Annotated in this window: 55 protein-coding genes and 1 pseudogene (1 of these 56 only partly in view); 32 read left to right on the top strand and 24 right to left on the bottom strand. The window is 62.1% G+C overall.

Annotated features, from left to right (window positions below):
- Positions 1–302: 302 nt before the first annotated feature.
- From NKJ84_RS14525 to NKJ84_RS14535, 3 genes and pseudogenes are all read left to right on the top strand, one after another.
- Positions 303–929: a hypothetical protein gene (locus NKJ84_RS14525; protein ID WP_352507008.1), complete on the top strand. Its 627-nt coding sequence runs from the start codon at positions 303–305 to the stop codon at positions 927–929.
- Positions 917–4378, top strand: a complete 3462-nt coding sequence (locus tag NKJ84_RS14530; RefSeq protein WP_352507009.1) for an Eco57I restriction-modification methylase domain-containing protein — start codon at positions 917–919, stop codon at positions 4376–4378. Before NKJ84_RS14525 ends, NKJ84_RS14530 begins: the two co-directional genes overlap by 13 nt.
- Positions 4379–4649: 271 nt before the next feature.
- A pseudogene (locus NKJ84_RS14535) lies at positions 4650–4878 on the top strand (hypothetical protein).
- A 110-nt stretch (positions 4879–4988) separates the two neighbouring features.
- Here the strand turns inward: NKJ84_RS14535 and NKJ84_RS14540 are convergent.
- A complete protein-coding gene (locus NKJ84_RS14540) occupies positions 4989–5297 on the bottom strand; it encodes a hypothetical protein (protein WP_352477109.1) in 309 nt (102 codons plus the stop codon).
- A 74-nt stretch (positions 5298–5371) separates the two neighbouring features.
- Positions 5372–5890 carry a metallophosphoesterase gene (locus NKJ84_RS14545; RefSeq protein ID WP_352507010.1) on the bottom strand — a complete coding sequence of 173 codons (519 nt, stop codon included), beginning with the start codon at positions 5888–5890 and terminating at the stop codon, positions 5372–5374.
- Between the two features lie 230 nt (positions 5891–6120).
- On the opposite strand from NKJ84_RS14545, the gene NKJ84_RS14550 reads away from it, so the two are divergent.
- Both NKJ84_RS14550 and NKJ84_RS14555 read left to right on the top strand, forming a co-directional pair.
- On the top strand, positions 6121–6450 hold the full coding sequence (locus tag NKJ84_RS14550) for a hypothetical protein (protein ID WP_352507011.1): 330 nt from the start codon (positions 6121–6123) through the stop codon (positions 6448–6450).
- Between the two features lie 94 nt (positions 6451–6544).
- The gene (locus tag NKJ84_RS14555; protein ID WP_352507012.1) at positions 6545–7093 is read left to right on the top strand and encodes a DNA-3-methyladenine glycosylase; all 549 of its coding nucleotides are present in this window, start codon (positions 6545–6547) and stop codon (positions 7091–7093) included.
- Positions 7094–7126: 33 nt separating this feature from the next.
- Here the strand turns inward: NKJ84_RS14555 and NKJ84_RS14560 are convergent, their stop codons facing one another.
- Positions 7127–7393 (bottom strand): DUF3606 domain-containing protein, encoded by a 267-nt coding sequence (locus NKJ84_RS14560; protein WP_352507013.1) that lies wholly within the window; start codon positions 7391–7393, stop codon positions 7127–7129.
- Positions 7394–7562: 169 nt separating this feature from the next.
- On the opposite strand from NKJ84_RS14560, the gene NKJ84_RS14565 reads away from it, so the two are divergent.
- Positions 7563–8057: an EF-hand domain-containing protein gene (locus NKJ84_RS14565; RefSeq protein WP_352507014.1), complete on the top strand. Its 495-nt coding sequence runs from the start codon at positions 7563–7565 to the stop codon at positions 8055–8057.
- Between the two features lie 168 nt (positions 8058–8225).
- Positions 8226–8567, top strand: a complete 342-nt coding sequence (locus NKJ84_RS14570; protein ID WP_352507015.1) for an antibiotic biosynthesis monooxygenase family protein — start codon at positions 8226–8228, stop codon at positions 8565–8567.
- Between the two features lie 20 nt (positions 8568–8587).
- On the opposite strand, the gene NKJ84_RS14575 is transcribed toward NKJ84_RS14570, so the two are convergent.
- The 12 genes from NKJ84_RS14575 to NKJ84_RS14630 all read right to left on the bottom strand — a co-directional run bounded on the left by NKJ84_RS14575 (position 8588) and on the right by NKJ84_RS14630 (position 20727).
- Positions 8588–8911, bottom strand: a complete 324-nt coding sequence (locus NKJ84_RS14575) for an SMP-30/gluconolactonase/LRE family protein (RefSeq protein ID WP_352507016.1) — start codon at positions 8909–8911, stop codon at positions 8588–8590.
- Between the two features lie 3 nt (positions 8912–8914).
- Positions 8915–9421: an SMP-30/gluconolactonase/LRE family protein gene (locus NKJ84_RS14580; RefSeq protein WP_352507017.1), complete on the bottom strand. Its 507-nt coding sequence runs from the start codon at positions 9419–9421 to the stop codon at positions 8915–8917.
- Between the two features lie 14 nt (positions 9422–9435).
- Complete coding sequence (locus NKJ84_RS14585) at positions 9436–11211, bottom strand: CoA-transferase (protein WP_352507018.1); 1776 nt, start codon at positions 11209–11211, stop codon at positions 9436–9438.
- Entirely contained in the window at positions 11208–11993 is a 786-nt protein-coding gene (locus NKJ84_RS14590; RefSeq protein ID WP_352507019.1) for an enoyl-CoA hydratase/isomerase family protein, read from the bottom strand. The genes NKJ84_RS14585 and NKJ84_RS14590 overlap by 4 nt, the downstream gene beginning before the upstream one ends.
- Positions 11994–11995: 2 nt before the next feature.
- The gene (locus NKJ84_RS14595) at positions 11996–13201 is read right to left on the bottom strand and encodes a CaiB/BaiF CoA transferase family protein (RefSeq protein WP_352507020.1); all 1206 of its coding nucleotides are present in this window, start codon (positions 13199–13201) and stop codon (positions 11996–11998) included.
- A 17-nt stretch (positions 13202–13218) separates the two neighbouring features.
- Positions 13219–14004, bottom strand: a complete 786-nt coding sequence (locus tag NKJ84_RS14600; protein WP_352507021.1) for an SDR family NAD(P)-dependent oxidoreductase — start codon at positions 14002–14004, stop codon at positions 13219–13221.
- Position 14005: 1 nt separating this feature from the next.
- Complete coding sequence (locus NKJ84_RS14605; RefSeq protein ID WP_352507022.1) at positions 14006–15001, bottom strand: ABC transporter permease; 996 nt, start codon at positions 14999–15001, stop codon at positions 14006–14008.
- Positions 15002–15031: 30 nt separating this feature from the next.
- Positions 15032–16564: a sugar ABC transporter ATP-binding protein gene (locus tag NKJ84_RS14610; protein ID WP_352507023.1), complete on the bottom strand. Its 1533-nt coding sequence runs from the start codon at positions 16562–16564 to the stop codon at positions 15032–15034.
- Entirely contained in the window at positions 16554–17537 is a 984-nt protein-coding gene (locus NKJ84_RS14615; protein WP_352507024.1) for an ABC transporter permease, read from the bottom strand. Before NKJ84_RS14615 ends, NKJ84_RS14610 begins: the two co-directional genes overlap by 11 nt.
- Before the next feature lie 141 nt (positions 17538–17678).
- The gene (locus NKJ84_RS14620) at positions 17679–18710 is read right to left on the bottom strand and encodes a sugar ABC transporter substrate-binding protein (RefSeq protein WP_352507025.1); all 1032 of its coding nucleotides are present in this window, start codon (positions 18708–18710) and stop codon (positions 17679–17681) included.
- A 23-nt stretch (positions 18711–18733) separates the two neighbouring features.
- Positions 18734–19585, bottom strand: a complete 852-nt coding sequence (locus NKJ84_RS14625; protein ID WP_352507026.1) for an IclR family transcriptional regulator — start codon at positions 19583–19585, stop codon at positions 18734–18736.
- Positions 19585–20727, bottom strand: a complete 1143-nt coding sequence (locus NKJ84_RS14630) for an extracellular solute-binding protein (RefSeq protein ID WP_352507027.1) — start codon at positions 20725–20727, stop codon at positions 19585–19587. The genes NKJ84_RS14625 and NKJ84_RS14630 overlap by 1 nt, the downstream gene beginning before the upstream one ends.
- A gap of 633 nt (positions 20728–21360) precedes the next feature.
- On the opposite strand from NKJ84_RS14630, the gene cyoA reads away from it, so the two are divergent.
- The 6 genes from cyoA to NKJ84_RS14660 all read left to right on the top strand — a co-directional run bounded on the left by cyoA (position 21361) and on the right by NKJ84_RS14660 (position 27205).
- Entirely contained in the window at positions 21361–22284 is a 924-nt protein-coding gene (cyoA, locus tag NKJ84_RS14635) for a ubiquinol oxidase subunit II (protein WP_352507028.1), read from the top strand.
- 2 nt (positions 22285–22286) lie between these two features.
- Positions 22287–24293: a cytochrome o ubiquinol oxidase subunit I gene (cyoB, locus tag NKJ84_RS14640; protein ID WP_352507029.1), complete on the top strand. Its 2007-nt coding sequence runs from the start codon at positions 22287–22289 to the stop codon at positions 24291–24293.
- 5 nt (positions 24294–24298) lie between these two features.
- A complete protein-coding gene (gene cyoC / locus NKJ84_RS14645) occupies positions 24299–24928 on the top strand; it encodes a cytochrome o ubiquinol oxidase subunit III (protein WP_254816355.1) in 630 nt (209 codons plus the stop codon).
- Positions 24925–25353: a cytochrome o ubiquinol oxidase subunit IV gene (gene cyoD / locus NKJ84_RS14650; protein WP_352507030.1), complete on the top strand. Its 429-nt coding sequence runs from the start codon at positions 24925–24927 to the stop codon at positions 25351–25353. The genes cyoC and cyoD overlap by 4 nt, the downstream gene beginning before the upstream one ends.
- A 293-nt stretch (positions 25354–25646) precedes the next feature.
- Positions 25647–26822, top strand: a complete 1176-nt coding sequence (locus NKJ84_RS14655) for a DUF3182 family protein (protein WP_352507031.1) — start codon at positions 25647–25649, stop codon at positions 26820–26822.
- A 155-nt stretch (positions 26823–26977) separates the two neighbouring features.
- The gene (locus NKJ84_RS14660) at positions 26978–27205 is read left to right on the top strand and encodes a hypothetical protein (RefSeq protein WP_352507032.1); all 228 of its coding nucleotides are present in this window, start codon (positions 26978–26980) and stop codon (positions 27203–27205) included.
- Between the two features lie 40 nt (positions 27206–27245).
- Here the strand turns inward: NKJ84_RS14660 and NKJ84_RS14665 are convergent, their stop codons facing one another.
- The gene (locus NKJ84_RS14665) at positions 27246–27569 is read right to left on the bottom strand and encodes a hypothetical protein (RefSeq protein WP_352507033.1); all 324 of its coding nucleotides are present in this window, start codon (positions 27567–27569) and stop codon (positions 27246–27248) included.
- A 207-nt stretch (positions 27570–27776) separates the two neighbouring features.
- Positions 27777–28214, bottom strand: coding sequence for an Lrp/AsnC family transcriptional regulator (locus NKJ84_RS14670; RefSeq protein WP_352476949.1), 438 nt, complete (start codon positions 28212–28214; stop codon positions 27777–27779).
- Positions 28215–28342: 128 nt separating this feature from the next.
- On the opposite strand from NKJ84_RS14670, the gene rocF reads away from it, so the two are divergent.
- Both rocF and ocd read left to right on the top strand, forming a co-directional pair.
- Positions 28343–29263: an arginase gene (rocF, locus tag NKJ84_RS14675; protein ID WP_352476948.1), complete on the top strand. Its 921-nt coding sequence runs from the start codon at positions 28343–28345 to the stop codon at positions 29261–29263.
- A gap of 3 nt (positions 29264–29266) precedes the next feature.
- Positions 29267–30334: an ornithine cyclodeaminase gene (gene ocd, locus NKJ84_RS14680; protein ID WP_352507034.1), complete on the top strand. Its 1068-nt coding sequence runs from the start codon at positions 29267–29269 to the stop codon at positions 30332–30334.
- Between the two features lie 16 nt (positions 30335–30350).
- Here ocd and NKJ84_RS14685 read toward each other — a convergent pair whose 3' ends face one another.
- A complete protein-coding gene (locus tag NKJ84_RS14685) occupies positions 30351–30512 on the bottom strand; it encodes a hypothetical protein (protein ID WP_254815787.1) in 162 nt (53 codons plus the stop codon).
- A gap of 270 nt (positions 30513–30782) precedes the next feature.
- On the opposite strand from NKJ84_RS14685, the gene NKJ84_RS14690 reads away from it, so the two are divergent.
- From NKJ84_RS14690 to NKJ84_RS14705, 4 genes are all read left to right on the top strand, one after another.
- Positions 30783–32732 carry a PrkA family serine protein kinase gene (locus NKJ84_RS14690; RefSeq protein WP_254815786.1) on the top strand — a complete coding sequence of 650 codons (1950 nt, stop codon included), beginning with the start codon at positions 30783–30785 and terminating at the stop codon, positions 32730–32732.
- A 19-nt stretch (positions 32733–32751) separates the two neighbouring features.
- A complete protein-coding gene (locus NKJ84_RS14695; protein ID WP_352476946.1) occupies positions 32752–34074 on the top strand; it encodes a YeaH/YhbH family protein in 1323 nt (440 codons plus the stop codon).
- A complete protein-coding gene (locus NKJ84_RS14700) occupies positions 34074–35612 on the top strand; it encodes a SpoVR family protein (RefSeq protein WP_352507035.1) in 1539 nt (512 codons plus the stop codon). The genes NKJ84_RS14695 and NKJ84_RS14700 overlap by 1 nt, the downstream gene beginning before the upstream one ends.
- A gap of 95 nt (positions 35613–35707) precedes the next feature.
- Positions 35708–36199, top strand: coding sequence for a DUF1772 domain-containing protein (locus NKJ84_RS14705; protein WP_352507036.1), 492 nt, complete (start codon positions 35708–35710; stop codon positions 36197–36199).
- Positions 36200–36266: 67 nt separating this feature from the next.
- Here NKJ84_RS14705 and NKJ84_RS14710 read toward each other — a convergent pair whose 3' ends face one another.
- On the bottom strand, positions 36267–36512 hold the full coding sequence (locus tag NKJ84_RS14710) for a hypothetical protein (RefSeq protein ID WP_352507037.1): 246 nt from the start codon (positions 36510–36512) through the stop codon (positions 36267–36269).
- A 49-nt stretch (positions 36513–36561) separates the two neighbouring features.
- A complete protein-coding gene (locus NKJ84_RS14715) occupies positions 36562–38562 on the bottom strand; it encodes a protein-L-isoaspartate(D-aspartate) O-methyltransferase (protein ID WP_352507038.1) in 2001 nt (666 codons plus the stop codon).
- Positions 38563–38865: 303 nt separating this feature from the next.
- On the opposite strand from NKJ84_RS14715, the gene NKJ84_RS14720 reads away from it, so the two are divergent.
- Both NKJ84_RS14720 and NKJ84_RS14725 read left to right on the top strand, forming a co-directional pair.
- Positions 38866–41277 carry a phosphoketolase family protein gene (locus tag NKJ84_RS14720; protein ID WP_352507039.1) on the top strand — a complete coding sequence of 804 codons (2412 nt, stop codon included), beginning with the start codon at positions 38866–38868 and terminating at the stop codon, positions 41275–41277.
- Positions 41277–42458, top strand: coding sequence for an acetate/propionate family kinase (locus NKJ84_RS14725; RefSeq protein ID WP_352507040.1), 1182 nt, complete (start codon positions 41277–41279; stop codon positions 42456–42458). The genes NKJ84_RS14720 and NKJ84_RS14725 overlap by 1 nt, the downstream gene beginning before the upstream one ends.
- Positions 42459–42491: 33 nt before the next feature.
- Here NKJ84_RS14725 and NKJ84_RS14730 read toward each other — a convergent pair whose 3' ends face one another.
- Both NKJ84_RS14730 and NKJ84_RS14735 read right to left on the bottom strand, forming a co-directional pair.
- Positions 42492–43574 (bottom strand): sensor histidine kinase, encoded by a 1083-nt coding sequence (locus tag NKJ84_RS14730; protein WP_352507041.1) that lies wholly within the window; start codon positions 43572–43574, stop codon positions 42492–42494.
- Positions 43575–43704: 130 nt separating this feature from the next.
- A complete protein-coding gene (locus NKJ84_RS14735) occupies positions 43705–43920 on the bottom strand; it encodes a KTSC domain-containing protein (protein ID WP_352476940.1) in 216 nt (71 codons plus the stop codon).
- 128 nt (positions 43921–44048) lie between these two features.
- On the opposite strand from NKJ84_RS14735, the gene NKJ84_RS14740 reads away from it, so the two are divergent.
- Positions 44049–44666, top strand: coding sequence for an alpha-ketoglutarate-dependent dioxygenase AlkB (locus NKJ84_RS14740; RefSeq protein ID WP_352507042.1), 618 nt, complete (start codon positions 44049–44051; stop codon positions 44664–44666).
- Between the two features lie 42 nt (positions 44667–44708).
- Here NKJ84_RS14740 and NKJ84_RS14745 read toward each other — a convergent pair whose 3' ends face one another.
- Positions 44709–45173: an NUDIX hydrolase gene (locus tag NKJ84_RS14745; protein ID WP_352507043.1), complete on the bottom strand. Its 465-nt coding sequence runs from the start codon at positions 45171–45173 to the stop codon at positions 44709–44711.
- A 125-nt stretch (positions 45174–45298) separates the two neighbouring features.
- Between NKJ84_RS14745 and ku the strand changes: the two genes are divergently transcribed.
- The 4 genes from ku (at position 45299) to NKJ84_RS14765 (ending at position 48611) form a co-directional block, all read left to right on the top strand.
- Positions 45299–46132 (top strand): non-homologous end joining protein Ku, encoded by an 834-nt coding sequence (gene ku, locus NKJ84_RS14750; protein WP_352507044.1) that lies wholly within the window; start codon positions 45299–45301, stop codon positions 46130–46132.
- Between the two features lie 93 nt (positions 46133–46225).
- Positions 46226–47626: a PAS domain-containing HWE histidine kinase family protein gene (locus tag NKJ84_RS14755; RefSeq protein WP_352507045.1), complete on the top strand. Its 1401-nt coding sequence runs from the start codon at positions 46226–46228 to the stop codon at positions 47624–47626.
- A 75-nt stretch (positions 47627–47701) separates the two neighbouring features.
- The gene (locus NKJ84_RS14760; RefSeq protein WP_254815773.1) at positions 47702–48073 is read left to right on the top strand and encodes an avidin/streptavidin family protein; all 372 of its coding nucleotides are present in this window, start codon (positions 47702–47704) and stop codon (positions 48071–48073) included.
- 130 nt (positions 48074–48203) lie between these two features.
- The gene (locus NKJ84_RS14765; protein ID WP_352507046.1) at positions 48204–48611 is read left to right on the top strand and encodes an HD domain-containing protein; all 408 of its coding nucleotides are present in this window, start codon (positions 48204–48206) and stop codon (positions 48609–48611) included.
- Between the two features lie 30 nt (positions 48612–48641).
- On the opposite strand, the gene NKJ84_RS14770 is transcribed toward NKJ84_RS14765, so the two are convergent.
- A complete protein-coding gene (locus NKJ84_RS14770; protein ID WP_352507047.1) occupies positions 48642–49052 on the bottom strand; it encodes a DUF427 domain-containing protein in 411 nt (136 codons plus the stop codon).
- Positions 49053–49229: 177 nt separating this feature from the next.
- Here NKJ84_RS14770 and NKJ84_RS14775 point away from each other — a divergent pair, with 177 nt between their 5' ends.
- The 6 genes from NKJ84_RS14775 to NKJ84_RS14800 form a co-directional block, all read left to right on the top strand.
- Positions 49230–50045: an endonuclease/exonuclease/phosphatase family protein gene (locus tag NKJ84_RS14775; protein WP_302893445.1), complete on the top strand. Its 816-nt coding sequence runs from the start codon at positions 49230–49232 to the stop codon at positions 50043–50045.
- Between the two features lie 63 nt (positions 50046–50108).
- Complete coding sequence (locus NKJ84_RS14780) at positions 50109–51509, top strand: phospholipase D family protein (RefSeq protein ID WP_352507048.1); 1401 nt, start codon at positions 50109–50111, stop codon at positions 51507–51509.
- A gap of 471 nt (positions 51510–51980) precedes the next feature.
- Positions 51981–52283 carry a hypothetical protein gene (locus NKJ84_RS14785; RefSeq protein ID WP_352507049.1) on the top strand — a complete coding sequence of 101 codons (303 nt, stop codon included), beginning with the start codon at positions 51981–51983 and terminating at the stop codon, positions 52281–52283.
- A 190-nt stretch (positions 52284–52473) separates the two neighbouring features.
- Positions 52474–53445: an SDR family oxidoreductase gene (locus NKJ84_RS14790; RefSeq protein ID WP_254815767.1), complete on the top strand. Its 972-nt coding sequence runs from the start codon at positions 52474–52476 to the stop codon at positions 53443–53445.
- 4 nt (positions 53446–53449) lie between these two features.
- A complete protein-coding gene (locus NKJ84_RS14795; protein ID WP_352507050.1) occupies positions 53450–55165 on the top strand; it encodes an HAD family hydrolase in 1716 nt (571 codons plus the stop codon).
- Positions 55166–55272: 107 nt separating this feature from the next.
- Positions 55273–55386, top strand: partial view of a peptide ABC transporter permease gene (locus NKJ84_RS14800; RefSeq protein ID WP_254815765.1) — the 5' portion only. It continues 39 nt past the right edge of the window; only the first 114 of its 153 coding nucleotides appear in the window; it begins with the start codon at positions 55273–55275; the stop codon falls past the right edge of the window.

Genomic DNA, 55386 nt, shown 5'->3' on the forward strand with positions numbered 1-55386 from the left:
CAGGCGAGCCACAAAGCGAAGACGTTCCTCCATCACCGAACACTCTCTCCACGGCATCAACACCTCCCGGCAAAAACCGAAAAGTGTTACCTATGTGTCCGGTCCAAATCGTCACCTATGTCTCGGGCCGCTCACGCATTAAGATAAAGAAGTTGGGCTAGCTACGCCCAGAACGGTGCTACGTCCATAGCGACCTAAGTTATTGCAGCTGATGCGACTTGGCACTTCAAGATACCCTTTGAACCTAACCGCTCTGTGATCTATCACAAACTACCTCGTGGGATTCTTGGGGGAATGCAGTTTTGGTATCCAGTGCCTATCGTGGAAGCCTGTTCACAAGTGACTTTGTGGAAAGCTCCATAGTTGATCTGCACGATTGGCAAGCCCTCACTGGGCACGATCTGAATGCTATACGCACGACGATCAATGGTGTCTTTGCACGGTTCCCTACGAGCCAGACGCCCAACGAGGCCACGACCGAAAACGACCTGATCTGGCCGATTCTCAGAGCGCTAGGTTGGGAGCAGTTCCTGACACAACAAAACCTTACCGCGAGCGGTCGGCAGGACGTTCCGGACGCGCTTCTATTCATTGACGACGCCGCAAAGAGCCGGGCTAATGCTCGTCCCGAAGAATGGCGGCGTTATGAGTTCGGCGCTGCGCTGGTCGAAAGCAAGCGATGGCTTCGGCCGCTCGACCGGCGTTCCGAAAAGCGGGACGAGATCACCGCTCCCTCCACTCAGATGCTGCGCTATCTGCGCCGGGTGGATGACCTGACCAATGGCAATCTCAGGTGGGGCATACTGACTAACGGTCTGCGCTGGCGACTATACTATTCGGGTGCGCAATCCATTGCCGAAGATTTCTTTGAAATCGACCTGGGTCTGTACTTGGCCTCGAAGGCTTCGAGGGTGGATTGTTCGCCCTAACAACCACCGAGCGAAACCACTGGTTCAAGGTCTTCGTACTCACGTTCCGTAGGGAAGGATTCGTCGCTGGTGCCGATCAACGTACATTCCACGACCGCGCACTTGCGGAAGGCAAGTTCTATGAAGAACGTGTCGCCAAGGACTTGTCGGATCTCGTCTTTGGGTTCGTATTCCCCGCGTTGGTCAAGGGCATTGCAGATGCGGCGCCCGGCGGCACTCTCGTTCAGCAAGTACGCGAAGCTGCACTGATCCTGCTCTATCGTCTGTTGTTCATTCTCTACGCTGAGGACCGCGACCTGCTTCCGGTTCGGGAGCCCCGATACGATGACTACAGTCTACGCGAAAAAGTCCGTCTCGACGTAAAGAGGCGCAAAGATGCTAATGATGTGTTCTCAGCGACCGCAGCCCGGTATTGGGCCACTCTTGACGATCTATGCAGGGCCATAGACGCCGGTGATGCTTCAATTGGTTTGCCTCCGTACAATGGGGGTCTGTTCAGCCGTGACAGAGCTCCGCTGCTCGCAAGCATCCGGCTAGGCGATGCCCTGATCGCGAACGTCATCGACGTATTGTCCTTCACCCAGTCGGATGGACAGAGGCATTACATCAACTATCGCGACCTCAGCGTGCAGCAACTTGGTTCGATCTATGAACGACTTTTGGAACATGAGGTCACATGGCAGGATGGCGAGGTTGAGGTCCGGCCCAACATCTTCGCCCGTAAGGCATCTGGCAGCTACTACACACCTGACGATCTTGTCGGTCTCATCATCGAAGAGACGCTTCAGCCTCTCGTCTCACGTTACACAGACGCCTTCAGGGAACAGGCAGAAGCTTTGGGTAATCAATCCAAGGGAGTGAATCGACGCGGCTCCCTGACCCGCTTTGATCCCGCGACGAAGTTATTGGAGCTGAAGGTGTGCGACCCGGCCATGGGGTCCGGCCACTTCCTTGTTAGCCTAGTCGATAAACTCGCAGACCATGTGATCGAAGCCATGGCGGAGGCAGAGGTTGTGCTTGAATGGGGCGACTACCACTCACCGCTTGCAGAGCGCATTGAAGCCATTCGCAACGTAATACTCGACAATGCCGAGAAGGGCGGCTGGACTGTCAACGAGGAGCAACTCGATGACCGCCATATTATTCGGCGCATGGTTTTGAAGCGTTGCGTCTATGGCGTCGACAAGAATCTGATGGCAGTTGAATTGGCGAAGGTGGCGCTATGGCTGCACACCTTCACGGTTGGCGCCCCGCTGTCATTCCTCGACCACCATTTGCGTTGCGGGGACAGTTTGTTCGGTGAATGGGTGAGAGGGGGCATCGACAAGGCGACAGTACAGGGAAGTCCGCTGTTGCTTCATGAACCAGTGCGACGTGCGCTTCGCGCGGCAGCTTCGATGCAAATAATCGAGGGGCTCACCGACGCAGAGATCGCTGAGGCGCATCGATCTGCTGACGTATTCGCCGAAGTTACTGAAATGACCGAAACGCTGAATGCGCTTCTTTCGCTCATTCACGCGCTCGACTGGCTTAATCTGCGCGATAGAGGTGACCGCGCGGCCGTGAGCGCATTTTTCGACAGTCAGTTTGGCGACCCGATACAGATTGCCTTGCGCCGCGCTGAACCGGAGGCAGCACGAGAAGACGGGCGGCGGTTCGCTGCGATCCTTGCCCGGGCGCGGGAACTGATCGACGAACAAAATTTCCTCCACTGGCAGGTCGCGTTTCCCGGCGTCTGGACGGAATGGGAGCAGGAAGGCCTCACCGGAGGATTTGACGCGGTAATAGGCAATCCGCCTTGGGACCGGATGAAACTACAGCAGGTGGAATGGTTCGCAGCCAGACGCCGTGAAATCGCGCTCGCCCAGCGCGCCTCTGATCGCAAACGCATGATCGTTGCCCTCGAGGCATCTGACGACCCGCTGGCACGGGACTTTGCCAAGGCGAACGATCGCGCCGAGGCGGGAACTCGCATGGCGCGTTCAAGCGGGGATTACCCGCTCTTGTCGGGCGGAGACGTGAATCTCTATTCATTGTTCGTCGAGCGGGCCATGGCGATTGTGAAACGGGACGGCGCCGTTGGTCTTCTCACACCGTCAGGGATAGCTTCTGACCTGACTGCCGCTCGATTCTTTAAGGGCGTTGCCGCGGAAGGGCGGCTTAGGGCCCTTTATGACTTTGAAAATAGGCGCACACGTTACAATTCCGAGCCCTTCTTTCCCGACGTGGACAGCAGGTTCAAGTTCTGCGCATTCATCGCGAGCTCAATTCCTGCTGCAACCCCGGCTAAATGCGCCTTCTTCCTTCAGGACACGTCCGAACTAAGAGACCCCGAACGCTGCTTTCCTCTCACTCCGGAAGATTTTATGCGCGTTAACCCGAACACGGGCACGGCTCCAATTTTTAAGACCCGGCGCGATGCCGAACTGACGACCTCAATTTACAATCGCTTGCCAGTGCTTGTTGATCGGTCTGGCGATGATCCGGTCAAGGCGTGGCCCGTGAGGTACACGCGTATGTTCGACATGACGAACGACAGCGCCCTGTTCCGAACACTTACGGAATTGGAGAACATCGAAGGCGCTTACCCGGTTGGACAAAACAGGTATCGGAGCACGGCCGGAGACTGGGTACCTCTCTATGCGGGGCGGATGATCCATATCTTCGATCACCGTGCGGCCTCGGTACGGGTTAATGATGCCAACCTACACAACGCTGCATTGAGCGGAGACGTGACACCCGAGGAAAAAGCTGATCCGGATTTCCTTACGACCCCTCAGTATTGGGTACCCGAACGGGAAATCACTCTGCCTATGAACCTAGGCTGGACAATTGGATTTCGTGATATTGCGCGAGCTACTGACGCCCGAACAATGATCGCGGCGGCCTTGCCTCGTACCGGCGCTGGGAACACTCTGCCTTTGATATTGCCGGACGGGCAAAGCATTCTGTTATCCGCCTTGTTGGGGAACCTGTGTGCAATTGGTTTAGATTATGTGGTGCGACAGAAGGCCCAAAGTACCCACCTGAACTGGTATATTGTCGAGCAACTGCCTGTGATCCCGCCCGATACATACAGCGTGGCCTACTTCGGCGATAAAACTGCTCTTGAGATTGTTACCGAGGCCGTACTGGAGCTTACGTACACGGCGCACGATATGGCACCCTTTGCCGTGGCTACAGGGTATGTGAATGAAGACGGTTCGGTGAAGCCTCCTTTTGTCTGGGACGAAAACCGCAGGCTGCATCTTCGAGCCAAACTCGATGCGCTGTACTTCCACCTCTACGGGATCACAGACCGGGATGACGTGCGGTACATCTATTCCACATTTCCAATCGTTGAGCGCGAGGAAACAGGGACCTGGGGCAGTTACCGGTCGCGTGACGTGTGTCTGCATTACATGAATGCACTTGCGGCGGGACATCCAGATGCTGTTGTGGAAGGCTAGCGGTCGCCCGGGAAATTCCGACAGTCGACGAGTTCAGAGGCGAGTTGCAGGCGCAAATTAGTCGCGCACCGCAGGCAGAGGTCACAGGTTCGAAGTCCTGCCCGCTGCGCAAAACTTGCGATCTGCCGATCTCCCATCTCCGCCACACCTCATAACCGGGACACCGAACCCAGTCTGCCCCCCCACAATCACCTAGCATCTCGGCGATCGACTGGAACCCAATCCACCTCGAACCACTTCTTAATCAGCAGTTTGCGAAGGGAGCGCCCCCGTGCCCGCACCGCCCGAAATGGATGTCGTCCTCGAAAAGCTGCCGTTGAGGATCGGCGCCTACATACCTGACGACCTGCTGGAGGTTTGCGCCGCGAACCGGCATGAACCCGGTCAGCAAGGAGGCGCTTGCCGCTGCCAAGAATTACGGCTGGCGCTTCGAATGCGACTTCAAGCACTACCCCGACCGCAAGGAGGGCGTGTTCTGGAAGTGGGTGCCGGCGATCTGACCGTGCTGGACGGTTCTGCGTTTCACGGAAACGCAGAACCGGTCTCCTCTTTTTTTGACGCAATTCCGGACGGAAAACCGTTTCACACTTTTCCTGGAATTGCTCTAGCCTCAGCCTATCGGCGTCGTCACCTTGCCGGTTCCGCCGCATTCGGGGCAGGTCCGGCCGTCGATCATGCCTGACCCTGCACAGCGGCGGCAAATGTTCTCGCCAGCGCCGGGGACGCCTGCCGGAACCTCGTCCATGTTGGTTTGAGCGGCTTGCCGGGGCTTGCCCTGCAGCTTGTTTCTCAACCGGGCGACCCAGCCTTCATCGACCTCGAGCGGCCTGCTGCTATCGTCCGGCAGGCCTTCGCCGGATTGGCCGATGGTTTCATTGCGCGGCCGGTCGTTCGCGCCTGTCGTGATCTTCTGAGCCATTGCCGTTGCCTTTACGCCTTGCAATTTTTCGAACGCCTCAGCCCCGCGGAGGTTCCGGTTGCGGCCAGCCGCCTTCAGCCGGGTTTTGCCCGCGCCGGCCGGCGGCCGCGGCTGGCGAGGATGGTGGGAAGCGTGACCGGACGAAAATCCCAGCTGTCGACACCGACGTCATATTGACGCGTGACCGGGGTGAGCCGGCCGTGCGAATGGCCATGCAGGTCGATCGATTTCCGGCCGATCTGGTTCCAGGTGCGAAAAGGATAGTGGCAAAGGATCAGCAGGCTGCCGCCGAGCGTCAGCTCCTTGTAGTGCTGGGTGCTCGCCCAACCCGTCGCGTCAATGGTGGCCGCAGCATCGTTGTTGCCGATGATCAAGTGCTTGCTGCCATGAAGAGACGACAGCAGCGACGACACGAAGGACGCCGAGCCCTTGGCAAAATCGCCGAGGTGCCAGACCTCGTCGTCCGGGCCGACAGTCTCGTTCCAGAACGCAATGAGCGCCCGATCATGCTCCGCCAGCGAGCCGAACGGGCGGCGGTCGATGCGCAAAATGCGCGGGTCGCTGAAATGCGTGTCGGCGGTGAAGTAGATCATGCGCTGGGGCCCGTTGTCGAACTGCCGCGCATGTAGGCGCGTGGCGCACCAAGTCCATGTTGCTCTCCCGATGCTTGCTCAACCCGCTCGATCGCCGGTTGTTCCTGGAAGCAGGCCCAGGTGGCTTCCGCTTGTTGGAACTTTAAGAAGGGGGAACTTTGAAACGGGGAACTTTGGAATGAGACGCAGGTTAGAATGCTTGAGGCCGATCCTCTGAAAGGACCTCGACGATGACCGACGCAGCACCTGTTGGGCGAAGCCCGGCTCAAGCGCGGGGCGATATCGACGCCGGGCGCGGAGGGGATAAGACCCCGGGGATCGACCCAGCCGCGGCTCCCATGGAAACCGACGCTGAATCGGCCGGCAGCGTTCCGGCAAAGGATCGGTCTGCGCCTCATGAAAAGCCGGAGTTCACCAACCAGGCGAGCTATGCCAATGCGATGCGTCCGCTGAAGGATGAGCCCGACGTCCAGCCGCGCCGATATGGGCCGGTGCTGGTGATTGCCGCCATCGTCGTGCTGGCCGCTGCGGTTTTCATCGGCGCAGCCATGCTGCGCTGAATATCGCAGATCCGAGAGCAGTGGCTGGACATTTTGCTTCCGGTCCGGGAACTTGCTGACGCGCCAGGTTGAGGCGCGATCAGTCCGGTGCACGTTGACCACGAACCACCAATTCTTTGCCCGAGACGCCACCACCGTGGCGCGCGACATGATTGGCGCGACGCTGCTTTTGCACGGCGTTGGCGGCATCATCGTCGAGACCGAAGCCTATCGCCCCGATGACCCGGCTTCGCATGCTTTCGGTGGCAGGACGGTGCGCAATGGCGCCATGTTCGGCACCCCAGGCAGCGCGTATGTCTATCGCTCCTATGGCCTGCACTGGTGCCTCAATGCCGTGTGCCTGCCCGGCAGCGCCGTGCTCATCCGCGCAATCGAACCGCAATCCGGACTGGAGGTGATGCGGGCCAATCGCGGCGTTGACGACCCCCGGCTGCTTTGCTCGGGACCGGGTCGCCTTTGCCAGGCGCTGGCAATCGACAAATCCCATGACGGGCTGCCGCTGGACGCGCCGCCATTCGAATTCAGGCAGCCGGGCGACGCCAGCGCCATTCTTACAGGCCGCCGGATCGGCATTTCCAAGGCTGTCGATGCCGAGTGGCGGTTCGGGCTGCGCGGCTCGGATTATCTGAGCCGCAAGTTCTGACGCCTGCGGCAGCGGCAGAGCAGCTGCCTGGCATCACTCGTCGGGTTTGCCGAGATGCATAGGTGTCGCCTGCTGGCGGGCTTCCCTGGTCACCTCGTCGGCTCCGGCAGGTGAAATCCCTCGCAACGCCTTCGCGGCTTCGACCAGGCGGCCGCGATCATTGCCGAAGTTCTTGATCAGCTGGCGGACCTGGTCGGCGGTGATGCCGTTCTGCTGGGCAAAATACTCGACTTCACGGTCGTCTTCCGCCGAAACGCGATCGCGGTCGCGGAAATCCCGCTTGCTCTTATCGTCGGCCATTTTTTCCTCCTGGTGGAGCTTCGCATCAACGGCAACGTGGGCAAGCGGCTTTCGTTGCCGCGACCGGGCGGACTTTTGCGCCGCCGAGCAGACTGACCAGGAACCATGAGGCGAGCAGCCGGTTTGGCTTGGATGCAGCAGCCACCAATTCATACCGATGGAGATTACGATGACGCTCGCAAGCAAAACCACTGTAGTTGCCGCGGCGCTGGCTATGTTGGCCGCGCCGGCATTCGGCCAGACGAGCCCGCCCGCGCCCGCAGCTCCGGCGCCCGGAATGAGTGGGCAAAGCCAGGATGCCATGCGCGATATGATGCGCCAGATGATGACCGAAATGCTGGAGGAGAGAATGCAAGAGGATCGCGCGCCCCGGGCGGAACGGCGCGGTCGCGACCGCTGGCATCGCGACTACAGGATGGGCCCGCCTGACCGAGGCTGGGAGACGGGTGGCGGCGGTGGCATGGGACGGGGGATGCATGGCGCGAGGATGCGAATGATGTTCGCCATAGTTGATGCCGATGGCGACGGCGCGCTTTCTCAGACCGAAGTCCAGGATTTCGTCGGGCGGATATTCAACGCCGTCGATGAGGACGGTGACGGCAGCGTCGACATGCAGGAAATCCGGTCCTTCTTCCACGGAGGCGGCACCGAGGATCAGGAGTAAGTCTCCCACCGGTCGGCAAGAGGCCTAGCCGGGCAGCGCCACCTATGTCGGCCGGGAAGATGAAACGTCGCTGGCAACGGGATACCAGGCTGCCAGCCGGGGAGATCCGTTCCTTGGCTGGCATTCCAACGCCGGCTGACCAATCAGACCAGCAGGGATTCGTTGGCCATGACAGAGAAAATTACGGAGAAAACTCCGACCATCGCCCGTATCTGGCGCGGCAGAACAATGCCTGAAAAGGCGGATGCCTACGAGAGTTACAATTACGAAGCCGGCATCAAGCCGCTGATCGAGAAGGCCCTGGGCGTGCAGACCTTTCGCGAGGACACGCCGAGCCATTCGGAATTCGTGACGATCTCCTATTGGGAAAACGTCGAGGCGATGGCGGCATTCACCGGTGGCGATCCGACGAAGATCCACCATCTGGAGCGTGACGAAGAGTTCCTGATCGAGCTGCCGTCGAGGGTGCAGGTGCTGCGCATCCGCTCCAGTCACGGCCGGCTGGCATAGGGCGCCGCCGCTGCCCAGATCTATGGAATCGCCGTCAAGTCGATTTCGGTAATGTGCCAGCGGCCGAGATTTGCGGTGTAGAGCTTGTCGCCCTTGAAGGCGATGTTGGTGGGATGGGCGAGCGTGGTTGCCGCCGGATCCTCGATCAGCACCTCGAGCCCGCTATCCTGTCGCCAGCGATAGATGCGGCTCGGCTCGTAGCACGAGATGAACAGCGAACCGTCCGGCGCCACGGCGACGCCATCGGGGACGTTGTTCACGCCGTCCACGACGAGCTGGCGAGGTCCTGCCGTGCCGTCGGCACGGATCGGCACATAGCTGACGCAGGCCGCGTGGCTTTCCACGACCTAAAGCCCATTGCCATCCGGCGCCAACGCCATGCCGTTGGCGAAGGCCATGGCCTCGCGGCACCACAGGCCGCCTTCGCCGGTCTTCAGATCATAGCGGAAGATACCGGAACGGTTGTCTTCGCCGAGGCTATCGGAGACATAGAGCCAGCCGCGCGCCTCGTCGACGATCGGATAATTCGGCACGCGGATGCCGGCCGAAGCGAAGCGTTGCATCTCGGCCACCGCGGCATCCCAGCGAAAGACCGCCGCATGTCTGAGATCGCAAGCAAAGCAGTTGCCTGCGCTATCGAACGCGATGCCAAGCAGAAAGCCTTCCGTGCCACCCATACGTTCGACCGAGCTGCCATCGGCGGCCAGCCGCAACAGGTCGCCGGTTTCGGTGCCGCACCAGATCGAGCCGTCGCTATGGATGGCCACGCCTTCAGGATGCGCGACGCGCGGGCTGGTGAAGATGCCGTCTAAGAAGACCTTCGCGGCCGACATTTCGAGCAACGGCTTTGCCATGCGCCGCCCCCTCTTCAGCCTGTTTCGGTATGCGATTGCTGCGCGGCTATACAGCGCTCGACCATCAGCCGGTCGGCCGCGAGGATCTCGGCGATCAGCGCGCCGCGCTCCTTGGCGCTGACGAATTCCAGTCGCCGCAGGCCGAGCGGGTCGATCCGGTTTCGCAGGACATCGAGCGTCTCGTTCGCGGGCAGCGGAACGTCGCGGCAATGGGCAGCGAATATCACAGCAAAGCCGGTGGCATCCTGGATCTGCTGCCGCGTCACGCCCGGCATGGTCTCGATGACGGCCAGTTGCCGGCTCTCCCGGTCGAGCCGAAACACGCAAAGGTCGGTGAACACTAGCGCCGCGCCGGTCCGATAGCCCATCGGCTCGCGTTCGGCCTGCGTCAACAGTCCGCGCGCCGAGCTGGCGATCTCGACCGTATCGACCAGCGACTGCACCGAATGGCGGGGGACGTAGAGCAGATGATCGCGGTGCATGTTGGCGACATCGGCCATGCCGCCTTGCCCGGGCAGCCGGATGGCGCTGCCATCGCGTTTGCGCAAGGCTATGGTGTTGACGCGGCCGCGTCGATCGACCTGCGCGGCACCGACGATCTCATGCGTCACTGCGCCGGCCTGGTAGTAGGTCGAATAGGTGTCGTCGCCGCCGGCATGCGCCACCGCCGTTTCGCAATCGAGGCTTTCGATCAGCGACAGGATCATCGGGCTCGGCGCGATGTCGAGATGGCCGCAACTCATGGTGGCGATGATCATGTCCGGCGCGTGCGTCGCTTTGGCCAGCCGATAGGCGACATTGGCCAGCGGCGACACCGCGCCGGCACTGGCAAAGCTCGCATTGTCGAGTTCGGCGGCGATGCGGGCGGCGATGATCTCGTCGATGGACGCCTGCTTTTCGCTGTGCACGAGCCGGGGCATGGCGAGGACTGTCTCAGCCCGGACTTTTGCAGCGTCTTGAACCCGCTCCGGCACGCCTTCCGAAGGCATGCTCAGGCTGTCCGACAAAGGTATTTCCTTGACCGCGAACGCCCCCGCCAACGCTTGATAATCCGTCACATAGAATGGCAGGCAGGAGGCGGGATAGGCGCCGCCCGGCGCCAGCGCTATGGCCGACACCTGATTGCGGGTCAAAATGCTTTGCCGGCCGTCATGGCGCAGCGCCCCGACCGGGACGATTTCCTCAACCGTGACCAGCACCTGGCGCGCCGCGCCGGCCATGGCGAAATCCAGCGCCCGCGGCCCGATGATCTGGACATTGCCGCTCTCGTCGGCGCGCTGGCCATGGACGACGAACGTGTCGAGCCGCAAGGCCGGGATGAACCCGATCTCGGTTCTGGCAATGGGATCTGGCACGGCGATCGCGCCCGGCACGCGCGCCAGCATGTCCGAGCCCTCGGGAAGCTGAAACGGCATCGACGGCAGGTTCTGCTGCGCCGCCCGCAACGCCTGGATCATGGCCAGCGCCGTCCAGTCGCGGACCGGCACGGCATTGGTCTCGGCGGCCGCGCGGAAGCGCGGCGGCAAGCCAAAAATGTCGAGGCTGGAAAAGCAGATGTCGATCTCCGCCACGGCATCCGCTTCGAGGAGCAGTTCGAGCGGCAGGCCGCCGGCCCAGCAGACATAGCGTAGGCCTTTGACGCCCGAGCGGGCGATGGCGCGCAGCAGGGCGATCGGCAACCGGGCAAAATGATGCCCGCCGACGCCGAAGACATCGCCGCCGCCGACCATCGCGGCCAGGCTCTCGACATCGGTGAAGCGCGGCCGGTTCGGCTTGACCAGGGATGTCATTGCCCAGCCTTCGGCCGCGCGGCGCTTTTTTCGGCGAACGCCTTCACCCGCTGCTGGCCGGTCTCGCTACGATAAAGCCGGCCCAGTACGTCGCGCTCCATGGCAAGGCCTCCCGCCAAGTCGCCCGACACTGCGTGCGCTGTCAGCGCCTTCAATGCCTCGATCGCGGCAGCCGGTTCGGCGGCTATCATGCCGGCGAGTTCCAGCGCCCGCGGCATCAGCTTTTCGGCGTCGACGACTTCGTTGACCAGCCCGGCGGCGACGAACTCGGAAGCCGGCACGATGGCGCCGGTCATCAGCAAAAGGTTGGCGCGGTTGCGGCCGAGCTTTTGGACGCTGCGCTGCGTGCCGCCGCCGCCGGGGACCAGCCCTAGCTTGATCTCCGGCAGGCCGAGCTTCGCGAACTGGTTCGCGATGACGATGTCGCAACACAGCACCAACTCCATACCGCCGCCGAGCGCAAAACCATTGACCGCGGCGATGACCGGCTTGCGGTTGTTCTCGACTGCCGCATACATGCGCGTGCCGGCGGCCTGGAAGGCGTCGAACTCGATAGCTGTCTGGGCAGCGTATTCCTTGATGTCGGCGCCGGCCATGAAGCCGCGCCCCTCGCCGGTCACTACGATCGCGCCGACGCCGTCATCCTGCGACAGCGCCTCGAAAACCTCGGTGATCTCGCTTTGCATCAGCCGGTTCATGGCGTTGAGCTGATCGGCGCGCCGGAAGGTGACGACTGCGACGCGCCCGGATATTTCCAAGCTGAGTGTCTGGTAAACGCTCATCGTCAGGCAGCATCCACGGTCATATCGCCGGACGCCTCAAGCGCTGCAATCTCGCCGCTGGAGAGGCCGAACTCGGCCAGTATCTCGCGGCCATGCTGGCCGACCAGCGGCGCCGGCCGCTCTATGGTAGCCGGCGTCTCGCTCATCTTGACAGCCGGCGCGACCACCCTGACCTTGCCGCCGCGCGGATGATCGTAGCTGGTGATCATGCCCAGGTGCTTAACCTGCGGGTCCTCGGCTGCGCGCCTTATGTCCTTCACCTCGGCGCACCAGATGTCGGCTGCGAGCAGCCGCGCCAGCAGGTCCTGCGTGGCAAACTTCCTGGTTTCGGCGTTGACCTTGTCGAACACCTCGTCGCGCCTGTCGAACAGGGTCTTCAGATCGTCGTAGACGGCAAGCTGCGGCGCCTCCAGCACTTCGTACAGCGTCTTGAACGGGCTCATGGCGATCGACACATAGCCGCCGTCCTTCGCTTCATAGACACCGAACGGCGCCTGCATGCCGGGGTGGCCGATGCCGGAATTCGGGCGCACGAAATCCTCACCGAGATTGAGCACGGCGACATATTCCTGATTGAGATGCGCCAGCATGCCGGCGAGCAGATTGACCTCGATCTTCTGGCCCTTGCCGGTCTTCTCGCGATAGTAGAGCGCCGACAGGATGCCGTAGACCATGTTCATGGCGCCGATCTGGTCGGCCAGGCCGGCACCGGCCGGAACAGGAGCCTGATCGCCGCGGCCGGTGTTGGAGATCAGCCCGGACAATCCCTGGATCAGCATGTCCTGGCCGGGGCGCTCAACGTAGGGGCCCTCCTCGCCATAGCCGGAACCCGAGCAATAGATGATGGCGGGATTGACCGCCCTGAAATCCTCGTAGCCATAGCCGAGCCTGGCGAGCACGCCGGGGCGGAAATTCTGCACCACCACATCGGCCTTCTCAGCCATGTCCATGATGATGGCATGCACCTTGCGGCTTTTCAGGTTGAGCGCGATGGAGCGCTTGTTGCGGTTCCAAGCGAGGAAATTCGGGCTTTCGGAGCCGCCGACCCATTTGGCGAAGAAGGTCATGCCGCGGAACATGTCGCCGGCGCCTGAACGCTCGATCTTGATGACGTCGGCGCCCATGTCGCCGAGCAGCTGCGTGGCGAACGGCCCCTGCAGCAGATGGCTGAAATCGAGGATGCGGACGCCTTCGAGGGCCTTGTTCATTTTTGTCTCATTGGTTGTCAAAGCAGGTCGGGTACGTAGCGGGGTGCCGCGGTGAGGCCGCCGTCGACGCGCAGGTCGGTACCGGTGGTGAAGCCGGCGGCGTCGGAGGCGAGATAGACGGCGGCTTCTGCCACTTCGGACGGTTTGCCGATGCGACCGAGCGGATGCATTTTCACCCAGGCCTTGGCGAGATTGCCGCCGATCTCCTTGATCAGTTTGTCGTTCATCGGCGTGTTGATGGTTCCGGGCGAGATCGAGTTGACGCGGATGTTGAGCGGGCCGAACTCGACCGCCATCTGACGCGTCATCGCCATCACCGCACCTTTGGCGCCGGCATAGGCGGTCCAGCCGTCGAGCCCGATATGACCTTGCGCCGAGGCCATGTTGATGATCGAGCCCGATTTCTGCGCGATCATATGCGGCAGCGCATATTTGCAGCCGCGGAACACGCTGGTCAGGTTGACTGCGATCAGCCGGTGCCACTGCTCGTCGGTCATCTCATGGACCGGCATGCCGCCGATGGCGATGGCGGCATTGTTGACCAGAATGTCGAGATGGCCGGTTTTGCCGACGGCGCCGTCTACCAGGGCGGCGATGTCGGCCTCCTCCGCCACGTCGCAATGGATGTAGTCAGCGCGGTGGCCGGCGGCGCGCAGCTCGGCTGCGAATTTTTCGCCCTTCTCATCATCGATGTCGCCGAGGAAGACGTGCGCGCCCTCACGCGCCATTGCCTCGCTGATCGCATGGCCGATGCCGTCGGCGGCGCCGGTGACGATTGCGGTTTTCCCTTTGAGACGATCCATGTCAGACTCCAATGGCGCGCCGGCGCTTCGCTTCGTCGAAAGCGACGGCGGCAATGATGATCATGCCGGTGATGACCAATTGCCATTCGGTCGGCAGGCCGAGCCCGCGCAGCCCGTTGGACAGGAACTGCAGGATCAACACGCCGAGCGCCATGCCGGTCAGGCTGCCGATGCCGCCGGCAAGGCTCACCCCGCCGAGCACGGTGGCGGCGACGACCTGGAACTCGAAATTCAGCCCAGCCGTATGCTGCGCCGAGCCGACGCGGGCGGCCAGGATAATGCCGGCTACCGTTGCCAGCAGCGCGCTGATGATGAAGCAGATGAACTTGACGCGGCGCACGTCGTAGCCTGCCAGCCGCGCTACTTCCGGATTGCCGCCGACGGCATAGATCTGCCGCCCGAACGGCCGGTGCTGCATCACGTAGGCGAAGACGGCGAGCAGAACGAGGGCAATGACAGCCGAATAGGGAACGACGTTGAACAGGCGACCGTCCGACAGCGCGATGAAGCTGTCGAGCGCTGCATCGTCGGGGATGGCGCGCTGGCCGGTGTAGAGGTAGACACCGCCGCGCATGATGAACATCGTGCCCAGGGTCACGATCAGCGAGTTGATGCCGGCATAGGCCGTCAGATAACCATTCACGACGCCGATGATCAGCCCGAACAGCAGCGCACCGCTGATGCCGAGCACAAGCGAGTTGGTGTCGTTCATGATGATGATCAGCGGCAGCGCGATGGTCGCCAGCAGCGACCCGATCGAGATGTCGACCTCGCCGGAGATGAAGACGATGGCGCAGCCTATGCCGGCTGTCAGTGCTAGCGAAGCCTGACCGAGCACATTGGTGATGTTGCGCACAGAGAAGAAATTCTCGGCGGTGAAGGAAAAGAACGCGATCACCAGGATGAGGCAGAGGAGCAATGCCACTTCCTGCCGTGCGACGAGCCGCGCCAGCATGGACGGCCCAGCTTTCAACGTGTCGGTGCCTGCCAGGCTCATCACTTGGTCCCGTTCCGAGGCGTCATCGTCTTAGCCGATCGCCGCATTGAGGATGTTCTCCTGCGTGGCCTCGTCGCGGGACATGATAGCGGTGAGGCGGCCTTCGCACATCACCGCGATGCGGTCGGCAAGCCCCAGCAGCTCGGGCATTTCGGACGTCATCATGACGACCGCCAGGCCTTCGCCGGCGAGCCGGTCGATGAGCGCAAAAATCTCCGACTTGGCGCCGACGTCGATGCCGCGGGTCGGTTCGTCGACGACGATCACCTTGAGACCGCGCATCAGCCAGCGCGAGATCAGCACTTTCTGCTGATTGCCGCCCGACAGGTTCTTGACCTGCTGGAACAAGCTGGGCGTCCTGATGCGGAAACGGTCGACATAGTCCTGCACCGCTTTGCGTTCGCTTGCCTTATCGACGAAGCCCATCCTGGCGAAGGCACCGAGCGAGGCGAGGCTGGCGTTCTGGTAGACCGGCAGCTCGCCCATCAGCCCTTCGCTCTTGCGGTCTTCGGTGAGCAGGCCGATGCCGAGCCGGACGCCGGTGTGCGTGTCGTGCGGCAGCAGCGGGCTGCCATCGACCGAAATAGTGCCGGAGGTGATCGGATCGAAGCCGACAATCGCCTTGGCGAGCTCGGTCCGACCCGCCCCCATCAAGCCGAAGAAGCCGAGGACTTCGCCGGCATGCGCTTCGAACGACACGTCCTTCAGCTTCTTCGCCGTGCTAAGTCCTTGCACGGAAAGGGCGACCTTGCTGCCTGGTGCACCGCGCTTGCGCGGGAACAGGTTTTCGATGCGCCGGCCGATCATGTCCTGGATCAGCGTATCGTTGGTGTGCTCGCCGATCGGCCTGGTCGAGACGTGGCGGCCGTCGCGCAATACGGTCACGGTGTCGGCGATCTCGAAGACCTCGTCGAGCTTGTGGCTGACATAGAGCACGGCGATGCCGAGCGCGGCGAGCCGGCGAATGACGGTGAACAGCAGCGAGACCTCGTTCGGCGTCAGCGAGGAGGTCGGCTCGTCCATCACCACGACGCGTGCTTCATGGGCGAGTGCGCGGGCGATCTCGACCATCTGCTGCTGGCTGACCGGCAGCGATCCCGTGCGCGCCGCCGGGTCGACGTTGAAGCCGATACGCTTGAACAGGGCGGCCGCATCGGCACGGATCTTCTTCCAGTCGATCGACCCGCCTTTGCCGGTCGGATAGCCTTCGAGGAAGATGTTCTCGGCGACGCTGAATTCGGCGATCAGCGCGATCTCCTGGAACACCACCTTGATGCCCTCTTTCAGGCTGTCGCGCGGCGACTTGATGTCGGCCTCGCGGCCGCGCAGGCGAATGGTGCCGGCATCCTTGCCGTAGACCCCGGCCATGATCTTGATCAGCGTCGACTTGCCGGCGCCGTTCTCGCCCATCAATGCATGGATCTTGCCGGGTTCCAGGGTCAGATCGACGTTATCCAGCGCCACCACGCCGGGAAAGCGCTTGCCGATGCCGCGCATCTCCAGCGCCGGCACGCTTTTATCGACAGCCACGGTTTCGGCGGGGTGAAGGAAATCAACCGACATTGGCTCTGTTCCGCACGATGTCGAGATAGGTCGCCAGGATGATGACGATTCCGGGCACCACCATCTGCAGATCCTGGTTCCAGCCGAGGATGATGATGCCGTTGTCGATGACCTTCAGCACCAGCACGCCCAGCAACGTGCCAAGCAGCGAGCCGCGGCCGCCAAGCAGGCTGGTGCCGCCGAGGATGACGGCGGCAATCACCGTCAGCTCGAAGCCGCGGCCGGCGGTCGGCTGGCCGGCATTCATCAGCGACGACAGGATCATGCCGGCAATGCCGACGCAGAGGCCGGTGACGACGAAGGCGAAGAGTTTTAAGCGTTGCGAGCGCACGCCGGAGAGACGAACCGCGCGCTCGTTGGCGCCGACAGCGTAGAGATAACGGCCGAGCGTGGTGAAGCGCAGCGTTGCCGCGGCCAGCGCGAAAATCACCGCGGCAACGACCACGGGCAGCGGGATCGCGCCGATATAGCCGGCGCCGAGATCGGTGAAGCCGGCAAGTCGGTGGTGGTTCTGCACCGCCTCGCGGGTGAACAGATAGACGCCGCCCTGCAGCATCATCATGGTGCCGATGGTGGCGATCAGCGAGTTCACCTTGAGCATGGTGACGACCAGCCCGTTGAACAGGCCGACCGCGCCTGAAAAGGCGAGTGCCGCCAGCAGGCCGAGCGTCAGGCTGTGTGTTGAATTGAGCACGGCCATGCCGATACAGCCGACAAAAGCCAGCGATGCACCGACCGACAGGTCGACTTCCGCGGTGATGATCAGCATCGTCATGCCGGAGGCAACGATCAGCACCAGCGCGCATTGGCGCAGGATGGCGATGATGTTGGCCTCGGAATAGAATTGCGGCGCCGCAATCGACATGGCGATGCAGAGCACGGCCAGGATCACGCCGAGCACCAGCTGGCTGCTGCCCAGCAGCTGGCCGCCGATGAAACGCCTTGGCGCAGAGGATTGCGTAAGCTCGCTCATGTCCATTTCATTTCCGGGCCCGTATCGGTGCCGTCGCCGTTTGGAAACCTGCGGGCCAAAACAGGACGGTTGCCCTGTTTTTCCGTCGGCATATCCGATCCGCTGCCCTTCCCGCCGTGCGGGAAGGGCTACCCGGAATCCTTACTTCTTCAGATCGGCGGAAGTTTTCATGCATTTTTCCGGTGGCTGAAGCGAATTGACGGCATCCCATTTGATTTTGCGTGTGGTGCCATCGTAGTCGTAGAACTTCTTCCAGGCGTCACCGTTCATCGGCGCGGTCGGGCTGACGATGTGTTCCGGCACCTCTTCGCCGTTGAAGAGCTTAACCGCTGCATCGATGGCGGTGTAGCCTTCCTTTTCCGGGAACATCGCGGCCTCGATCCGGTAGGACGGCTCGTTCTGCATCGCATTGATGAAGGCGAGGCCTTCGCCGCCGGTGCCGACAGTCAGCAGGCCGTCCTGCGGCTTGCCGGCCGCTTTCCAGGCCTGAAGGCCGCCGAGCGAGGAGGAATCGTTGATGCCGTAGATGATGTTGATGTCGGCGTTCTTGGCAAGAGCCGCCGAAGAGACTTCGAGTGCGCGATCGGGATTGCCGCCGCCGTCGAGGTCGTGGACCATGACCGCGTCGGGGATGATGGTCTTCAGGCCGTCCATGAAACCCTGCGACCGCAGGACGGTGGCGGACAGCAGCGGCAGGCCGACATTCATCACCTTGGCTTTGCCCTCGAGCTTTTCCTTGGCGTATTTGCCGGCTTCGACGCCGGCGGTGTAGCCGGTGTCGTAGTCGCAGATCGCGACCATTGTGGTCATGCCCTTAACCGGATTGCCTTCGAGCACGACCGGAACGTTGTTGGATTTCGCCTGGCGCAGCAGCGGCACGACGCCTTCCTCGTTGACGGGCGTGATGATCAGGACGTCGACGCCCTTGGCCATGAAATCTTCGGCGGCGGAGACCTCCTTGGCGACGTCCAGATTGGCGTCCTGCACCTCGAGCTCGATACCGAGTTCCTTGGCGCGGGCCTGCATACCCTTGATGACGTTCTGATACCACTCATGCGTGGCGTAGTTGGTGACGTAGCCGATGCGCTTCGGCATGTTTTCGGCCTGTGCCGCGGCGCCGCTCAGAGCCAGCACGGCCGCCGAGGCAAACAGCATCGATTTGGACCAGTTCATGTTTCTTCTCCCTGTATTTCTTGTCAGTTGCTGAACGGATAGTCCCGCCGTTCCGGGTCGGCACGTGAAGAGGCGGCAGCTTCGCCCGCGCCCATCGCCGCCGATATCGTCTCGGCCGCCGCCTTAGTCCGCTCAAAGACGGTGCTGCGATCGAAGCGCGCGGCCTTTTGCGGCAGGAACGGGACGGTGAGCGCGGCAATGACTGCGCCGGTATGGTCGCGCACCGGCGTCGAGATGTTGATGCAGCCCTCGACAGCCAGCGAGGCGCGCATTTCATAGCCGAGCCTTGCGACTTCGTTCAGCCGCGCTTCGATTTCCGCCCGGCTGCCTTGGCCTTCGCCTGCAGCGACGATCCGCTCGACGATGCGGTCGCGCTCGGCGCGGCCAGAATGCGCCAGCAGCACCGCGCCGGAACTCGTTTCGAGGATCGGGAAATGCGAGCCAAGGGCAACCGAATAACGCATCGGCAAAGGCGAATCGATCTGCAGCACGACCAGTGCGCTCTCGCCTTCGCGGACGACCAGATGGCAGCTCTGGTCGGCATTGGCGGCCAGGCCGCGCATCACCGGCAGCGCGCATTCGACCAGGCGGTTCACCGGGGGATGCATATGCGCCAGTTCGAACAGCTTCAGCGACAGGCGGAAGCGGTCCGATTGCGTCCGGAAAATGTAGCCGCGCTTCTCCAGCAGCAGCAGGATGCGGTAGATCTCGTGAATGGAGCGCCCCATTCCGGTGGCGATCTCGGTCTGGGTCAGCGGCTCGCCGCTGGCAGCCATGAATTCCAGTATGTCGAGCGCCTTCTCCACAGCGGGCACGCGGTAGCCGTTGCGGCCGCTTTCGCCTTCGTCGACGATCTGGGCAATATCGGTGGCCATTACGCGACGCTCCGTTGCGGCTGGCCATGCCTGGTCTCGCGATAGAGCCGGTTCAGCCGGTCCGCGAGCTCCGCCGCCGGCAATTCGCCGGTGATGGCCGCCGCGGCGTGAGGGGCGCATTGGCGGAAGAAGCTGATGAAGCCCGGATGGGTCGGGCGCAGATAGGAAGCTTCGATCGTCGCCAGCGTCGAGGCGAAGAAGCCGCCTGAGAGAGCGTTGACCTCGGCATCCTGCCACGCCGCCAGCGATCCCGGCTGTCCGCCGGATTTCACGTAGTCGCCGCGCTGATAGCCGGGCGAGCACAGAAACAGCGCGTAATCGATGGCTGCCTGCTTGTGTTTCGATTGAGCGCTGACGCCGATGCCGGCACCGCCGAGCAAGGCGCCGGCGGATCGCGGTGTCGGCACGTCGGCGAAGCGCAGATACGGCCTGTCTGCCCTGGAGGCGTAGTTCACATAGCCGAAGGCGAACGGCACGTAGACCACGTCGTCATGCGCGATCATATGATCGTAGCAGCGGATCGGGTTCCATTTCGGCGAGTTCGGGTGCGACAGCGCCGCAAGCTGGCGCAACTGCCCGACGGCCTGCTCGATTTTTTCCCCAGCAATGAACTCGTCGCCGTCTTCGCGGGGCTCACCCAGCGTCAAAAGCAGGCACATGGCGTCAGTCGGCACCAACGGCAGCCCAAGCCATTTGCCGTCCTTCAAGGCGCGCCGGCCGAGCTCCAGCACGTCATCATGGCTGTGCGGCAACGAACCGTAGCGCTCCAGTAGATCAGGGCGATACGAGGCAACCTGGCAGGCAGCATCGATTGGCAACGCCCATTGGCGCCCGTCCCTCGCGTAGGATTGCCAGGATGCGCCGACCGAATCCCGTTCGAAGCCGCGGCGCTGCTCAGCCGACAAATCGAACAGCACCATCAGCCCGCCTTCGGCAATATCGCCGATGAACGGATGATCGAACACGACAAGATCATAGGCGCCGAGCACCGGACCAAGCGCGCCCTCGCCGAACTCATAGAGGCTGCGGCGGTCCCATTCGATCTCAAGACCGGGATTGGCGGCGCAATACGGCCCGATGCTGGCCTCGAGCGGACCCCAGCAGCGTCGGTGATCCCACGCGAGGCCGCGCAGTCTTGTCATGCCGAAATTCCTCCCAGAGCCGCCCATGCGCCGGCCCAGCTGATTAGTAGCAACTATTTTCACCTACACAAGTAGTTTTTACATACGCAAAGCCGAACTCCTTCCGGTTTGGCAGAAAGCCGCCCAGCCGCCCCTGGTTCGCATCGCGTTGCTGCTCTGCGCTGCAACCAAAGGCTGCGGTGGATCTAGGTTTTTGGGAACTTTCGCGACGAACATTCGTTCGGTTGGCGCAGCCCTCCAGAGCAGCATCACTGGATTCAGCAGCCACGTCGCAGGGAGCGGACTAAATGGACCAACCATGGGCGCGGCCATGAATCGGTTTGCCGCCTTGGCATTCGCCACGTTTCTGGCGATAACTTCGATCTGGATACTGTTTCTGGTTTCTTAGGGATTTGGTTCTGGTTTTCTTAGGATTTGGCTCTGGTTGCTTGGGATTTGCCGCTGGTTTTTAGGATTTGGAGGGGTTCTCGACAGGTCGACCGCTTAACGATGACATCCGCCGCATGTGGTTCTGCGAGCCGGGGCCCCGTGCGTGAAGAAACTGTCGCCAGGAGCACACCGGCGCGCACATTCGGGGTTGGCAGCCACGCTGCCTGCAACGTTCAATCGGTTTTCAGGACACGGCGAGATCTCATGTTGCTGAGGGCGATCGTTCGAAATTGTGCGGCCATCCGTGTTGGCCGCGTCGGCGCGACGATGCTGCTGGCCGCGCTGCTTGCCGGCTGCCAGGGCGGCGTACTCGACCCGCAAGGACCAGTCGGCGCCGCGCAGCGGACGATCCTGCTCAATTCGGTCGCCATCATGCTGGCCATCGTCATCCCGACGATCCTGGCGACACTCGGTTTTGCCTGGTGGTTCCGGGAAACCAACACAAGGGCGCAGTACCTGCCGGGATGGGCCTATTCCGGGCGCATCGAACTGGTGGTCTGGTCGATCCCCATCCTCGTCATCCTGTTTTTGAGCGGCATCATCTGGATCGGGTCGCATGACCTCGATCCAATAAAGCCGCTGGATTCCCAGCAAAAGCCGCTCGAGGTGCAGGTCGTCTCGCTCGACTGGAAATGGCTGTTCATCTACCCCGAGCAGAATGTCGCGAGCATCAACCAGCTTGTGGTGCCGGCGGGCAGGCCGGTGCATTTCTCGCTCACCTCGGCAAGCGTCATGAATGCGTTCTTCGTGCCTCAGCTCGGCGGCATGATCTATACGATGAACGGCATGACGACGCAGCTTCACCTGCAGGCGGATCAGCCCGGCGAATTCTATGGGCGGTCGGCCCATTTCAGCGGCGACGGTTTTCCAGGCATGCAATTCGTGCTGCATGCCGTCGCAGCGGATGCCTTCGACGCGTTCGTCAATTCGGCGCGAAGCCAGGGACAGGCACTCGACAAGGTCAGCTACCAGGAACTAGCCAGACAGAGCATCAACGTGCCGCCTTCGACCTATCGCTCGGTCGAGCCGGACCTTTTCCATGAAATCGCGACGCAGGGCGTTCCGCCCGCGCCCGGTCCCCAGGCCGGTCGCGCCGAGCCGAGCGTATCGTCCAAGACAGGAGGCTGACAATGCTCGGAAAATTGAGCTGGGACGTCATTCCGTTCGATCAGCCTCTGCCGATGATCGCCTCGGCGGTCGTCGCCCTGGCAATCCTCGGCGTGCTGGCCTGGGTCTTCCTGGCCGGCCATTTTCCCTATCTGTGGCGCGAATGGATCACCAGCGTCGATCACAAGCGGATTGGCGTGATGTACGTGCTGCTGGCGCTGCTGATGTTGCTGCGCGGCTTCAGCGACGCCGTCATGATGCGGTCCCAGCAGGCCCTCGCGTTCCAGGCGCCCGGCTATCTGCCGCCCGACCACTTCAATCAGGTCTTTTCGGCCCACGGTACCATCATGATCTTTTTCGGGGCGATGCCGTTCGTCATCGGCCTGATGAACCTGGTCGTGCCGCTGCAGCTCGGCGTCCGCGACGTTGCCTTTCCAACGCTCAACTCGGTCAGTTTGTGGCTCACCGCCACCGGCGCGCTGCTGGTCAACATCTCGCTGGTGATCGGCGAGTTTGCGCGCACCGGATGGCTGCCCTATCCGCCGCTCAGCGAGACCGCCTACTCGCCGGGCGTCGGTGTCGATTACTATCTGTGGGCGGTGCAGATAGCGGGTGTCGGAACGCTGCTCACCGGCATCAATTTCGTCACCACGATCCTGAAGATGCGGGCGCCCGGCATGAGTTATCTCAGGATGTCGATGTTCTGCTGGACTTCGCTCGCCGCCAGCCTGCTCATCGTCGCCGCGTTCCCGATCCTCACAGCCACGCTCGCGATGCTGACGCTCGACCGCTATTTCGGCTTTCATTTCTTCACCAACGAAGCCGGCGGCAACATGCTGATGTTCGTGAACCTGATCTGGGCCTGGGGCCATCCCGAGGTTTACATCCTCGTCCTGCCGGCGTTCGGCATCTTCTCGGAGGTCATCTCCACCTTCTCCAGCAAGCCGCTGTTCGGCTACCGCTCGATGGTGGCCGCGACACTCTTCATCTGCATCGTTTCCTTCATGGTGTGGCTGCACCACTTCTTCACGATGGGCGCCGGCGCCGACGTCAACGCTGCGTTCGGCATCGCCACCAGCATCATCGCTGTCGGTACCGGCGTGAAGATCTACAACTGGATGTTCACCATGTATGGTGGCCGCATCCGCTTCGCGACCCCAATGCTGTGGTCGCTGGGCTTCATGGTGACGTTCGTCATCGGCGGCATGACGGGCGTGTTGCTGGCGGTGCCGCCGGCCGATTTCCTGCTCCACAACAGCCTGTTCCTGGTGGCGCATTTCCACAACGTCATCATCGGCGGCGTGCTGTTCGGCGCCTTCGCGGGATATACCTACTGGTTTCCCAAGGCATTCGGTTTCCGGCTGCACGAGGGCTGGGGCAAGCTGGCCTTCTGGCTGACGCTGATCGGGTTCTACGCCACCTTCGTGCCGCTCTACGCCGTCGGCCTGCTCGGCATGACCCGCCGCATGCAGCATTTCGACGTGCCGGCCTGGTATCCCTGGGTGCTGGTTGCGGGCGCCGGCATGATCATCACCACCGCCGGCGTGGTCGCGCAGATCATACAGCTCGTCGTCAGCATCCGGCAGCGTGCGGCGCTTCGAGATTCCACAGGGGATCCCTGGGACGGGCGCTCGCTGGAATGGGCCACGCCCTCGCCGCCGCCGGTCTTCAACTTCGCCGCGCTTCCGCACGTCGAGGGCGAAGAGCCCTACTGGAGCATCAAGCAGCGGGCACGCGAGCAAAACCGCCTGCGCGACGAGCCTGAATACGAGCCGATCGAGATGCCGCGCAACAGTCCCACCGGGTTCATCTGCGCCTTCTTTGCGACCGTGATGGGTTTCGCTCTCATCTGGCACATCTGGTGGATGGTGGCACTCGGCGCGCTCGGTGCTTTCGCTACCTTCGTCGTATTCGCATGGCGCGACAAACCCGAATACGTCATTTCTGCCGCCGAAGTCGCCCGGATCGACCGCGCCAACCGAAGCGCGCGCCGCGAGGCACTGGCTACCTACACGGGGCCAAGGCCATGACCGCGATGGACGTTCGAGAGCGTGACCCTTACCGTATCCATGGCGGGCACGGCCATGCACTCGGCGGCCCGGCCCCGATCCGGATCGTCGTCGGCTATGGCTTCTGGATCTTCCTTCTGAGCGACATCGTGATGTTCTCCGCCTTCTTCGCGGCCTATGCCGTGCTGGCGGGCAAGACGGCGGGCGGACCAAGCGGGGCCGAGCTGTTCAACTTGCGCAACGTCGCGATCGAGACGGCCGCTTTGCTGTTGTCGAGCTTTACCTGCGGTCTCGCCGGCCTTGCCGTGACAGCGCGGCGAAGCTCCTGGTTCTATGTCGCGATGACTGTTACCTTCGTGCTCGGCGCCAGCTTCATCCTGCTCGAGTTGCGCGAGTTCGTGCATATGGTTGCCAGTGGTGCCGGACCGACGCGCAGCGCTTTCCTGTCGGCGTTCTTCACGCTGGTGGGATGCCATGGCCTTCACGTCACGGCGGGGCTGCTGTGGCTGCTCACGATGATGGCGCAGATCTTCGCCAAGGGATTCCGCGACGATATTCTTCGGCGTTTCATGTGCTTCAGCCTGTTCTGGCACGCCCTCGACATCATCTGGGTCGCGCTGTTCACCGTGGTCTATCTCCTGGGAGCAAGTCGATGAGCAATGCGGACGATCGCCACGCGCAACGGCGCGACACCCATGGCCTGGAGCGCTACGACATAGATACGGCGCCGGGTGACGAATACCTCGGCGACACCGACGTCGGATCCGGGCTACGCGGCTATGTGATCGGCCTCGGGCTGGCAACGCTGCTGACCATCGCCTCGTTCTGGTTGCCCGGAACCGACCTGGTATGGGCACCCGGCATTCCGGTGGCGCTGGTCGTGCTGGCGATCGCCCAGATGGGCGTGCATCTCGTCTTCTTCCTGCACATCACGACGGGACCGGACAACACCAACAACGCCCTGGCGCTTGCCTTCGGCGTGCTGATCGTAGTTCTGGTGATCGGCGGCTCGATCTGGATCATGGCCAATCTCGACCACAATTTGATGCCGATGAACGCGATCATGAACATGAACCGCTGATTTAGCGATTATTCCGGCCATCGGCCGCAGTTCATGCAACAGCGAACTCCGGTCTCAAGCCCGTTCGAATGTGCCGACGAGGTCGGCGTCTCCCAGGACGTGTGGGGCGGCCTCCTTCAGCACGTCGTCCACGGCGGCCTTCTCGCCGGGACGCAGCGTCTCGACGTCGACCGCAAGAAGCTCCGGGCAGCCACCTGGTCAAACCCGCAGCCGGCCGTTGGCCGGAACATTCGCCGCGTCAACGGGTTTTTTTGTTCGGACGCATTGCCGCGGAAACGGCAATGGGCTCGGCAATGGACGAAGGGCGCGACATGACCGGGCTAAGCGGTAGGCAACCAAGCGGGGCGAAAGGTGTTGTGGTCGCATTCTCCGCGCCGGGTGGCGAGACCATCTATGCCCACGAACGGGAAACCGTCGCTGCCGTCGCGCGCACGATCGCAGCGTTGAAGGGATTTTCCTTCCGCCAGGGCCTGCGTGAAGGTGGCGGTGACAGTGACGGGTTGTATTTCGTGCCGGACGACAGCCTGCTTGCTGCCGATGCGGTTCAACTGGGCATAAACGGGCCCGACGATCTCTTCGGCGGGGTGGTGCCCTGGCGCCTCGCAACCACCAAGGCCATAACCCACGAGCTGGTGGACGGATCGGCGGCACGGCCAAAAGAATGGCCCGTCGGCTTCGGCAGCGCCGTCGCCGCGGCCGTACTGCCCGGCTACACTGCATTTTCACGCCACGACGCGCTGCGCGCAGCGCAACGTCTGCTGGAGCTGGGGCTGGTCCGATTCAAGCCACCGCGCGCTTCGCGGGGCCGCGACCAGCACACCGCCGCGACAGTCGGCGATGTCGAAAGGCTGCTGGACCAATATCCATCGTCTGAGCTAAGCGAATACGGCCTTGTTCTCGAAACGCAGCTTCGCGACATCGTTACGCTGAGCGTTGGCAGAACCATGATCGACGAATTGTCGATCAGCTATTACGGCACCCAGCGGACGACGACCGACAACGACGGGCAGCCCGTCTACGGCGGATCCGATCTGGTTGTGGTGCGCGGCGGATGGGAGGCGCTGGATGGGCTGCGATTATCTCCGGCGGTGGGTTTGGCCGTGGCGCAGGCGAGAACCTATGACGCAGCGATGGATGGTTATCCCGGATTCTTCGCCTCGCGACGCAACTACGACATCGGCCAAGGTGTCGATTCCTCGGGCATCTGGCGATCGGGCGTGCTGGAAGCGAGCTGGCGGATCGGTGGCAGCAGCAGCGCCGAGCTGGCAGCGATGGACGCCATGAAGCGGGACCCCGACATGCAGATCGTGCATGTCTCCACCGTCAAGCAGTTCGGCAGCACTGCGCGGCTGCCGCCGAACGCAGCAATCCATTTCCACGGGGAGGATCCCGAGGAGGGTCAAGTCACGCGTTATACCGTCGTCACCCAGGCGATCCGAGGGCCGATCGGAGAAGCCGGCCGATTCTAGCCATGTCAGGTTGAAGTTAAGCACGCCTCCGGCAGGGAACATCCACCAATGGCCCGAGTTTGTTTCGAGCAAGGCAGCAAGTCAGAAAAGGCCCAGGCCCTGAAATGGGTGGCAGGCGTGCAATAGCGGCGTTGCCTGCAGGAGTGGTTACAGAAATGGCTATGCCAACCGTTTACGACAAACGACAGGATCCGGAAGGCCTCTGGGAGGTCTATGACAGCGAGAGCGACGAAGCCGTCGTGGTCGATGGCTTGCCGCTTTCCGGTCTCGACGAAAGCGAAGCCGATGAAGCGATTGAAAAGCTCAATCGCGGCGAGCTGACGTCGGACAACATCCCCGAGACAGCTCGGTCAGGGTGGCCTCCGACCAAGGGTGGATTGTGATGACGGCCTGACGGACGTCACCAGGCGATTGGTCGCGGATCTACGGCGAGGCCTTGACCCCGAGCTTGCGGGCCTTGTCCTCGAAGTCGTCACGAATGTCCTCAATCGTCGGCAGATGCAGTCGGCGCAGCTGGGCGTGCAACTTCTTGGCAGCGTCGGAATTCAGGTCGCGCCTGAAGTTGGTCGCGACCTCCTCGGCCGAGCCGTAACGGCGATAGCGCTCAATCTCGGTCTTCGTGGCCTGCTGGACGTGTTCGAGCGTCTTGCGCTCGGCATCGGATTTTCCGTCCGGTTTGGCCCGCATGACCGGGTTGAAGGCTTTGCTGATAACGAATTCGACCAGTTCCTGCTGGGCGTGAGCCATGATTGTTCTCCCTCGAAGGAGGCCTGTCCGGCCCAGAACGGTTCGTCGTTTCCCGGAAACGCTGACCCGCTCTATCTTTTCGTTCCGATGCAATTCCGAACGGAAAACCGTTCCACACTTTTACTGGAACTGCTCTAACCGCGGCGGCAATTGAAGGTTCCTTGGCGGATTTCGTTACCGCTGCAGGTCAAGCGCAGTTCCTCGAAGTCACAGCCGAGCCTTGGTGGTGCGTGGCGTTGCCAGGAGCAGGCTTGTTTCGCTGCCGGTAATTCCGGGGATCAGGCGGATACGTCTCAGCACGGCGTCGAACTCGCTCAGGGTCTGGGTTCCGAGTTCTATCACCAGATCCCAGCGGCCATTGGTGGTGTGGATGGTCGAGACCTCGGAGAAGCCGCCCAGCGCCCGGATGACGCGATCGGCGGCGTGGCCTTCGATCTCGATCATCATGATGCCACGCACGCGCTGATCGACCGCGTCGGCGCGCAGAATGACGGTGTAGCCGACGATGACGCCGTCCCTCTCAAGTCGCTCGATCCGGGACCTTACCGTTGCCCGGGAGACACCCAGGCCGACGGCAAGATCGGAAATGCTGCGCCGGGCGTCGTGCCGCAGAGAGGTGATGATCTGCTCGTCGAGCTGGTCCATGATTGCTCACAACGGAAGTAGATGATGTCGCTATGGTAAGGCATTTCGACAAATTTGCCAATTTGACATGTTCATTCTGCCAGCGATGCGGGCTTCAATAAAGGCATCGTAATTGGCGGGGTATGAGAATGCATTGCACGATCGTGGGCGCACCGATCCAGGCCGGCTCAGGCCGCATGGGCTGCGAGATGGGGCCGAGTGCGCTGCGCACGGCCGGCCTGGCCACCGCACTGACCGAGCTCGGCCATACGCTGACCGACCTCGGAACGATCGTCCCGGCCGACATGCGTCCTGTCGTACACGGCAACGCGGCGGTGAAGGCGCTGCCGGAAATTGCCGCCTGGACGGCAGCAATCAGCGAAACGGCCTATGCCGCGAGCGCCGATGCGATGCCGATCTTTCTCGGCGGCGACCACAGCATTTCGGCCGGTACGCTCGCCGGCATTGCCCGCCGGGCCGCGAATGCCGGCCGGCCGCTCTTCGTGCTGTGGCTCGATGCGCACCCCGATTTTCATACGCTCGACACGACCACCAGCGGCAATTTGCATGGTGTGCCGCTGGCCTATGCCAGCGGGCAGCCCGGCTTCGAGGGCTATTTCCCCCGCCTTGCAGCGCAGGTGGACCCGGCTCGCATATGCGCGCTGGGGATCCGCAGCGTGGACCTGGCGGAAAGGGAAGCGTTGCGCAGAGCCGGCGTGACGGTCCATGACATGCGTTCGATCGACGAGCACGGCATTGCGCAACTGCTTCGCGCCTTTCTCGAGCGGGTGAGCGCCGCCAACGGCATGCTGCACGTCAGCCTCGACGTCGATTTTCTCGACCCGTCGATCGCCCCGGCGGTCGGCACCACCGTTCCAGGTGGCGCCACCTTCCGCGAGGCGCATCTGGCAATGGAAATGCTGCATGACAGCGGCCTCGTCACCAGTCTCGACCTAGTCGAGCTCAACCCTTTTCTCGACGAACGCGGCCGCACCGCCACGCTTCTGGTCGACCTGACCGCGAGCCTGATGGGCCGGCGGATCATGGACCGTCCGACGAGGGGGTTCTGAGCCATGACCGTCAATTTGAACATCGTCCCGTTCGTCAGCGTCGACCGCATGATGAAGCTGGTGCTTGCCATCGGCATCGAGCGCTTCCTGCTTGAGCTTGCCGCCTATATCGAAGAGGATTTCAGGCGCTGGGAGCTGTTCGACAAGACGCCGCGCATCGCCTCGCACAGCGTTGACGGCGTGATCGAGCTGATGCCGACCAGCGACGGGCAGCTCTATGGGTTCAAATACGTCAACGGCCATCCGAAGAATACGCGTGACGGCCGCCAGACCGTGACCGCTTTCGGCGTGCTTGCCGATGTCGGCAATGGCTATCCGATGCTGCTTTCGGAAATGACCATCCTGACGGCGCTCAGAACCGCCGCAAGCTCGGCGGTCGCGGCGAAATACCTCGCTCCAGAGGCCGCCAGGTGCATGGCGATCATCGGCAATGGCGCGCAATCGGAATTCCAGGCCATTGCCTTCAAGGCGCTGCTTGGCGTCGACAGGCTGCGTCTCTACGATATCGACCCGGCGGCCTCGGCGAAATGCAGGAAGAACCTTGCCGGCATGGGTTTCGACATCAAGCTCTGCGCGTCGGCACAGGAAGCCGTTGAAGGTGCAGAGATCATCACCACGGTCACCGCCGACAAGCGGTCGGCAACAATCCTGACCGACAACATGGTTGGATCCGGCGTGCACATCAACGCGGTTGGCGGCGACTGCCCGGGCAAGACCGAGCTGCATCGCGACATTCTGCTGCGCTCGGACATCTTCGTAGAATATCCGCCGCAGACGCGCATCGAAGGCGAGAGCCAGCAGCTCGATGCGGATCACCCGCTCACCGAATTGTGGCAGGTGATGACAGGAAAGGCAGCAGGCCGGACGGATGCCCGACAGATCACATTGTTTGACTCCGTCGGCTTTGCGATCGAGGATTTTTCCGCGCTGCGCTACGTCCGCGATCAGCTGCAGCGGACCGGCCTTTACGAGGAACTAGACCTTCTGGCCGATCCCGATGAGCCGCGCGACCTGTTTGGCATGCTGCTGCGCGCCGAAAAAGCGACCGGGCTGGCGGTTGCCGGCAGCTGAGCTGCGATCCCGTCGGTCAATCCTTCTTTTCCTGATACAGGCGCTCGGTCGCACGCTCGCTTTCCCTGCGCTCCGCCGGGCCGCGACGGCGCTGCGTGAGCAGGGCGTAGGCGATCAGGACTGCCAGCAGCAGTGGACCTCCTGCAACAACGAGCAACCACAAACTATTCCCAGACATCGACCGTCTCCTTTCCCTCACAACCGGAAAGGACCCGAACCGTTCCTCCGTCTTGTTGGATGTCGCCCGCAGGACGTGGTGCGATTCAGGATTTTGTGCCGCGAGCAGGACGTTCCACGCCTTGTCTGCACTCAGGATGCCCTTATCTAGACTCTTATCGTTCGGTCACATGCACTCTCTGCGAAGTGAAGGGAACCACAAGGGCTTTCCAACATTTGGTTGTTCAAGAGACAAACATGCAGCCACATCGGCTCCGGGGCTAGGAATACCATGCGTGAGAATCAATCCGACGTCTTCGATCTGTTTTCCGAGGTTTACAAGAATGCGGCGCAGGAGGAGATAAGCCTCCAGCAATATCTGCTTGCCTGCCGCGAGGACAAGTCGATGTACGCCTCAGCGCCCGAGCGGATGGTCGAGGCGATCGGCGAGCCGACTTTTGTCGATACCAGCAAGGACGAGCGGCTCGGCCGTATTTTTTCGAACCGGACGATCAAGATCTATCCGACCTTCGCCGACTTTTACGGCATGGAGGATACGATCGAGCGTATCGCCGGTTATTTCCGCTATGCCTCGCAAGGCCTCGAGGAACGCAAGCAGATCCTCTATCTCCTCGGCCCGGTCGGCGGCGGCAAGTCCTCGCTTGCGGAGCAGTTGAAAAGGCTGATGGAGCAGCGTCCGATCTATACGCTGAAGGTCGGCGGCCAGGTCAGCCCGGTCTTCGAATCGCCGCTCGGGCTGTTCGATCCCGACCGCATGGGCGACCTTTTGGAGGACAAATACGGCATCGCCCGGCGGCGGCTGACCGGCCTGATCTCGCCCTGGGCGGCCAAGCGTCTCGACGAATTGTCCGGCGACATCTCCAAATTCAGCGTCGTCAAGCTGATGCCGTCCAGGCTTCGCCAGATCGGCATCGCCAAGACCGAGCCGGGCGACGAGAACAATCAGGACGTTTCGGCCCTGGTCGGCAAGGTCGACATCAGGCAGCTGGAAAACTTCAGCCAGTCCGATCCGGACGCCTATTCCTATAGCGGCGGGCTGAACCGGACGACGCAAGGACTGCTCGAATTCGTCGAGATGTTCAAGGCGCCGATCAAGGTGCTGCATCCGCTGCTGACCGCCACCCAGGAAGGCAGCTACAACGGCACCGAGAATTTCGGCGCTTTCCCCTATCAGGGCATCATCGTTGCCCATTCCAACGAATCGGAATGGCTGCAGTTCAAGAACAACAAAAACAACGAGGCGTTCCTCGACCGCATCCTGGTGGTCAAGGTGCCGTATTGCCTGCGCGTCACCGAAGAGCGGCAGATCTACGAGAAGCTGTTGCGCGAAAGCGAACTGGCTAACAGCCCCTGCGCTCCGGAAGTGCTCGACATCCTCAGCCGGTTCACCGTCTCGACCCGCCTGGCCGAACACGACAATTCGCCGCTCTACACCAAGATGCGCGTCTATGACGGCGAGAACCTCAAGGAAACCGATCCCAAGGCGAAGTCGGTCCAGGAGTACCGAAACGCCGCCGGTGTCGATGAAGGCATGACCGGCGTCAGCACCCGCTTCGCCTTCAAAATCCTGTCGCAGACCTTCAACTACGACACCGAAGAGGTGGCCGCCGATCCGGTGCATCTGATGTACATCCTGGAAGAGGCGATCAAGCGCGAGCAGTTCCCGAAGGAAACAGAGGCGGACTATCTCGATTTCATAAAGTCGGAGCTGGCCACCCGTTATGCCGAGTTCATCGGCCACGAGATCCAGAAGGCCTATCTGGAATCCTACAGCGAATACGGCCAGAACCTGTTCGACCGCTACATCGCCTATGCCGATGCCTGGATCGAGGATCAGGACTACAAGGATACCGATACCGGCCAGATCCTCAATCGCGAGGTTTTGGACAACGAACTGTCGCAGGTCGAAAAGCCGGCCGGCATCGCCAATCCCAAGGACTTCCGCAATGAAGTGGTGAAGTTCACGCTGCGCGCGCGGGCCAGAAACCATGGCCGCAACCCGTCATGGACGAGCTACGAAAAGCTGCGCGAAGTCATCGAGAAGCGGATGTTCGGGCAGGTCGAGGACCTGCTGCCGGTGATCAGCTTCGGCTCCAAGCAGGACAGCGTGACGGAGAAGCGGCATACCGAATTCGTGCAGCGGATGATCCAGCGCGGTTACACCGAACGCCAGGTTCGCCGGCTGGTGGACTGGTACATGCGGGTGAACAAGGCGGGTTGAAGCCAGCCCGGGGTAACATATGCCGATCTTCATCGATCGCCGACTGAACCCGAAGGACAAAAGCCTCGGCAATCGGCAGCGTTTCCTGCGGCGGGCGCGCGAAGAGTTGAAGCGCACGATCCGCGATCAGATCCGCACCGGCAAGATCGCCGACGTGGACGCCGAGCATGCCGTTTCGATGCCGGCGCGGGGCACCGGCGAGCCGAGCTTCAACGATGCCAGGAACAGCGGCAGCCGCCAGCACGTCCTGCCCGGCAACAAGCATTTCTCCCCAGGCGACCGGCTGCCCAAGCCCGGCCAGGGCGGCGGCATGGGGTCCGCCCCGGGGAGAACCGAATCGGAGGACGATTTCCGTTTCGTGCTGTCGCGCGAAGAGGTGCTCGACCTCTTTTTCGAAGACCTCGAACTGCCTGACATGGTCAAGCTCAACCTCAAGGAGATCCTCGCCTTCAAGCCGCGCCGGGCCGGCTTCGCCGCGACCGGCTCGCCGACCAACATCAATGTCGGGCGCACGATGCGCAACAGCCATGGCCGCCGCATAGCGCTCAGGCGTCCCAAGCAGGAGGACCTCGATGCGATCGCGCAGGAGATTGCGTCGCTGGAGGCGAAGCCGCAAAACGTCGAGATGCGCCAGCGCATCGTGGCGCTGCAGGAAGAGTTCGATCGACTGGAGCGTCGCCGCAAGCGGATCGCCTATGTCGACCCGGTCGATATCCGCTTCAACCGCTTCGACGCGCAGCCGGTGCCGAACGCCAACGCGGTGATGTTCTGCCTCATGGACGTGTCCGGTTCGATGGGCGAACGCGAGAAGGATCTGGCCAAGCGCTTCTTCGTGCTGCTGCACCTGTTCCTGAAGCGGCGCTACGACCGGACCGAGGTGGTCTTCATCCGCCACACCCACGAGGCGCAGGAGGTCGACGAGGAAACCTTCTTCTACAACACCCAGAGCGGCGGTACGGTGGTTTCCACCGCGCTCGAGGAGATGCACCGCATCGTCGAGCAACGCTATCCCAGCCGCGAATGGAACATCTATGTCGCCCAGGCCTCGGACGGTGACAATTTCGTCACCGATTCCGAGCGCTGCATCGCCCTGCTCGACGAACAGATCATGCGGCTGTGCCAGTATTTCGCCTATGTCGAGATCCTCGACGAGCGCGAGAGCCACATCTTCGGCGCTACCGACAACGGCACGTCGCTATGGCGTGCCTACAGTGCGGTCAAGCTGAGATGGTCGAACTTCCAGATGAGCCGCATCGCCACCGCGGCCGACATCTACCCGGTTTTCCGCCAGCTCTTCGCCAGACAGCCGGGCTATCAAAAGAGCGGTGAAAGAGGGGGCTGATGGCGAGCAGATCCGGGCTGCTGTTTTCCGGTTCCGACTGGGATTTCAGGACGCTGTCGCGCGCCTACGAGACCATCGAGGCGATCGCCACCGAAGAGCTCCACCTCGACACCTATCCGGTACAGATGGAGATCATCTCGTCCGAACAGATGCTCGACGCCTATTCCTCGGTCGGCATGCCGCTGATGTACCGGCACTGGTCCTTCGGCAAGCACTACCTCTACCAGGAACTGCTCTATCGCAAAGGCGGGCGAGGGCTCGCCTATGAACTCGTCATCAATTCGAATCCCTGCATCGTCTATCTGATGGAGGAAAACACCATGGCCCTCCAGGCCCTGGTGACGGCGCACGCAGCACTCGGGCATAACCATTTCTTCAAGAACAATTATCTTTTCCGGCAGTGGACGGACGCCGGCGCCATCCTCAGCTATCTCGACTTCGCCAAGGGCTATATTGCCCGCTGCGAAGAGCGGCATGGCGTCGATGCGGTGGAAGAGATCCTCGATGCCGCACACGCGCTGATGGAACAGGGCGTGTTCAGATATCACCGGCCGCCGAAGCTGTCGTCGGAAAAGCAGCGCGAGGGCCTTCGCGAGCGCCTGGAATACGAGGAGCGCTCCTACAACGATCTGTGGCGCACGCTGCCGCCGTCCAAGGACGGCACCAAGGTTCGCGAGACGGACACCATGGCGGAGCGCAAGAAATCGCTCAACCTGCCCGAGGAGAACCTGCTTTATTTCCTGGAGAAGAACAGCCTGATCCTGGAACCGTGGCAGCGTGAGGTTATCCGGATTGTCCGCGTTATCGCGCAGTATTTCTATCCACAGCGCCAAACGCAGGTGATGAACGAGGGCTGCGCCACCTTCGTGCATTACACGCTGATGAACCTTTTGTTCGACCGCGGGCTGATCGGCGAAGGTGCCATGCTGGAGATCCTGCGCAACCATTCGAACGTGATCTTCCAGCCGGGCTTCGACGATCCGCGCTTTTCCGGTATCAACCCTTACGCGCTGGGGCTTGACATGATGCAGGACATCCAGCGCATCTCGACCGCGCCGACGGCCGAGGACCGCGACTGGTTCCCCGATATCGCCGCTAACGGCGACTGGCGCCAGACCTTGCTGGACGCCTGGGCCAACCATCGCGACGAGTCCTTCATCCGCCAATATCTGAGCCCTACCCTGATACGGAAATGGCGGTTCTTTGTGCTTGCCGACGCTGCCAACGACCCCCATTACGAAGTCGCCTCGATACACAATGAGCGCGGCTACGAGAGTATCCGCAGCGCACTCGCCCACAGCTACGACATCGGCGCCAGCCGGCCGGACATCCAGGTGGTGGATGTGGACCTGCTCGGCGACCGGCATCTGCGCCTGCAGCACAAGGTCAAGGACGGCATCGTGCTGGAAGGCGGCAGCCGCGACGCCACGCTGCGCCACATCCGCAAGCTCTGGGGCTACGAGGTCAGCATGGTCGCGGTCGACGCGCAGACCGGCGCCAGGCTCCACGAACGCTCGACCAGCCAGATCGGGGAATGACCGAACAGCCTGCCGGCGAAGTCGGGCGCCTTTTCAGGATCACCAACCACCCTATCTACGCGCGCACCACGAGGGCATGGTCGGGAGCAGGAAACATGCGCGCATTGACGATCGCCACGCTTCTGTTGGTCGCCGTCTCGATGGCGCTCTCGCTCGCGCACGCTTTGGAATTGCCCGGCAAGTTGCGCCTCAAGGAGGCCACCTACAGATCAGTGCAGGCGATCTACTATCCCGGCTTCACGATCGGCGGGTTCGCCGAGATCGGCGGCATCATTGCGCTCGCCGTCCTGCTTTACCTGACGCCCTATCCAAGCGCCCGATTCTGGTGGACCTTGGCGGCGCTTGTCTCGCTGCTGGCGGAGCACGCGACCTATTGGTCGGTCACGCACCCCGTCAATAATTTCTGGGTGCAAGACACTGCCCTGCCGAAATCCGCCGCGACGTTTTTTTCAATGTTCTCTCGAAAGCAGACCGGCGACTGGAGAGATTTGCGCAACGTCTGGGAGGCTTCGCATGTCGCCAGGGCAGGCCTGGCAGTGCTGAGCCTCGTCTCAATTGCTGTCGCCGCGACATTTTTTGCCGAATAGCCCCAGGGATTAAGGTCAGGGGACGGACCCGGCGCCGTATTGTCTTAACGTCAAGCGATCCGGCCGTTCAGCGGTCGGCGCGATGCTTGTTGTGGGCGCTTTCCTGGTGCTCGCCGCGGATGATGTTGCGATCGTCGGGATCGGCAATATCCTTCGGGTCCGATCTGAGCTCGGCACCGCGCCGGAACGCCTCGCGCTCTTGCCTGGTCTTGTTCAAATCCGCTTCCGCGTCGAAATCCTTGCCGGCGTTTTTCGTGTTCTCGCGCTCTTCGATGATGCGCAATTGCTGCTCATGAGTCTTCTTTCCGGCCATTGGTGACCTCCTTCCTTTCGATTTTCCGCTTTCCCAAGGTCCAGATTCGCTACAGCCCGAAAGGATAAGTCTCGGGAAGGCCTGTCCCCGCATGCTCCGGCCCAAGCGGCGTCACGGCATTGGTCTCATCGAACCAGACGAAAGCATCGAACTGGCGGGCGAGCGAGGCGTCCGCATAGTGGCTGTGCAGCTCGGTCTCGGGCCGATAGATGACACCGATAAAGCGTTCCAGCCGGCGCTCCAGAAGCCGTTGGCGCAGCGTGTCGTCGCGCTCGAAATCGAGCAGGAAAGGCGAGACGCCGCTGTCGTGGCAAAGCCGCTCATAGCTGTCGTTGTGGGAAGGCCGAACCGGTTTCACTTCCATGTCGCCGTCCCAGTCGGTGGCAGCGGCCACCGTCCCGGAATGCGTACTGAGACCAATCAAGGCAACCTCGTCGCCAAGACGCTGGCGGCAGAGCTGGCCGATGTTCAATTCGTCCCTGACGATCCCCATCTCGGTATAGCGGGCATCGCCAATATGGGAATTATGCGCCCACACCACCGCCTTGGCGTTCGGGCCGCGGGCCTGCAGCAGGTGCTCCAGCGTTTCGAACATGTGGGTGTCGCGCAGGTTCCAGGATTGCGCGCCGCCATAATACATGGTGCGGTAATAGCGCTCGGCGGAGGCGACCAGGCGGGCGTTCTGGGTGGCGTCGAGGAAATCGAACCCGTCCTGCTGCGCATAGTCGAGCTCTCTGGCGAGCAGTTCCCGGCATTGCTCGAGCACGGCCTTCTCGCATTTCTGGTAGCCGGAGGTGAGTGCGACACGGCCATAAGTGGCCGGGTCGTTCTGCCACGGAGTCAGGCAGCCGTAGCGTTCGCGTGCGATCCTCGCCGCCTGCGGATCGACCCGGTCGAGATATTGCAGGACCGCCGCGATCGACCCGCCCATATTGTAGATGTCGAGGCCATAGAACCCGGCCCGCCGGGAGGATATCCTGATCCGCTCGTTATGCTCTCGCATCCAGTCGACGAACGCAGCGACGTCGGTGTTGCGCCACATCCAGGTGGGAAAGCGCTGGAACGGCGGATCGGCGCCCGGCCGTGGTGGCCGGTGGCGGATGTAACGGTCGATCGCCGCCGCATCGGGCCAGTCGGCCTCGACCGCGACGATGGTGAAGCCATGCTTCTCGATCAGCCTGCGCGTGATCGCGGCGCGCGCACGATAGAACTCCGACGTGCCGTGGCTGGCTTCGCCGAGCAAGACGACGCGGCGGTCGGCAAACCGGTCGAACAGCGCACCGAAGGCCGGATCGTCGAAATCCGGAAGCGGTTCGGCGGCGGCCGCTATCATCTGCGGCAGGCTGCTCCTGCGCTGATGCCGGTGCGGAAGATCGGCCGCTATCTGGCTGTCGCTGCCTGGCTCGCCCCAGCCTTGCTCGCCGATCAGCGGAACAAACCGCACGCCGCCGAAATCCTCCTCGGTGTAAGTTGCTGCGCCGGTCCGGGTGACCTTGAGCAGGCGCTGCGCGTCGAATTCGTCGCCGACCGGGATGATAAGCCGGCCGGCGACGTCGAGCTGTTCCTGCAGCGCGAGCGGTGCGCCGGGTCCAGCGGCGGCAACCAGGATCGCATCGAAGGGTGCAGCCTCTGGCCAGCCCCTGGTGCCGTCGCCAGTGCGGACTTCGATATTGTCGTAGCCAAGCTTTTTAAACCGCTGCCTTGCCGTTTCAGCCAACGCGGCGTGGCGCTCGATGGTGTAGACACGTTCGACGATCCGGCTCATTACGGCAGCCGCATAGCCCGAGCCGGTGCCGACCTCGAGAACATGGTCACCGGCTCCGACCTCGGCCATTTCGATCATCAACGCAACGATATAGGGCTGCGATATCGTCTGACCTTCGGCGATCGGCAGCGGCCCGTCCTCATAGGCAAATTCTTCAAAACCAGGCTCGACGAAAGCCTCGCGCGGGACCTCGCGCATCGCCTGAAGGACATTGCGGTCGCGAACGCCACGGCGGCTTAGGTGAATGTCGACCATTTGGTTGCGGGCATGGGAGAGATCGAGCATTTTTTGCTCCTCCTACGGGCCTCCGCCACAATCGCCCAAGCTGCTCAAACGGCACTTTGGCCAGTCGATGTCCCCGGGGCCTCGGCAGTCCCCTTGGATTCATGCAATGCGGTACATCTTCCTAACCGTTGGCAAGCCCCGAGGTTCCTCAAAAGACCGACCCGCTTTTGTCGGGCGAGGCGGATTGCAGGATCGGCAAGCGGAACTGGCCGCGCCCGCCCAAACTTATTTCGAGGCAAATCCTTTCTCCGAGGCGGCGCCACTCCAGATAACGACGGACGAGGGTATTCCGGAGGCATTTCCATGAACGACGAGGCCCGCACGACTGCGCAAACAACCGGCCTTGACCAGATGGATCTGATGGACCGCTACTGGCGCGCCGCGAACTACATTTCGGTTGGCCAGATCTATCTGCTCGACAATCCGCTCTTGCGCGAGCCCATGCGGCCCGAGCACATCAAGCCACGGCTGCTCGGCCATTGGGGCACAACGCCCGGCCTCAATTTCATCTATGTGCATCTGAACCGGATCATCCGTGAACGTGGTCTCGATGTTCTGTTCATCTGCGGGCCGGGTCACGGCGGCCCGGCAATGGTCGCGAACACCTGGCTCGAGGGCACCTACAGCGAGATTTATCCCGAGATCGGCAGGGACGAAGACGGCCTGCGAAAGCTGTTCCGGCAGTTCTCGTTCCCCGGCGGAGTGCCGAGCCACGCGGCCCCGGAGACACCCGGCTCGATCCACGAAGGCGGAGAGCTCGGCTATGCGCTGGTCCATGCCTTCGGCGCCGCCTTCGACAATCCGAACCTTGTGGTTGCCTGCGTCGTCGGCGACGGCGAAGCCGAGACCGGCCCGCTCGCCGCGGCCTGGCATTCCAACAAGTTCCTGAACCCGGCATCCGACGGTGCCGTCCTGCCGATCCTGCATCTCAACGGCTACAAGATCGCCAGCCCGACGATCCTCGGCCGTATGGAAGACGAGGCGTTGCGCAGCCTGTTCCTCGGCTATGGCTACGAAACCTTTTTCGTGGAAGGCCACGAGCCTGCCCCGATGCATCGGGAGATGGCCCGCACGCTCGATACCGTGCTCGACCGGATCCACTCCATCCAGGAGCCTGCACGAGCCGCGGGCTGGAAGGGAGAGCGGCCGCTGTGGCCGATGATCGTGCTGCGCAGCCCAAAGGGCTGGACCGGGCCGAAAGAGGTCGACGGCAGACGAGTCGAGGATTTCTGGCGTTCGCACCAGGTGCCGGTGTCTAACGCGCGCGGCGACGCGGCGCACCGCCAGATCCTCGAAGACTGGATGCGCAGCTACGAACCGAAGACGCTGTTCGATGAAGGCGGGCATCTCCTGGCGGAGCTCGCGGCGCTGGCGCCCACAGGGCCCAGACGCATGGGCGCAATCCCCTACGCCAATGGCGGCCTGCTGAAGCAAGACCTCGTGCTTCCCGACTGGAAAGGCCTGGCGCTCGAGGTACCGCGTCCGGGCGGCACTGTTGGGGAGGCAACGCGGACCGTGGGGAGCTATCTTCGCGACGTGATCCGCTTGAACGCCGAGGCCAGGAATTTCCGGCTGATGGGACCCGACGAGACGTCCTCCAACCGCCTCGACGACGTGTTCGAGGTTACGGACCGGGTCTGGATGGAGCGGATCGAGCCTTACGACGTTCATCTTTCCCGCGGCGGCCGCGTCATGGAAGTGCTCAGCGAGCACCTTTGCCAAGGCTGGCTGGAGGGCTATCTGCTGACCGGCCGCCACGGCCTGTTCTCGTGCTACGAGGCGTTCGTCCACATCGTCGATTCCATGGTCAACCAGCATGCCAAATGGCTGAAGACCTCCGGCGAACTTGCCTGGCGCAAGCCGATCGCCTCGCTAAACTACCTGCTGACCTCGCATGTCTGGCGGCAGGATCACAACGGCTTCAGCCATCAGGATCCGGGCTTTGCCGATTTCGTCGCCAACAAGAAGGCCGACACGGTAAGGCTCTATTTCCCGCCGGATGCAAACACGCTGCTGTGGATCACCGACCATTGCCTGAAAACCTACAACCGCATCAACGTCATCGTCGCCGGCAAGCAGCCGGCGCCGCAATGGCTGTCCGCCGAGGACGCGGAAGCGCACTGCAAGGCCGGCGCGGGCATCTGGGAATGGGCCGGGACGGTTGCCAAGGGCGAAGATCCGGATGTGGTCCTGGCTTGCGCCGGCGACGTGCCGACGCTGGAGACGCTTGCCGCAGCCGACATCCTGCGCTCGGGCATTCCGGACCTGAAGATCCGCGTCGTCAATGTCGTCGACCTGATGATTTTGCAGTCGAATTCCGAACATCCGCATGGCTTTGCCGACGACAGATTCGACGCGCTGTTCACCAAGGCCAAGCCGGTCATCTTCGCCTATCACGGCTACCCCTATCTCATTCACCGTCTGACCTACCGGCGCGCCAACCACGACAACATGCATGTGCATGGCTTTCGCGAGGAAGGCACGACGACGACGCCGTTCGATATGGTCGTGCTCAACCAGCTCGACCGCTATCATCTGGCGCTCGCCGCGATCGCGCGTGTGCCGGGGCTGGCCGAGCGGGCGAAGGAGCTTGCCGCGGCGCTGCATGGGAAATTGGCTGAGCACAAAGCCTATGTCCGCGAACATGGCGAGGACATGCCCGAGATCCAGAAATGGTCCTGGCCGCAGGACGGCGCGACAAGGGCCGGCGATTGATGCGACGATCGATCCTTGCGTTGAATGCCGGCTCGTCGAGCATCAAGTTCGGACTTTACGACCTTGCAGCATCCGCCGAGCTGGATCTTGCCTCGCGCGGTTCGCTGGATCTGGGCGATGCGCCAAGGCTGACCGCGAAAGCCGCCGATGGGGAGCTGCAGTGCGATCGGCCACTTGCCGCGGACGCATCGCCCGACATGGGCCTCGGCCAGATGCTGCAATGGATCGAGAACGAACTTGGCGGAAGGAAACTGATCGCCGCCGGCCATCGCATCGTTCATGGCGGACGCGAGTTCGTCGAACCTGTCCGCCTGACACCGACAATTATCGAGGCTCTCGACAGGCTGACGCCGCTTGCGCCACTGCACCAGCCGCGCAGCCTCGCGCCGATCCGGGCGCTTGCCGCGTTGCGGCCCGACCTGCCGCAGGTCGGATGTTTCGACACGGCCTTCCATAGGACCATCGAGCCTCTGGTCAGCCGTTTTGCGCTGCCGCGTCGCTATGAGGCAGACGGCATCCACCGCTACGGCTTTCACGGGCTTTCCTACGAATATGTCGCGGGCCGGCTCAAGCAGAGATCGCCCGATCTGGCGGCGAAAAGAACCATCGTCGCCCATCTCGGTAACGGGGCGAGCCTGTGCGCCATGCGCGACGGGAGAAGCGTCGATACGACGATGGGCTTTTCGGCGCTTGACGGCCTGGTCATGGGCACACGCTGCGGCGCCATCGATCCGGGCGTGCTTTTGTACCTCCTGCTGGAAAGAGGGGTTTCGGGAGAGGCGCTGCAAGACATGCTCTACGAGGAATCCGGCCTGCTCGGCGTGTCCGGCATTTCCGGCGACATGCGAACGCTGGAGGCCAGCGATGACCGCCGGGCGCGCGAAGCGGTGGAGCTTTTCGCCTTCCGCGCCGCCAGGGAAGTTGCCGCCCTCGCCAATACGCTGGGCGGGCTGGAATGCCTGGTGTTCACCGGCGGCATCGGCGAGCACTCTGCCGCGGCCCGCAAAGCGATTTGCGGCAGGCTTGGCTGGCTCGGCGTGGCGATCGACGAAGCCGACAACAACTCCCATGAAGCGCTCATAAGCCAGGCGGATGGCAAGGTCGAAGTCCGCGTCATCGCGACCGACGAAGAAGGTGTCATCGCCCGCCACACGCGCAAGGTGATCGACGGGCCTGGCTGATGCGGATGGCCTTGATGGCGCTTGCTCGACCGGCTACGTCGCGACGGCGGCCGATCTGTTGAACACGATGGTCACCCGCGTTCCTTTGCCGGGGGCAGAATCCACCTCGAACCGGGCTTTGGCATTTTCAATCAGCGATTGAGCGATCAACGCTCCGAGCTTGCCGGGTTTCGGCCAGGTCTCGCCTTCGGGCAGGCCGATGCCGTCATCGGCGACTACGATGCGAAAACCGTCTCCGTCGACGACGCTGCGCAGCGTGATCGTCCCGCCTTCGCGACCCAGAAAGGCGTGTTTCAGCGCGTTCGTCAAAAGCTCATTGACCACCAGTCCCGTCGGCATCGCCACGTTGATGGACACCGGATAAGTGTCGACCTTCATATCGAGCCGGATGCCCTGCATGGCGTGCGACGTCATCACGGCGGAAGCGATCTGGCTGAGATAGACGCCAAGGTCCACTTCGGCCTTCTGTTCGTCGGCCGACAGCGTCTGGTAGAGGATTGCGAGCGCATCGACGCGGCCGGCGAGGCGCTCGAAACCTTTCTGATCAGGCGATGCCGCACTGCGGGCCTCCAATCTGATGAGAGCCGTGATCATTTGGAGATTGTTCTTCATCCGATGCTGCAACTCGCGCAGCAGCATGTCCTTTTCCCGAATGCGTTGTTCGATGGCCTCGCTGTCGCTTGCCTTGTGCGCGGTAACGTCGACAAGGGCGACCAGTCGAAAGGACCGTCGCCCGCGCTCGTCCTCGATCAGGTTCGAATAGACATCGACGATGGCTGGCGCTGCGGCGGCACGTTGTATCCTGAATGTTCCCGCGCGATCGATATCCTCGACGATGGCCCGGGCCAGCGGCCGGTCCTTGTATTCGCTCAAGCCTTCTCCGCTCAGTGCGGCCCAGTTCCAGCGCTCGAGCTCGGCGACGGATACGCCTGACAATTTCTGGAACTCGGAATTGACATAGACGACACGTTCATCGCCGCTGAGATCGGAAATTGCGATCGCGATCGGCAGCTGGTCGAGAAATCTCTTGAATTGTTCGCTATCCAGCACGCCCGCCAGATGCGGGGTATCGAGCAATTGCTGGAGCTGCTCGGTTGTTTCGACTTCGGCGGGCATTCCAGGCTTTCGATGTTTCCGGTGAAACCATGATCAATATCAGGTCGCTCACCAACTGCGAAGTCCGCTCATTGCCGCGCGGCTACGAATGGCGGAGAGCCGAGATCATGGTTGAGAAGCGTCGGAAGACTCAGCTCGAATGGCTCTGCTCGACCAGATGGTATTTATACCGGTCGCGAATATGTTCGTTGAAGAACCGGCCCTTCGACGAAGCCTTGCGGAACGCGGCGTGGACCTGCGGCGGAACGTCCTCGTAATCATAGCGGTTTCCGCTCGGGACGAACCACACCGAGAGTACCCTCGTCGCCGGCTGGTAGTCGATGTTTCTGATCGCAGTTGAAGGCATCTCGACAGCTCCAATGCTCGGCAGTGCTCCAATCCACGCCATCGTGTGAATAACCCTGCACGGAGAGCGAGGTTCCTTGCTGCCGAAGCAGCCTTGCCGCTACGGGCCGGCTTCACCAAGTACAGTTGATGCCACCGCTCAAGACATCGGCTGCAGCCCGTCAGGGCGATCTCTTTGCCGCCACCGACGACCTGCCGGAAGGATTCCGCTACCGGCCCGAACTGATCACGCCGGACGAGGAAGCAGCGTTGGCAAGCCAGCTCGACGGCCTGCCTTTTCAGCCCTTCGACTTTCACGGCCATCTGGCAAACCGGCGGGTGGTCGGCTTCGGGCTGCGTTACGACTACGACCGGCGCGAAGTCGTCGAAGCACCGCCGATACCCGGCTTTCTGCTGCCGCTCAGGGACAAAGTTGCAGCCTTTGCCCGCCTGCCGGCCGAAACCTTCGTGCAGGTGCTGATCAACGAGTACCGGCCGGGCGCCGGTATCGGCTGGCACCGCGACAAGCCTCATTTCGAATTGGTCGCCGGCGTTTCGCTGCTGGCCGCCTGCAGCTTCCGCCTGCGCCGGAAAAACGGCACGCGATGGGATCGCAAGACGGTCACCGTCGAGCCAAGATCAGCCTATTTGATGACGGGTGCTGCGCGCAACGAATGGGAGCACAGCGTTCCGCCGGTCGCCGAGCACCGCTATTCGATCACATTACGCACGCTGCGCGCGCAAAATTCGCTTGGGATAGCGCCGTAAGGCAAGCCAGGCGCCGCCCTGAAGTACTGAGCCGATACGATTTCATGGGTCGCCATGCCGACCGGCCAAATCCGCCAGCATGGCGCGCTGGCCTTTCAGTATCTTGACGTTGGCTTCAGGCAGGGAGAACCAGCCCGCTCTGTCGACTTCGGCAAATTCCTTCATCGAGCCGGACCTTGGCGGCCATTCCATGACGAAGGTGTTGCTGCTTATGGCGTCGCTGTCGAAGTCCGCTTCGACGCACCACGCGACGACGAGCTTGCCGCCCGGCTGCCGGTAGCTGCCAAGGTGTTCGAAAACTCCATCGATGGCGACCCCGAGCTCCTCTTCGGCTTCGCGTTTTGCCGCCGTCAGTTCGTCTTCGTTCTCGTCGACCAGGCCCTTCGGGATCGACCATGCGCCGTCGTCCTTCTTCGCCCAGAATGGGCCGCCGGGATGCACCAGCAGCACCTGAAGTGAACCTCGGCTTTGGCGATAAATGAGCAACCCTGCGCTGCGTTTGGCCATTCCGCTATTCCCCTGACGAAAATGAACCGAATGTTCTCGTCCGGGCCGGCGTATGGACCAGCCTGCCACGGCGGAACGATTTCGGCTCGCAGCCGTTCCGTCCGTTCGGCAAATGAGTGATTGACATGGCGACGCCGCGAGCTGCCTGGAAGGGCTTTATGAAAGTCGGATCGGTTTCCTGTGGCGTCAAGATCATCGGCGCCGTCAGCGAGGCCGAGAAAGTGCATTTCAGGATCCTGAACCGCAAGGACGGTCTCCCGGTCAAGAGCGCTTATATCGACGAGGAGACCGGCGATACGGTGGAGGCTGCCGACCAGGTAAAGGGCTATGAAGTCGAGAAGGGCGAATTCATCCGCATAGAGCCGGACGAAATCAAGAAACTAAAGATGGTATCGCAGCACACGCTCGAGATCGGCGAGTTTGTGCCCACCGCCGAAATCGACGCACGCTACCTCGAAAAGCCCTATTATCTGGTTCCGGCCGACGCGCCCTCCACTGAGGCCTTCGCGGTGATCCGGGACGCCATGGCCAGGAAGAAAGTGGCAGCCCGCTCCTGCGTCGTGCTGTACCAGCGAGGCCGAGAGGTGCTGATCCAGCCGCTGGGCAAGGGCATGGTGATGACGGAATTACGCAACCACAATGAAGTGGTCGCAACGGACGCGGTGTTCGAAGGACTGAAGGCTCGCAAGGTCGATCCCGAGATGCTGGAAATCGCGCAATTGCTGATCGACAAGAAGCCCGCCAAATTCGACCCGTCAAAGTTCGAAGACACTTATGAACAGGCGCTGGTTGCGATGATCGAAGCCAAGCGCAAGGGCAAGAAACCGCCCAAGCCGGCACCTGCGCCGAGGACGAATGTCGTCAACCTCGCCGATATTCTGCGCAGAAGCCTGGCGCAGGAAGGCGGCAAGGCTCCTAACAAAGGTCGGGGAACGGCCGCGAAACGCAGATCAGCCTGAATGTCCGAAAGCGGATCGAACGGAACCGAAAACGCTCGCGCGCATTTAGATGACGTAGCAATCCGTCGGCAAGCCAAGCGGAGCGGGGGACTGGTGGACGTCGTTGAACTAAAGACTGGCGGAATCCCGCAAGTTTCCTCCGCCGATCTGATGCAGGCGTTGCCTGTGGCTGTCTACACCACCGACAGACAAGGCTACATCTCGTTCTTCAATGAAGCCGCTGCCGATCTCTGGGGATATCGTCCGGTTATCGGCCAGGACCGCTGGTGCGGATCATGGAAGCTTCGCCACCTCGACGGACGGCCGATGGCGCACGACGAATGTCCGATGGCCGTTGCCTTGCTGGAGGAGCGGGACGTTCCTGGGGGCCGGGCGATCGCCGAGCGGCCGGACGGCCAGTTCATCCCGTTCAGCGCGTATCCGGTCCTGCTTCGCGATGCGAACGGCGAGGTCGTCGGCGCCATCAACACCTTGCTCGACCTGCGCACCCAGGCGCTGGCTGACGACGCCAGCATAAGGCTCGCTGCCATCGTCGAATCTTCGATGGACGCGATCGTGTCGAAAGACCTGAACGGCATTATCACCAGCTGGAACGACGCGGCACAACGCCTGTTCGGCTACACGCCCGCGGAGGCGATCGGTCGCCCGGTGACGATGCTCATCCCGCCCGACCACCTGGATGAGGAAGCCATGATCATCAGCCGCATTCGCGCCGGCGAACGGATTCCTTCATATGAGACTATCCGGCAGCGCAAGGACGGCACCCTGGTTCCGGTTTCGCTCACCATCTCGCCGATACGCGACGGCATTGGGCGTATCGTCGGCGCTTCCAAGATCGCGCGCGACATCAGCCCGCATAAGGACAGCGAACGGCGTATCCGCACACTCATGCGCGAAGTCAACCATCGCGTTAAAAACCAGTATTCGGTGATCGTCTCGATGATCCGCGAGACCAGCAAGCTGGCGGGTACGCCAGAGGCTTTCCTTTCCCAAGTCCGGGAACGCATCATGGCACTTTCGGAATCACACGATCTGCTGGTCGATGCCGAATGGCGTGGCGCGACCATCGGCGAACTAATCCATGCCCAGACTAAGGCCTTCGCGACACAGGCCAGGCTATCGATGAGCGGGCCGATGATCATGCTGCAGCCGAATGCGGTGCAATATCTCGGCATTGCCTTTCACGAGCTGGCCACCAATTCGGTAAAGCACGGAGCGCTGTCGCGCCTTGACGGGCGGGTCGAGGTCGAATGGACCGTGACGCCAGCCGCCGATGGCAGCGACGGCTTCCGCCTTGTCTGGCGGGAACTGGACGGACCATTGGTCGATGAAAACACGCGACGCGGTTTCGGAACGGTCGTGCTCAAACGCGTCACCCCGCAGGCGCTCAGCGGCACCGGCCGCCTGGAATTTGAGAGGCACGGCATCACCTGGACGCTGGAAGCGCCGCTGCGCTTCGTTCAGATGTCGATGGCTGGCATTGCGGCTGATTGAAGGCCGCTACCTCGGCCGCGGCTTGGAGGCCGTGTGCCAACGCAATCCCTATGGCAGCAATCAGGAGGAGCAGCGATGAGTTGGCTGGGCACCTGGCGGAACCAGTACGGGTCGGTCGTCGAACTGACCAGCGAAGAGGGCGGACGGATCAGCGGAACCTTCAGGACGGCGCTGGAGGACAGCGCCTTCTTCGGCACGACGGTGCCGCTGTTCGGAGCCTGCCATGGAGATGTCATCGGATTCACCTGCGCGGCCGAAGGGCGGGTCGGAGCCGCGGCGGTGAGCTATACCGGCATCCTCAGGAACGGGAAGCTGGAGATGCTGTGGCACACCGTTGCGGATGCCGCTTTGTCGGCGGAAAAGGAAGGGGCGCCGGCCCGAGCCAGGAAACTCCCCGCCTGGCGTGCCTTTGGAACCAGCCTCGACAGTTTTGAACGCGTCTCCTGACTATTCCGCCCGCCACCGCGGCATTCAGCTCGCAAGCGAGGCAGCAGGGTCCCGCGGCGCGTAGGAACTCGCACTGACAATGGCGCGTTGGTGCGCCAGGACATGTGCTGTTCGTTACGGGATCGACCCAATGAGCGTGCTTTATCGCGCAGCGAAAATCGCCGAACAGGCCCATGCCGGGCAGACGGACAAGACAGGGCGGCCTTATATCGAACATTGCCGCCGGGTCGTCGATGCCGTCGAAACGCTCGATCAGAAAGCCATCGCCTATCTTCACGACGTCATCGAAAAAGGCGACGGTTGGAATCGCGACCGGCTTGAGGCGGCCGGGTTCGGGCCGTCCATCGTATCGGCCGTCGACGCACTGACGCGGCGGCCGAACGAGGACGATTCCGTGTTCGTTCGTAGGGCTGCGGCCAATCCGCTGGCGTTGCCGGTCAAGCGCGCCGATCTTGTCGACAATCTATGGCAGGCACGGCAGATCGGTGCCTCGACAGAGAAATACGAAGACAGCCTGCGCATCCTTGAAGAGTTCTGACGGAAAGCTGGCGCCGTTGCCAATGTGAGTCTATTCGGTGACGTGCGGCGTATGCCGCTTGTCCTCCGCGGGATCGGCCTCAATCCGCGCCCGGCCGGGATCGAACGCGCCGTGGCGGGCGATCGCCAGTGCCGGGGTGTCGGGCGTCTCGTAGGCCCACATGAAGTCTTCTGCCGACGAGCCGACCGCATGAACACGCCAATAACTTGCCGTGCCCTTCAGCGGGCTGTGGCTCGTTGTGTTCGTCTTCTCCAGAAGGTCGAAATAGATGTCCTCGAAGGGTATGTAGAAGACAGGATCATGACCGTCTTCGTAGAGCAGCTTTGCCCGCGCGCTCGACGCAATAATGGCGTCGGAGAACCGAACGGTTACGGTTCCATCGAACGGGACGATCCTGAGCGGGCCTGAGCGGGGGGCGGAATTTGCGGCTAAGGGCTGCATTCGACTTCTCCGTTGACTGCGCTGCCCTCCCGAAACGTGTTGTTGCCCGTCAGGGTTCCAGACCGCGCGCCGAGGCCGGTGGTGGAACGGTTTTGCAAGGTCGTCGTTGTTTCAGACCTCCGCACGCGCCATAATCGCAATGGCCGCCACTCGCCGACTCAACAGCAAATGGATCACATGCTGGATCGATCGCCTACCCTTCCAAGGTCGCTTGGCGCTGCGCTGCGAAGGGAAGTGCCGCGGTTTACGGCGCCCGGCAATGAAATTTCGTGCACCACGGTTGCATCCTACAATGTGCATAAATGCGTCGGCACCGACGGCAGGTTCGATCCGGAGCGGGTCGCAGCCGTGGTCAAGGAACTCGACGCCGATATCATTGCCTTGCAGGAGGCCGACGAAAGGACCGGAAGCAGGCAGGGTTTGCTCGATCTCGCAGCGCTCGAGCGGGACAGCGACCTCGTCCCCACACATGTCCCGGAAAACCGCCGCAGCCATGGCTGGCACGGAAATCTGATCCTGGCGCGCCGCGGCGTGGTCGAAAGCGTGAACCAGATCCGGCTGCCCGGCCTTGAGCCGCGCGGTGCGGTCATCGCGGATCTGGAGCTGAAGGGCGTCTCGCTCAGGATCATAGCCGCACATTTTGGCCTGCTGCGGCGGTCGCGCTCGCAGCAGGCCAACGCGCTGGTCGAAGCCACGCACCCGGTTCTGCGGCCGACAATCCTGCTTGGCGACCTCAACGAATGGCGCGTCCGCAACAGGTCTTCGCTGCTGGCCCTGCTGCCGCATTTCGGTCCGATCGATGCGGTTCTGCCGAGCTTTCCGTCGCGCTTTCCGCTGTTTGCGCTCGACCGCATCCTGGCCAGGCCGCCGCACCTGATTTCCAGCATCGAGGTGCACAAGACGCCGCTGGCGCAGCGCGCTTCCGATCATCTGCCGATCAAGGCCCGGCTGAACCTGGACGCGATACGGCAGCCGCGACTGCAACCAGAATGAACCTGAAGGGTTGTTAGTCAGATTTCAGACGGTTTGCTTCGCTGATGTTTGTCGGTGCACTTCATGGATACAGCCATTTCGCGGTTTGCCCGGGACAAGATCGCGGCCGGCAATAGCGGGTTGCTGCTGATCGCCGACAATTATGACGCGTTTGCCGCGCGAATCCTTGCGGCGCGCAGTGCCACCAGCAGCCTCGACCTGATGTACTATCTCTGGCACGACGACCATAGCGGCCGGCTGCTGATGCAGGAGGTCGTCAAGGCGGCGGAGCGCGGTGTCCGCGTCCGCATGCTGCTGGACGACATCAATCCGCGCAACAGCGACGCCGCTTACCTGGCGCTCAACAGCTACAAGAACATCGAGCTGAGGCTGTTCAACCCCAGCGGCATGAGGAACGGCAGCATCTTTCGCTCGCTGGAGATGGTCGCCCGGCTGTTTGCGATGACCCGCCGCATGCACAACAAGGCCTGGATCGCCGACGGGAGCCTGGCCATCGTCGGCGGAAGGAACATCGGCGATGCCTATTTCGACGCTGCGGAGACGAATTTTCGCGATCTCGACCTGTTGCTTCTCGGTCCTGCCGTAGGGCAGACGATGCAGATCTTCGAGGCGTTCTGGAGTTGCGAGGCGGCAAAGCCTATCGAACTGCTCAACCCGGCTACAGCGGGCTCGCGCGCCGATTTCCTCGACAATCTCGATGCGACCGCGGACGGCCAGCTTTTGAACAGCCTCCGTGCCTGGCGCACGATCACGGAGTTCATTGTAGCGCACAGCGACGTCTGCTGGACGAAAGGCGTTCGCGTCATTTCCGATCCGCCGGAAAAGGTGCGCGGCAAGAGGCGCAGGAATTGGCTGACAAAGGAGCTGCTTCCCGCTATCGCGGCGACCAGGCAGCGCCTCGAAATTGTCTCGCCCTATTTCATCCCCAGCCGCACCGGGTTGGCCATCCTGTCGAAGTTGGTGGACCGTGGCGCCGAGGTTGCAATCCTGACCAACTCGCTCGCCGCGACGGACGTCGCCGCCGTGCACGGCGCCTATGCCAAATACCGCCGCAAGCTGCTTAAAAAAGGTATCCAGCTTTTCGAATTGCAGCCCTTCGACCGCCAGGCCAACATCTCCGTTTTCGGCTCAAAGGGAGCCAGCCTGCATACCAAGGCCTTTACGGTCGACGACACGCTGGGGTTTGTCGGTTCCTTCAATTTCGATCCGCGTTCGGTGTCGTTGAATGCGGAAATGGGCGTGCTTTTCCACGATATCAATCTGGTGATGGAGTTGCGCCGGCTGTTCGAGCACGAAAAGTCACCGCAGACGAGCTACCAGCTGGTCCTGGACAAAGGCGCCTTGCGGTGGCTCGGCTTGGCGGATGGCGAGATGCGGCAATATTCGCGTGAACCGGAGGCCAGTCTCTATCGGCGCATCGTTGCAGCGCTGGTTGGGTGCCTGCCGATCGAATCGCAATTGTAGAAGCGACGGATTTGTCGGAACGCGACTCTTTGTCGGAACGGAAATGCGGGATCACGAGTTGTAATCCGGTCCGGAGCATGCCGATGAAGACCACGCTATACAGTTTTCTTGCTGAGCTCTTGCCGTTCTGGATGGCGCATAAACGCAAAATGCGCGCCGACCGTGTCGCTGAGCGGCCGACACGATCTGCCGCAGGTGACGATGTTCGGCCGTCAGGCGACCCGAACCGCGCAACACCGGCGCGACGGCGCAACGCGTCTTAGGGCGGGATGCCTGCAAATTACACCCCGCCCCAAATGTCTGGTTAGCGACATTCTGCGACGCCAAATGATTTCGCTTGACTGCAAAGCTCTAGCTCTTTGGCGATCACGCTATCGTTAAGTATCGCTGTTTGAAATTCGGCGTTGCCAAGCATCCATTTTGCAGCACGTACGTTAATGACACTACAGTTTGCCGTTACAGGTGAGCACCATGAGTGCTAATGCGATAGAATTCTTGCAGGACTGGATTCACGAAAACGTTCATGTGCCGCCGCCTCCGATCAGGCTTGAAAAGGAGGCGGAAATCCTCGCCAAGGAATGCAAGCAAGAGGCGGCCAACGCCGGGGTACCCATCGAAGACATCGAGGAAGAGGTTGGCGACCTCAAGGATCTGCTCGTCGCCAAGCTCGAAGACGCAGCCGAGGACGAGGCCAGGCAACTCAATGGCAAGGGCAGCGACATGAATAGAACGGCTGAAGCCAGCGGTCGGGCGACACTGCAGAACAATCTGTGATTCAGGGCGGGCCGAACAAATGCGCCGCTGAGGACGCCGCAATCTCCTGGGCATTTTCAGCGGGTTCGTACTGCAGCGGGTTGCCGTGGCTCAGACTTCGCACGATCCGCTCCGGACTGAAGGAATGACGCCATGGCATAAACCTTTTCGCCGGACATGCGTTGTTGGGTTTCAAGCCAGGGAGATGACCATGCAGATGAAATCGGAAATCGCCGGCGAGGCCGCCAAGCAGCGGCATATCCAGCGCCGTATCGACGAGAAGGACAAGTCCAAATCCAATGGCAAGCAAAAAGGCGCTATGCAGGCCGGCGCCCGCAAATATCCCGAGCCGCCCTTCCCCGAGCAGCACCAGCCCAAGCCGGGGCATGAATGGGCGATCGAGCCGGCGCCGCTTTATGATGCGCCATTTTATATCGGATCGAAAAAGCTCGACGGCAAAGTGGCCGTCATTACCGGCGGCGATTCAGGCATCGGCCGTGCGGTGGCCGTGCTCTATGCGCGTGAAGGCGCCGATGTGGCGATCGTCTATCTCTCGGAGGACAAGGACGCCGAAGAGACCAAAAGGGCCGTCGAAGCCGAAGGCCGGCGCTGCATCCTGATCAAGGCCGATGTCAGCGAACGCGACCACTGCCACAACGCGGTGGCTGAGATCGTGCAGGAGTTTGGGCGCATCGACGTGCTGGTCAACAACGCCGCTTTCCAGATCCACTCCAGCGATTTCAGCGAGCTGACCGAGGAGCATTTCGACACGACGCTGAAGACCAACCTCTACGGCTATTTCCACATGGCGCAGGAAGCGGTACCGCACATGAAGCCCGGTTCGGCAATCATCAATACCGGTTCAGTGACCGGCATCGAGGGCTCGAAGCAACTGGTCGACTACTCCATGACCAAGGGCGGCATTCATGCCTTCACCCGCGCGCTCTCGGGCAACCTTGTCGACAAGGGCATAAGGGTCAACGCCGTGGCGCCGGGGCCGGTTTGGACGCCGCTCAACCCCTCGGACAAGGAAGCCGGCGATGTTTCGAAATTTGGCGCCGATACGCCGATGAAACGGCCCGCCCAGCCGGAGGAGATCGCGCCGGCCTACGTGTTCCTCGCCTCGCCGCACTGCTCGAGCTATATCACCGGCGAGATATTGCCGATCGTGGGCGGCTACTGACGGCATGTATTTCATTGCCCTGGCCACTGACTATGACGGCACGCTGGCGCATGAGGGGATCGTTGCCGAGAAGACGCTTGCGGCGCTTGAACGCTTCAAGAAGAGCGGCCGCAAACTCATTCTCGTCACCGGGCGCGAGCTGCCCGACCTCAAACGCGTCTTTCCCGAAGTCGCGATCTTCGACAAGGTCGTCGCCGAAAACGGCGCGTTGATCTACACGCCGGCCAGCGAGGAGGAGCGGACGATATCTCCGCCGCCCGCCCCCGAGCTCATCGCCAAACTCAGGAAACGCGGTGTCAAACCGCTTTCGGTCGGACGCTCGATCGTCGCAACCTGGGAACCGCATCAGGCTACCGCGCTCGAGGTCATCAAGAAATTGGGGCTGGAGCTGGAAATCATCTTCAACAAGGGCGCGGTGATGATCCTGCCCAGCGGCATCAACAAGGCGACCGGCCTGACAGCCGCGCTTCAGGACCTCAGATTGTCGCCGCACAACGTCGTCGGCGTCGGCGACGCCGAAAACGACCACGCCTTCCTGCGCGCCTGCGGCTTCAGCGTCGCCGTCGACAACGCACTGCCGGCAGTCAAGGAAACGGCGGATCTCGTGACACGCGGCGCGCGCGGAAAGGGCGTCGAGGAACTGATCGCCAAGGTGGTGGAGCGCGATCGCGAGCTTGTGCCGAGCCGCGACGGCATTGTGCTTGGCTCGGAGGACGGCAAGGAGGTGTATCTGTCGCCAACCGATACGGTGCTGATCGCCGGGAGCTCCGGCATCGGCAAATCGACCCTGGCGACCGCACTGACGGAGCGCTTCGTCAAGAGAAAGTTCCAGTTCTGCATCTTCGATCCGGAAGGCGACTACGATGGCCTCGAAGGCGCAGTCCGGCTGGGCGACGGCTCGAACGCGCCGACGAAAACGCAATTGCTCGATCTCCTGGAGAAGCCTGACAACAATCTTGTCGTGAATGGCCTGGCGCTGCGCGTCAACGAGCGGCCGGACTTCTTTGCCGACCTGCTGCCGGGCCTCGGCAGTCTTCGTTTCCGTACGGCACGACCGCACTGGCTGATCATCGACGAGGCGCATCACCTCCTGCCGAAGCGGCGCGACGATACTCCAATGGTGCTGGCGATGGAATTGCCGGGCACGATCCTGATCACGGTTCATCCGGACGCGATCTCAACCGAGGCATTGCGGCTGGTCACCGCCGTCATCGCACTCGGCCCCAAGGCGAAAAAGGTCATCAAGACGTTCTGCCGCGAGACCGGCACCGAACCGCCAAAGGACAAGGATCTGAGCTCTCCAAAAGACCAGCGCGTGCTGTTCTGGCGGCCGCAGGCGCACAAGAAACCCGCCATGGTCGAGCCAATCGAGCCGCGGCAGTCGCTCAAGCGCCACAGCCGCAAATATGCCGAGGGCCAGCTCGACGAGAAGGGCAGCTTCTATTTCCGCGGTCCCGACAATGCAATGAATCTCCGCGCCCATAATCTGATGATTTTCGCCCAGATCGCCGAGGGCATCGACGACAGGACCTGGGAACATCATCTGCGCGCCGGCGACTATTCCGAATGGTTTCGCCACCAGATCAGGGACAAGGAACTGGCGCGCGAGACCGCGGAGGCGGAGAAAGACGGCACACTTTCGGCGCAGGAGAGCCGCAACCACATCCTGGACGCAGTGCGCCGCCGCTATACCGCGCCCGCCACCGCGCCAAAGGAATAGATGCAAACGGCGCCCAGCCGTGGAACCTCATCCGCCAAACGAAATTGTGTTCTATCGGGCGCCAGATCCAATCAATGCCGAATAATTGCCCCGGAAAGAGACGATGGATGAGCAGCGACCCGGACAAGAATGGTCCTGTCTTTTCGGCGGAGCAGGCGCGGCAGGGCGAGATCATCCTGCGGACGCGGGCGCGCCGGATCATTTTCATCGCCGGCCTGGTG

Origin of the sequence: Mesorhizobium sp. M0048, assembly GCF_040323405.1 — a bacterium.
Lineage (GTDB): Bacteria > Pseudomonadota > Alphaproteobacteria > Rhizobiales > Rhizobiaceae > Mesorhizobium.

Bases quoted from the DNA above. Each gene is read 5' to 3' on its own strand.
- NKJ84_RS14540 (WP_352477109.1), bottom strand. From the start codon at position 5,297: ATGGCTCAGAAGATCACGACAGGCGCGAACGACCGGCCGCGCAATGAA.
- NKJ84_RS14545 (WP_352507010.1), bottom strand. From the start codon at position 5,890: ATGATCTACTTCACCGCCGACACGCATTTCAGCGACCCGCGCATTTTG.
- NKJ84_RS14550 (WP_352507011.1), top strand. From the start codon at position 6,121: ATGACCGACGCAGCACCTGTTGGGCGAAGCCCGGCTCAAGCGCGGGGC.
- NKJ84_RS14560 (WP_352507013.1), bottom strand. From the start codon at position 7,393: ATGGCCGACGATAAGAGCAAGCGGGATTTCCGCGACCGCGATCGCGTT.
- NKJ84_RS14565 (WP_352507014.1), top strand. From the start codon at position 7,563: ATGACGCTCGCAAGCAAAACCACTGTAGTTGCCGCGGCGCTGGCTATG.
- NKJ84_RS14570 (WP_352507015.1), top strand. From the start codon at position 8,226: ATGACAGAGAAAATTACGGAGAAAACTCCGACCATCGCCCGTATCTGG.
- NKJ84_RS14580 (WP_352507017.1), bottom strand. From the start codon at position 9,421: ATGGCAAAGCCGTTGCTCGAAATGTCGGCCGCGAAGGTCTTCTTAGAC.
- NKJ84_RS14585 (WP_352507018.1), bottom strand. From the start codon at position 11,211: ATGACATCCCTGGTCAAGCCGAACCGGCCGCGCTTCACCGATGTCGAG.
- NKJ84_RS14590 (WP_352507019.1), bottom strand. From the start codon at position 11,993: ATGAGCGTTTACCAGACACTCAGCTTGGAAATATCCGGGCGCGTCGCA.
- NKJ84_RS14595 (WP_352507020.1), bottom strand. From the start codon at position 13,201: ATGAACAAGGCCCTCGAAGGCGTCCGCATCCTCGATTTCAGCCATCTG.
- NKJ84_RS14600 (WP_352507021.1), bottom strand. From the start codon at position 14,004: ATGGATCGTCTCAAAGGGAAAACCGCAATCGTCACCGGCGCCGCCGAC.
- NKJ84_RS14605 (WP_352507022.1), bottom strand. From the start codon at position 15,001: ATGAGCCTGGCAGGCACCGACACGTTGAAAGCTGGGCCGTCCATGCTG.
- NKJ84_RS14610 (WP_352507023.1), bottom strand. From the start codon at position 16,564: ATGTCGGTTGATTTCCTTCACCCCGCCGAAACCGTGGCTGTCGATAAA.
- NKJ84_RS14615 (WP_352507024.1), bottom strand. From the start codon at position 17,537: ATGAGCGAGCTTACGCAATCCTCTGCGCCAAGGCGTTTCATCGGCGGC.
- NKJ84_RS14620 (WP_352507025.1), bottom strand. From the start codon at position 18,710: ATGAACTGGTCCAAATCGATGCTGTTTGCCTCGGCGGCCGTGCTGGCT.
- NKJ84_RS14625 (WP_352507026.1), bottom strand. From the start codon at position 19,585: ATGGCCACCGATATTGCCCAGATCGTCGACGAAGGCGAAAGCGGCCGC.
- NKJ84_RS14630 (WP_352507027.1), bottom strand. From the start codon at position 20,727: ATGACAAGACTGCGCGGCCTCGCGTGGGATCACCGACGCTGCTGGGGT.
- cyoA (WP_352507028.1), top strand. From the start codon at position 21,361: ATGTTGCTGAGGGCGATCGTTCGAAATTGTGCGGCCATCCGTGTTGGC.
- cyoB (WP_352507029.1), top strand. From the start codon at position 22,287: ATGCTCGGAAAATTGAGCTGGGACGTCATTCCGTTCGATCAGCCTCTG.
- cyoC (WP_254816355.1), top strand. From the start codon at position 24,299: ATGGACGTTCGAGAGCGTGACCCTTACCGTATCCATGGCGGGCACGGC.
- cyoD (WP_352507030.1), top strand. From the start codon at position 24,925: ATGAGCAATGCGGACGATCGCCACGCGCAACGGCGCGACACCCATGGC.
- NKJ84_RS14655 (WP_352507031.1), top strand. From the start codon at position 25,647: ATGGACGAAGGGCGCGACATGACCGGGCTAAGCGGTAGGCAACCAAGC.
- NKJ84_RS14660 (WP_352507032.1), top strand. From the start codon at position 26,978: ATGGCTATGCCAACCGTTTACGACAAACGACAGGATCCGGAAGGCCTC.
- NKJ84_RS14665 (WP_352507033.1), bottom strand. From the start codon at position 27,569: ATGGCTCACGCCCAGCAGGAACTGGTCGAATTCGTTATCAGCAAAGCC.
- NKJ84_RS14670 (WP_352476949.1), bottom strand. From the start codon at position 28,214: ATGGACCAGCTCGACGAGCAGATCATCACCTCTCTGCGGCACGACGCC.
- rocF (WP_352476948.1), top strand. From the start codon at position 28,343: ATGCATTGCACGATCGTGGGCGCACCGATCCAGGCCGGCTCAGGCCGC.
- ocd (WP_352507034.1), top strand. From the start codon at position 29,267: ATGACCGTCAATTTGAACATCGTCCCGTTCGTCAGCGTCGACCGCATG.
- NKJ84_RS14685 (WP_254815787.1), bottom strand. From the start codon at position 30,512: ATGTCTGGGAATAGTTTGTGGTTGCTCGTTGTTGCAGGAGGTCCACTG.
- NKJ84_RS14690 (WP_254815786.1), top strand. From the start codon at position 30,783: ATGCGTGAGAATCAATCCGACGTCTTCGATCTGTTTTCCGAGGTTTAC.
- NKJ84_RS14695 (WP_352476946.1), top strand. From the start codon at position 32,752: ATGCCGATCTTCATCGATCGCCGACTGAACCCGAAGGACAAAAGCCTC.
- NKJ84_RS14700 (WP_352507035.1), top strand. From the start codon at position 34,074: ATGGCGAGCAGATCCGGGCTGCTGTTTTCCGGTTCCGACTGGGATTTC.
- NKJ84_RS14705 (WP_352507036.1), top strand. From the start codon at position 35,708: ATGCGCGCATTGACGATCGCCACGCTTCTGTTGGTCGCCGTCTCGATG.
- NKJ84_RS14710 (WP_352507037.1), bottom strand. From the start codon at position 36,512: ATGGCCGGAAAGAAGACTCATGAGCAGCAATTGCGCATCATCGAAGAG.
- NKJ84_RS14715 (WP_352507038.1), bottom strand. From the start codon at position 38,562: ATGCTCGATCTCTCCCATGCCCGCAACCAAATGGTCGACATTCACCTA.
- NKJ84_RS14720 (WP_352507039.1), top strand. From the start codon at position 38,866: ATGAACGACGAGGCCCGCACGACTGCGCAAACAACCGGCCTTGACCAG.
- NKJ84_RS14725 (WP_352507040.1), top strand. From the start codon at position 41,277: ATGCGACGATCGATCCTTGCGTTGAATGCCGGCTCGTCGAGCATCAAG.
- NKJ84_RS14730 (WP_352507041.1), bottom strand. From the start codon at position 43,574: ATGCCCGCCGAAGTCGAAACAACCGAGCAGCTCCAGCAATTGCTCGAT.
- NKJ84_RS14735 (WP_352476940.1), bottom strand. From the start codon at position 43,920: ATGCCTTCAACTGCGATCAGAAACATCGACTACCAGCCGGCGACGAGG.
- NKJ84_RS14740 (WP_352507042.1), top strand. From the start codon at position 44,049: ATGCCACCGCTCAAGACATCGGCTGCAGCCCGTCAGGGCGATCTCTTT.
- NKJ84_RS14745 (WP_352507043.1), bottom strand. From the start codon at position 45,173: ATGGCCAAACGCAGCGCAGGGTTGCTCATTTATCGCCAAAGCCGAGGT.
- ku (WP_352507044.1), top strand. From the start codon at position 45,299: ATGGCGACGCCGCGAGCTGCCTGGAAGGGCTTTATGAAAGTCGGATCG.
- NKJ84_RS14760 (WP_254815773.1), top strand. From the start codon at position 47,702: ATGAGTTGGCTGGGCACCTGGCGGAACCAGTACGGGTCGGTCGTCGAA.
- NKJ84_RS14765 (WP_352507046.1), top strand. From the start codon at position 48,204: ATGAGCGTGCTTTATCGCGCAGCGAAAATCGCCGAACAGGCCCATGCC.
- NKJ84_RS14770 (WP_352507047.1), bottom strand. From the start codon at position 49,052: ATGCAGCCCTTAGCCGCAAATTCCGCCCCCCGCTCAGGCCCGCTCAGG.
- NKJ84_RS14775 (WP_302893445.1), top strand. From the start codon at position 49,230: ATGCTGGATCGATCGCCTACCCTTCCAAGGTCGCTTGGCGCTGCGCTG.
- NKJ84_RS14780 (WP_352507048.1), top strand. From the start codon at position 50,109: ATGGATACAGCCATTTCGCGGTTTGCCCGGGACAAGATCGCGGCCGGC.
- NKJ84_RS14785 (WP_352507049.1), top strand. From the start codon at position 51,981: ATGAGTGCTAATGCGATAGAATTCTTGCAGGACTGGATTCACGAAAAC.
- NKJ84_RS14790 (WP_254815767.1), top strand. From the start codon at position 52,474: ATGCAGATGAAATCGGAAATCGCCGGCGAGGCCGCCAAGCAGCGGCAT.
- NKJ84_RS14795 (WP_352507050.1), top strand. From the start codon at position 53,450: ATGTATTTCATTGCCCTGGCCACTGACTATGACGGCACGCTGGCGCAT.